55 protein-coding genes and 1 riboswitch (1 of these 56 running past the window's edge) are annotated in these 57,671 nt (G+C 50.9%); of the genes, 24 read left to right on the forward strand and 31 right to left on the reverse strand.

The genetic code is table 11. The features are described 5' to 3' along the window. Window positions 1–998: Ig-like domain-containing protein (locus BMZ51_RS00005; protein WP_175484977.1), on the reverse strand; the 998-nt coding region annotated here is incomplete at its 3' end. Window positions 999–1,640: 642 nt separating this feature from the next. Between BMZ51_RS00005 and BMZ51_RS00010 the strand changes: the two genes are divergently transcribed. Genes BMZ51_RS00010 through BMZ51_RS00030 form a run of 5 tightly spaced genes read left to right on the forward strand, consistent with a single transcriptional unit; the run spans window position 1,641 to window position 4,993 of the window. Then, the gene (locus tag BMZ51_RS00010; RefSeq protein WP_068009826.1) at window positions 1,641–2,159 is read left to right on the forward strand and encodes a phage tail protein; all 519 of its coding nucleotides are present in this window, start codon (window positions 1,641–1,643) and stop codon (window positions 2,157–2,159) included. An 11-nt stretch (window positions 2,160–2,170) separates the two neighbouring features. Beyond that, window positions 2,171–2,686 carry a phage tail protein gene (locus tag BMZ51_RS00015; protein ID WP_068009824.1) on the forward strand — a complete coding sequence of 172 codons (516 nt, stop codon included), beginning with the start codon at window positions 2,171–2,173 and terminating at the stop codon, window positions 2,684–2,686. A gap of 9 nt (window positions 2,687–2,695) precedes the next feature. Beyond that, window positions 2,696–3,214 (forward strand): phage tail protein, encoded by a 519-nt coding sequence (locus BMZ51_RS00020; RefSeq protein WP_068009820.1) that lies wholly within the window; start codon window positions 2,696–2,698, stop codon window positions 3,212–3,214. A 48-nt stretch (window positions 3,215–3,262) separates the two neighbouring features. Beyond that, entirely contained in the window at window positions 3,263–4,483 is a 1,221-nt protein-coding gene (locus tag BMZ51_RS00025) for a DUF8189 domain-containing protein (protein ID WP_068009817.1), read from the forward strand. A 51-nt stretch (window positions 4,484–4,534) separates the two neighbouring features. Next, the gene (locus BMZ51_RS00030) at window positions 4,535–4,993 is read left to right on the forward strand and encodes a GNAT family N-acetyltransferase (RefSeq protein ID WP_244271417.1); all 459 of its coding nucleotides are present in this window, start codon (window positions 4,535–4,537) and stop codon (window positions 4,991–4,993) included. Window positions 4,994–5,056: 63 nt separating this feature from the next. On the opposite strand, the gene BMZ51_RS00035 is transcribed toward BMZ51_RS00030, so the two are convergent. Continuing rightward, window positions 5,057–5,350, reverse strand: a complete 294-nt coding sequence (locus BMZ51_RS00035) for a DUF6916 family protein (protein ID WP_068009813.1) — start codon at window positions 5,348–5,350, stop codon at window positions 5,057–5,059. 488 nt (window positions 5,351–5,838) lie between these two features. Here BMZ51_RS00035 and BMZ51_RS00045 point away from each other — a divergent pair, with 488 nt between their 5' ends. The 6 genes from BMZ51_RS00045 (at window position 5,839) to BMZ51_RS00070 (ending at window position 14,080) form a co-directional block, all read left to right on the forward strand. Next, window positions 5,839–7,041 carry an MFS transporter gene (locus tag BMZ51_RS00045; protein WP_161941246.1) on the forward strand — a complete coding sequence of 401 codons (1,203 nt, stop codon included), beginning with the start codon at window positions 5,839–5,841 and terminating at the stop codon, window positions 7,039–7,041. A 21-nt stretch (window positions 7,042–7,062) separates the two neighbouring features. After that, window positions 7,063–8,409, forward strand: coding sequence for a lysine N(6)-hydroxylase/L-ornithine N(5)-oxygenase family protein (locus tag BMZ51_RS00050; protein ID WP_082825715.1), 1,347 nt, complete (start codon window positions 7,063–7,065; stop codon window positions 8,407–8,409). Between the two features lie 41 nt (window positions 8,410–8,450). Then, window positions 8,451–10,271, forward strand: a complete 1,821-nt coding sequence (locus tag BMZ51_RS00055) for an IucA/IucC family protein (RefSeq protein ID WP_068009805.1) — start codon at window positions 8,451–8,453, stop codon at window positions 10,269–10,271. A 2-nt stretch (window positions 10,272–10,273) separates the two neighbouring features. Then, complete coding sequence (locus BMZ51_RS00060) at window positions 10,274–11,296, forward strand: GNAT family N-acetyltransferase (protein WP_068009802.1); 1,023 nt, start codon at window positions 10,274–10,276, stop codon at window positions 11,294–11,296. After that, entirely contained in the window at window positions 11,293–13,071 is a 1,779-nt protein-coding gene (locus BMZ51_RS00065; protein ID WP_082825714.1) for an IucA/IucC family protein, read from the forward strand. Before BMZ51_RS00060 ends, BMZ51_RS00065 begins: the two co-directional genes overlap by 4 nt. 184 nt (window positions 13,072–13,255) lie before the next feature. Next, on the forward strand, window positions 13,256–14,080 hold the full coding sequence (locus tag BMZ51_RS00070; RefSeq protein ID WP_208979191.1) for a GNAT family N-acetyltransferase: 825 nt from the start codon (window positions 13,256–13,258) through the stop codon (window positions 14,078–14,080). A gap of 237 nt (window positions 14,081–14,317) precedes the next feature. On the opposite strand, the gene BMZ51_RS00075 is transcribed toward BMZ51_RS00070, so the two are convergent. From BMZ51_RS00075 to BMZ51_RS00105, 7 genes are all read right to left on the reverse strand, one after another. After that, complete coding sequence (locus BMZ51_RS00075; RefSeq protein ID WP_068009801.1) at window positions 14,318–15,283, reverse strand: HesA/MoeB/ThiF family protein; 966 nt, start codon at window positions 15,281–15,283, stop codon at window positions 14,318–14,320. Then, window positions 15,280–15,873: a thiamine phosphate synthase gene (locus BMZ51_RS00080; RefSeq protein WP_068009800.1), complete on the reverse strand. Its 594-nt coding sequence runs from the start codon at window positions 15,871–15,873 to the stop codon at window positions 15,280–15,282. Before BMZ51_RS00080 ends, BMZ51_RS00075 begins: the two co-directional genes overlap by 4 nt. After that, window positions 15,873–16,640: a thiazole synthase gene (locus tag BMZ51_RS00085; protein WP_068009799.1), complete on the reverse strand. Its 768-nt coding sequence runs from the start codon at window positions 16,638–16,640 to the stop codon at window positions 15,873–15,875. Before BMZ51_RS00085 ends, BMZ51_RS00080 begins: the two co-directional genes overlap by 1 nt. 1 nt (window position 16,641) lies before the next feature. Next, complete coding sequence (gene thiS, locus BMZ51_RS00090; protein WP_068009798.1) at window positions 16,642–16,839, reverse strand: sulfur carrier protein ThiS; 198 nt, start codon at window positions 16,837–16,839, stop codon at window positions 16,642–16,644. Then, on the reverse strand, window positions 16,836–17,777 hold the full coding sequence (locus BMZ51_RS00095) for an FAD-dependent oxidoreductase (RefSeq protein WP_068009796.1): 942 nt from the start codon (window positions 17,775–17,777) through the stop codon (window positions 16,836–16,838). The genes thiS and BMZ51_RS00095 overlap by 4 nt, the downstream gene beginning before the upstream one ends. Then, window positions 17,774–19,573 carry a phosphomethylpyrimidine synthase ThiC gene (thiC, locus tag BMZ51_RS00100; protein WP_068009794.1) on the reverse strand — a complete coding sequence of 600 codons (1,800 nt, stop codon included), beginning with the start codon at window positions 19,571–19,573 and terminating at the stop codon, window positions 17,774–17,776. Before thiC ends, BMZ51_RS00095 begins: the two co-directional genes overlap by 4 nt. A 115-nt stretch (window positions 19,574–19,688) precedes the next feature. After that, a riboswitch (TPP riboswitch) is annotated at window positions 19,689–19,809 on the reverse strand. 86 nt (window positions 19,810–19,895) lie between these two features. Continuing rightward, on the reverse strand, window positions 19,896–20,804 hold the full coding sequence (locus tag BMZ51_RS00105) for a LysR family transcriptional regulator (protein ID WP_068009793.1): 909 nt from the start codon (window positions 20,802–20,804) through the stop codon (window positions 19,896–19,898). A gap of 161 nt (window positions 20,805–20,965) precedes the next feature. Between BMZ51_RS00105 and BMZ51_RS00110 the strand changes: the two genes are divergently transcribed. From BMZ51_RS00110 to BMZ51_RS00120, 3 genes are all read left to right on the forward strand, one after another. Next, entirely contained in the window at window positions 20,966–21,760 is a 795-nt protein-coding gene (locus tag BMZ51_RS00110) for a CmcJ/NvfI family oxidoreductase (RefSeq protein ID WP_068009792.1), read from the forward strand. Window positions 21,761–21,785: 25 nt separating this feature from the next. Beyond that, on the forward strand, window positions 21,786–22,538 hold the full coding sequence (locus BMZ51_RS00115; RefSeq protein ID WP_068009790.1) for a 2OG-Fe(II) oxygenase family protein: 753 nt from the start codon (window positions 21,786–21,788) through the stop codon (window positions 22,536–22,538). 79 nt (window positions 22,539–22,617) lie between these two features. Continuing rightward, window positions 22,618–23,943, forward strand: coding sequence for an aldehyde dehydrogenase family protein (locus BMZ51_RS00120; RefSeq protein WP_068009787.1), 1,326 nt, complete (start codon window positions 22,618–22,620; stop codon window positions 23,941–23,943). A gap of 203 nt (window positions 23,944–24,146) precedes the next feature. Here the strand turns inward: BMZ51_RS00120 and BMZ51_RS00125 are convergent, their stop codons facing one another. From BMZ51_RS00125 to BMZ51_RS00135, 3 genes are all read right to left on the reverse strand, one after another. Beyond that, window positions 24,147–24,983 (reverse strand): beta-keto acid cleavage family enzyme, encoded by an 837-nt coding sequence (locus tag BMZ51_RS00125; RefSeq protein WP_068009779.1) that lies wholly within the window; start codon window positions 24,981–24,983, stop codon window positions 24,147–24,149. Next, window positions 24,980–26,323, reverse strand: a complete 1,344-nt coding sequence (locus BMZ51_RS00130; protein ID WP_068009776.1) for an aspartate aminotransferase family protein — start codon at window positions 26,321–26,323, stop codon at window positions 24,980–24,982. Before BMZ51_RS00130 ends, BMZ51_RS00125 begins: the two co-directional genes overlap by 4 nt. 300 nt (window positions 26,324–26,623) lie before the next feature. Continuing rightward, window positions 26,624–28,000 (reverse strand): MATE family efflux transporter, encoded by a 1,377-nt coding sequence (locus tag BMZ51_RS00135; RefSeq protein WP_068009773.1) that lies wholly within the window; start codon window positions 27,998–28,000, stop codon window positions 26,624–26,626. Window positions 28,001–28,145: 145 nt separating this feature from the next. Here BMZ51_RS00135 and BMZ51_RS00140 point away from each other — a divergent pair, with 145 nt between their 5' ends. Both BMZ51_RS00140 and aroQ read left to right on the forward strand, forming a co-directional pair. Then, window positions 28,146–28,769: a TetR family transcriptional regulator C-terminal domain-containing protein gene (locus BMZ51_RS00140; protein WP_068009893.1), complete on the forward strand. Its 624-nt coding sequence runs from the start codon at window positions 28,146–28,148 to the stop codon at window positions 28,767–28,769. A 38-nt stretch (window positions 28,770–28,807) separates the two neighbouring features. Continuing rightward, a complete protein-coding gene (aroQ, locus tag BMZ51_RS00145; RefSeq protein ID WP_068009772.1) occupies window positions 28,808–29,251 on the forward strand; it encodes a type II 3-dehydroquinate dehydratase in 444 nt (147 codons plus the stop codon). 30 nt (window positions 29,252–29,281) lie between these two features. On the opposite strand, the gene arfB is transcribed toward aroQ, so the two are convergent. Then, entirely contained in the window at window positions 29,282–29,716 is a 435-nt protein-coding gene (gene arfB, locus BMZ51_RS00150) for an alternative ribosome rescue aminoacyl-tRNA hydrolase ArfB (RefSeq protein ID WP_244271416.1), read from the reverse strand. A 308-nt stretch (window positions 29,717–30,024) separates the two neighbouring features. On the opposite strand from arfB, the gene aptA reads away from it, so the two are divergent. Both aptA and mazG read left to right on the forward strand, forming a co-directional pair. Then, a complete protein-coding gene (gene aptA, locus BMZ51_RS00155) occupies window positions 30,025–31,377 on the forward strand; it encodes an omega-aminotransferase AptA (protein ID WP_068009768.1) in 1,353 nt (450 codons plus the stop codon). Between the two features lie 225 nt (window positions 31,378–31,602). Further along, complete coding sequence (mazG, locus tag BMZ51_RS00160; protein ID WP_068009766.1) at window positions 31,603–32,433, forward strand: nucleoside triphosphate pyrophosphohydrolase; 831 nt, start codon at window positions 31,603–31,605, stop codon at window positions 32,431–32,433. A 4-nt stretch (window positions 32,434–32,437) separates the two neighbouring features. Here mazG and BMZ51_RS00165 read toward each other — a convergent pair whose 3' ends face one another. Next, window positions 32,438–32,989 (reverse strand): YdcF family protein, encoded by a 552-nt coding sequence (locus BMZ51_RS00165; RefSeq protein ID WP_208979192.1) that lies wholly within the window; start codon window positions 32,987–32,989, stop codon window positions 32,438–32,440. A 269-nt stretch (window positions 32,990–33,258) separates the two neighbouring features. Here BMZ51_RS00165 and BMZ51_RS00170 point away from each other — a divergent pair, with 269 nt between their 5' ends. Further along, window positions 33,259–33,834 carry a hypothetical protein gene (locus BMZ51_RS00170; RefSeq protein WP_068009762.1) on the forward strand — a complete coding sequence of 192 codons (576 nt, stop codon included), beginning with the start codon at window positions 33,259–33,261 and terminating at the stop codon, window positions 33,832–33,834. Between the two features lie 246 nt (window positions 33,835–34,080). On the opposite strand, the gene hflX is transcribed toward BMZ51_RS00170, so the two are convergent. The 9 genes from hflX to dusB all read right to left on the reverse strand — a co-directional run bounded on the left by hflX (window position 34,081) and on the right by dusB (window position 46,014). Further along, on the reverse strand, window positions 34,081–35,541 hold the full coding sequence (hflX, locus tag BMZ51_RS00175) for a GTPase HflX (RefSeq protein WP_068009761.1): 1,461 nt from the start codon (window positions 35,539–35,541) through the stop codon (window positions 34,081–34,083). After that, window positions 35,542–35,799 carry an RNA chaperone Hfq gene (gene hfq, locus BMZ51_RS00180; RefSeq protein ID WP_068009890.1) on the reverse strand — a complete coding sequence of 86 codons (258 nt, stop codon included), beginning with the start codon at window positions 35,797–35,799 and terminating at the stop codon, window positions 35,542–35,544. Window positions 35,800–35,959: 160 nt separating this feature from the next. Then, a complete protein-coding gene (locus tag BMZ51_RS00185; protein ID WP_068009753.1) occupies window positions 35,960–36,838 on the reverse strand; it encodes a D-amino-acid transaminase in 879 nt (292 codons plus the stop codon). 230 nt (window positions 36,839–37,068) lie between these two features. Then, window positions 37,069–38,445 carry a Trk system potassium transporter TrkA gene (gene trkA, locus BMZ51_RS00190; RefSeq protein WP_068009751.1) on the reverse strand — a complete coding sequence of 459 codons (1,377 nt, stop codon included), beginning with the start codon at window positions 38,443–38,445 and terminating at the stop codon, window positions 37,069–37,071. A 36-nt stretch (window positions 38,446–38,481) separates the two neighbouring features. Further along, window positions 38,482–39,849 (reverse strand): nitrogen assimilation response regulator NtrX, encoded by a 1,368-nt coding sequence (ntrX, locus tag BMZ51_RS00195; RefSeq protein ID WP_068009749.1) that lies wholly within the window; start codon window positions 39,847–39,849, stop codon window positions 38,482–38,484. 18 nt (window positions 39,850–39,867) lie between these two features. Then, window positions 39,868–42,039, reverse strand: coding sequence for a sensor histidine kinase NtrY-like (locus tag BMZ51_RS00200; protein ID WP_068009889.1), 2,172 nt, complete (start codon window positions 42,037–42,039; stop codon window positions 39,868–39,870). A 390-nt stretch (window positions 42,040–42,429) separates the two neighbouring features. After that, window positions 42,430–43,869 (reverse strand): nitrogen regulation protein NR(I), encoded by a 1,440-nt coding sequence (gene ntrC, locus BMZ51_RS00205; protein WP_068009748.1) that lies wholly within the window; start codon window positions 43,867–43,869, stop codon window positions 42,430–42,432. Between the two features lie 4 nt (window positions 43,870–43,873). Next, the gene (locus tag BMZ51_RS00210) at window positions 43,874–45,013 is read right to left on the reverse strand and encodes a two-component system sensor histidine kinase NtrB (protein ID WP_208979262.1); all 1,140 of its coding nucleotides are present in this window, start codon (window positions 45,011–45,013) and stop codon (window positions 43,874–43,876) included. 8 nt (window positions 45,014–45,021) lie between these two features. Then, a complete protein-coding gene (gene dusB, locus BMZ51_RS00215) occupies window positions 45,022–46,014 on the reverse strand; it encodes a tRNA dihydrouridine synthase DusB (protein ID WP_068009745.1) in 993 nt (330 codons plus the stop codon). Between the two features lie 227 nt (window positions 46,015–46,241). On the opposite strand from dusB, the gene BMZ51_RS00220 reads away from it, so the two are divergent. The 3 genes from BMZ51_RS00220 (at window position 46,242) to BMZ51_RS00230 (ending at window position 48,603) form a co-directional block, all read left to right on the forward strand. Continuing rightward, complete coding sequence (locus BMZ51_RS00220) at window positions 46,242–47,456, forward strand: bifunctional 2-C-methyl-D-erythritol 4-phosphate cytidylyltransferase/2-C-methyl-D-erythritol 2,4-cyclodiphosphate synthase (RefSeq protein WP_139201321.1); 1,215 nt, start codon at window positions 46,242–46,244, stop codon at window positions 47,454–47,456. Between the two features lie 25 nt (window positions 47,457–47,481). After that, the gene (locus BMZ51_RS00225) at window positions 47,482–47,982 is read left to right on the forward strand and encodes a CinA family protein (protein WP_068009741.1); all 501 of its coding nucleotides are present in this window, start codon (window positions 47,482–47,484) and stop codon (window positions 47,980–47,982) included. A 141-nt stretch (window positions 47,983–48,123) separates the two neighbouring features. Beyond that, window positions 48,124–48,603 carry a hypothetical protein gene (locus BMZ51_RS00230; protein WP_068009739.1) on the forward strand — a complete coding sequence of 160 codons (480 nt, stop codon included), beginning with the start codon at window positions 48,124–48,126 and terminating at the stop codon, window positions 48,601–48,603. 47 nt (window positions 48,604–48,650) lie between these two features. Here the strand turns inward: BMZ51_RS00230 and BMZ51_RS00235 are convergent, their stop codons facing one another. Continuing rightward, window positions 48,651–49,103 carry a type II toxin-antitoxin system RatA family toxin gene (locus BMZ51_RS00235; RefSeq protein WP_074881658.1) on the reverse strand — a complete coding sequence of 151 codons (453 nt, stop codon included), beginning with the start codon at window positions 49,101–49,103 and terminating at the stop codon, window positions 48,651–48,653. A 527-nt stretch (window positions 49,104–49,630) separates the two neighbouring features. On the opposite strand from BMZ51_RS00235, the gene BMZ51_RS00240 reads away from it, so the two are divergent. Then, a complete protein-coding gene (locus BMZ51_RS00240; protein WP_139201322.1) occupies window positions 49,631–49,993 on the forward strand; it encodes a hypothetical protein in 363 nt (120 codons plus the stop codon). Window positions 49,994–50,073: 80 nt separating this feature from the next. Further along, window positions 50,074–50,766, forward strand: coding sequence for a peptidoglycan-binding domain-containing protein (locus tag BMZ51_RS24225; protein WP_068009733.1), 693 nt, complete (start codon window positions 50,074–50,076; stop codon window positions 50,764–50,766). A 111-nt stretch (window positions 50,767–50,877) separates the two neighbouring features. Here BMZ51_RS24225 and lipA read toward each other — a convergent pair whose 3' ends face one another. The 7 genes from lipA to pdhA form a co-directional block, all read right to left on the reverse strand. Next, window positions 50,878–51,873: a lipoyl synthase gene (gene lipA, locus BMZ51_RS00250; RefSeq protein WP_068009730.1), complete on the reverse strand. Its 996-nt coding sequence runs from the start codon at window positions 51,871–51,873 to the stop codon at window positions 50,878–50,880. A gap of 152 nt (window positions 51,874–52,025) precedes the next feature. After that, window positions 52,026–52,295, reverse strand: a complete 270-nt coding sequence (locus BMZ51_RS00255; protein WP_244271420.1) for a hypothetical protein — start codon at window positions 52,293–52,295, stop codon at window positions 52,026–52,028. A 92-nt stretch (window positions 52,296–52,387) separates the two neighbouring features. Further along, window positions 52,388–53,830: a dihydrolipoyl dehydrogenase gene (gene lpdA / locus BMZ51_RS00260; protein ID WP_068009726.1), complete on the reverse strand. Its 1,443-nt coding sequence runs from the start codon at window positions 53,828–53,830 to the stop codon at window positions 52,388–52,390. A 4-nt stretch (window positions 53,831–53,834) separates the two neighbouring features. Continuing rightward, the gene (locus tag BMZ51_RS00265; protein ID WP_068009724.1) at window positions 53,835–54,716 is read right to left on the reverse strand and encodes a glycosyltransferase family 17 protein; all 882 of its coding nucleotides are present in this window, start codon (window positions 54,714–54,716) and stop codon (window positions 53,835–53,837) included. A gap of 121 nt (window positions 54,717–54,837) precedes the next feature. Beyond that, on the reverse strand, window positions 54,838–56,166 hold the full coding sequence (locus BMZ51_RS00270) for a pyruvate dehydrogenase complex dihydrolipoamide acetyltransferase (RefSeq protein ID WP_068009722.1): 1,329 nt from the start codon (window positions 56,164–56,166) through the stop codon (window positions 54,838–54,840). A gap of 18 nt (window positions 56,167–56,184) precedes the next feature. Then, window positions 56,185–57,573, reverse strand: a complete 1,389-nt coding sequence (locus BMZ51_RS00275; RefSeq protein ID WP_068009721.1) for a pyruvate dehydrogenase complex E1 component subunit beta — start codon at window positions 57,571–57,573, stop codon at window positions 56,185–56,187. A gap of 17 nt (window positions 57,574–57,590) precedes the next feature. Beyond that, window positions 57,591–57,671: the final stretch of a pyruvate dehydrogenase (acetyl-transferring) E1 component subunit alpha gene (gene pdhA / locus BMZ51_RS00280; protein WP_068009718.1), read on the reverse strand. The gene runs 969 nt beyond the window's last position; the window shows 81 of its 1,050 coding nt (coding positions 970–1,050); the start codon falls outside the window, past its right edge; its stop codon occupies window positions 57,591–57,593.

Genomic DNA, 57,671 nt, shown 5'->3' on the forward strand with positions numbered 1-57,671 from the left:
ACAGAGGCTTCAACGGTGTAAGGCCCTCCTGCTGAGGCATTGGCGCTCACGCTCAAGGAAGCTTCACCTGCACTGTTGGTGGTTGCTGTTTGTGAAACCGAACTCAGTCCAGCCCCGCTGGACGGCGCTGTAAAGGTCACAGGTTCCCCAGCAACCGGATTGCCGCCTGCATCTTCAACCGTGACAACAAGCGGGTTGGAAAAGCTGGAGGAGATTGTCGTGTTCTGGTTGTCTCCGGAAGTAACCGACAGGGATGCAGCTGCACCTGCATCGTTGGTCAGCGAGAAGTCTGCTGTTGAGCCAACGCCAACAACAGAGGCTTCAACGGTGTAAGGCCCTCCTGCTGAGGCATTGGCGCTCACGCTCAAGGAAGCTTCACCTGCACTGTTGGTGGTTGCTGTTTGTGAAACCGAACTCAGTCCAGCCCCGCTGGACGGCGCTGTAAAGGTCACAGGTTCCCCAGCAACCGGATTGCCGCCTGCATCTTCAACCGTGACAACAAGCGGGTTGGAAAAGCTGGAGGAGATTGGCGCGCTCTGGTTATTGCCGGAAGTGACAGAGATGGATGCAGGAACAGCCGAATTGACCGGCACGAAAGGAGGGACAGTTAAGACTCCAGTGCTTGGGATATTAAGAGTAATTGAAAATGTACCACTAACTCCAAATTCACCGCTGACATTTATAGTGCAACCAGCTGCAGAACATGTTCTATCTTCGCTTATTTTTCCCGATCCGTCAGGGGCATAAGGCGTCCCATCAATAGTAAGACTTGAGACGCCGTCGCCAGAGCTGGGGTTGTTTCGGAAGGTTTCGATAGTGATGGTATTAATGTCAAATAGATTATAGATCGCAATTTGAGAGTTGTTTCCGTTACCATCTGCCACGCACGTTTCATTGGTCAAATCAATATTAAGTGACGCTGTATAGCTTGGGGCAAAACTTGGGCAGCTGATAGTTCCTGCGATTGCGTTATCTTGCAAGGCAACGAAGTACGACATCGCCACAACTAAAAAAGTAGAAAGCAATCTAATCATTCTACCATAGGTTTTATGATTAGATTGCTTTAGCGTAGACATCGAAATTTCCTTTGAAATACAAAGTATAAAGAAAAATATTATTTATGTGAGCGAGTAGGCCACGTCTAAGATAGTTAAATTTTTGGCTGTAACTTTGTCTTGCAGCGTCCTGCTGCAGCAAGGAATCTGCGCATAGATCACCATTGTATTTTAATAATGTCAATATTTCGAAATGAAATTAACCGGAATCCTCCAATATATATGGGTTGATTTGATAGTATTGATAACGTGAGCAAAGCGCGTTATCCAAACAATATTCATAGTTCATTCTAGGGAAATCAAAATTCGACGGACATCATCTTATTGCCTCCTATTAAAACCTTATGATTACGTTATCTATCTATTTTTTATCATAAAATTAGTATGCATAATGAATGTAATTGCGATCACCAAGCTGTCTTTTCCGAAACTACGCTCAGGTTTTCAGGTGATTTTCTCTCATGAATTTTCTCTATCGTCGCTTTTGTACATTTACATACCATCGTTCTTCGTTAACACTTATAGTAACTGATATTTCTACCCCACCTATTGCCGCAGAGTAATTTTTAGAGAGTAGGAGCATTCATGTCCGAACCATTTCTTGCTGAGGTACGAATAATGGGGTTCAATTTTGCCCCAAGAGGTTGGGCCTTCTGTGACGGGCAAATTTTGCCAATCAACCAAAATCAATCCCTTTATTCATTATTAGGGACAACCTATGGTGGCGACGGTGTAACATCGTTTGCATTGCCGGATTTTCGTGGTCGAACACCAATCCATGTAGGTGCTTCCAACGGCATATTTCACTCGCAAGGGCAAAAGTCTGGCCAGGAAACTCACACGCTTTCCTCCGCTGAAATGCCACAGCACCGTCACTCGTTTTACGCCAGCACAGAGCCCGGGGCTACTATTACACCGCAAGGAAATTACTTGGCGAAAGCTCCAGCAGGATTAGATACATACACAGAGCCGGAAAACCTGAAAGCCATGCATGCATCGAGTGTTTCCGCCTCCGGCGGAGGCCAGGCTCATGAGAATATGCAGCCGTATCTTGCATTAACCTACTGCATCGCACTGCAAGGTCTATTTCCTTCTCGCAACTAGGAGCCTTTGATATGTCAGAACCTTTTGTTGGTGAGATCCGCATGTTCGCTGGTAGTTTCGCTCCCCGAAGCTGGGCGTTTTGCGATGGGCAGTTGATGGCTATCAGCCAAAATGATGCGCTGTTCTCATTACTGGGCACCATATACGGCGGAGACGGCCGAACAACTTTTGCTCTGCCGGACTTGAGAGGACGCATTCCTATCCATCAAGGATCGGGACCTGGTTTGAGTTCACGGAGTCTTGGCGCGCGAGGTGGTTCGGAGAAAGTAACTCTTACAGTAAACCAGATCCCGAGCCATACGCACACTTTTACTGCAAGCGACAACTTAGCATCGGATGCAGCGCCGGGAGGTAAAGTCCTGGCCAGACAAGCGGATGATTTTTACAATCCTGATACCGCGACTGCAAGTATGGGTGCTAACTCCATTTCGAGTACCGGCAACTCCGGTTCGCACGATAATCTGATGCCTTACCTATGCATCAACTTCATCATTGCTCTTTTCGGCATATATCCCAGCAGACAGTAGGAGACAGATGTGTCAGAGCCATTTATTGCAGAAATCAGAATATTTGCAGGTAATTTCGCGCCGCGCAGCTGGGCATTTTGTAACGGTCAGTTGCTCCCTATCGCGCAAAATACTGCGCTTTTTTCGCTGATAGGAACAACCTATGGCGGTGATGGTAGAACAACAACAGCATTGCCAAACCTTCAAGGGCGAGCACCAATGCATCCTGGCAGGGGGCCAGGCTTAACATCGCGCAGGCTTGGTCAGTTTGCAGGAGCCGAAACCACAGCTCTGAGTGAAACACAACTGCCTAAGCATCTCCATAGTGCGATGAGTACTCCGGATCTTGCAGATTCCGCAGAGCCTAGCAATAAGGTTGTCGCCATTACACCAGGTGAGTTCAGATTTTCATCCAAACTCACTTCGGAGGACCTCTCGTCTGAGGCACTTCAGACAGCCGGTGGAAGCCAAAGTCACAATAACATGCAGCCCTTCATAGCAATCAACTACATCATTGCCCTTCAGGGACTATACCCTTCACGTAGCTAGGATTTTGTATTGCCTGTTTAATTTATGTCCAACTAAAGGACTTTTCTCATGTCGATCGAAGAAATTATTCCCGAATTCTTTTCACCTCCTGAAGAGCAGCCCTCTGCGTATTTTAGAATATTTATCGCAGCGATAAATCGTGATGGGAACCTCGCTTACACTGAGCAAATGGCTCAAGATGGCAAATTCTCAAAAGAGTTTAAACCTCTGACAAATTTAGCCTATGACCATGAGACCCTGAGTGCCTTTACAACCGCCAATGGCGATGTCGCCCTGTTGGCGAAACAGGCAGACAAGGACAGCCTTGTCTATGTGAGCGAGAAGCGAAATGGCACCAGCACGGACCGTTTCTTTGCGCCCTACGATTTAGGTATGCCACCTGATGCAACAGCTTTGCGATACACCGAGGTAATTCATGGCCTGAATGGCAAGGTTAATATTTTTGCTGGAAATACTTCCGATGACGGGCAACTTTGGTGGAAATACCAAAACCCTAACGTAATTAAAGAAGAAATTCAGTACGTTACCCCTCCAGGGTCAAATGAACCAATTGAAGTTCATGCGCAGGTAGAGGCCCAGCCGGACGTGCCTTGGTCAGCTTGGCACCCAATTTCAGCCTACATGGAAATGTTAAGTTCGGCCAACAATGCAGATGGGCGAATTATTTTGGCCGGTCTGGATAGTGAAGGCATTCCCTACCTAAACTTCCAAAGCAGTCAGGATCCTTTCGCAGAGGAAAGTTGGTTGGGGTGGCAGGACATCTCAGGAGGCAATCTAAGCTTGAGTGACATCAAGATTGCCAATGATACTGACGGCCGTGTTTACCTCTTTGGAGTTGCGGGCAAATCCGTTTATTTAAAACACCAGATGCAGCTCGGTCAGGACCAATTCACTCCATGGATGCATTTCTCACGGTTTGATAAATCCGTTTCTCAACTCCTACTGGGTATGACAGCTGACGGTGGAATTTACTTCTTGGCAAAAACGGGTGATCAAAAGCGCAGTTTGCTTTATGGGTGTCATCAAATCCCGGGTGAACTTAATCTTTGGACCCAACCGGCAGTGATTGAAACGTGCGGTGGCGATAGTATTCTTGCAATGCATCCCAACGCTAACTCAAAACTAAGCCTGTTTGCCTTTAGCCCGAGAGACCAGCAGCTGAGTTACAGCACACAGGCTTCCCCTGGTTTTTGGGAGGTTTTCTCATCTATTGGTGGCCCTGTTACCAATTTTGCAGTGACAGCCGACATAACGCCCAACAGTGAATAGATCTAAGAAATGACTGTGTCTCCTTCCTCAAATCTGGCGTGGTCTCGTCATGTGAAATTCCGTGACATAACGTCGGCGGATATGGGTTTCCTTCAAGCTCTCTACGGTTCAACGCGTGCAATAGAGCTTGATCGCACCGGATGGTCGAAGGCGCAAAAAGATGCATTCATCCAAATGCAATTTAATGCGCAACACTCGCACTACCAATTGCATTACCCAGATGCGCTGTGGCTGATAATTGAACAGAAAGATGTGCCCATTGGGCGCCTCTATCTGGAATATTGGGAGAGCCAACACCGAATAATTGATATTGCGCTCCTGCCTGAAATGCGTGGCAAGGGTTTGGGGACTGAAATCCTCTTGGGTGTTATGAAGAAGGCTGCTCATGACGGAAAAGCAGTCAGCATTCATGTAGAAAAAGATAACCTGGCGATGGAGCTCTACAAGCGCCTTGGTTTTAAAAGGATTGAAGACAAAGGCGTCTACGACCTATTGGAATGGAGAGAATAAGACCAAGATCACGTCTCAGCTCAGGCCCTATAATGGCACTGAGCACGTTACTAGCTAGTCTTTTTAGGTGAAAACAGCTTCATATTTAAAACCATCGGTATTGTGCGCGATTGGAACAATAAAGAGCTCCATCGATCCAAGGGTTTCTTGCGTCAGCTGATAACTGCCCTGCTCCAGAGATGGCTGTAGCGGGCCTTGCCAAACCATCGAAAACGCCCCGCCTTTTCGTTCGCCAGAACGCAGCGGAACAACCTCAACTAACTTGAGAATAACGTTCTGGTCTTCCAATTTCAGTTGGAACTCTTCGCTTTCCAGGTTCTCAAAACTTTTTGCGGTAATATCTTTAAGATCAATCATTTAATACTCTCACTTATAAAATGCGTTTATAGATATGAGCTGTCAGCGGATATAAATTATGCTGTGCGCCGCCATATAAAGTTGGTAATTCTCGCTTTTATATCAGGGTGTATTGAGACTCTTTGAAGTTGATATTAAGCGGCTTGTGCATGCTGGTGCAAGCCGTGGCAAAAAAGTATTTTGCACATATTCGTCTGGCGTTGCCCCGATCATTTGCTGCGCCGGGTGTTTGATAAAACGAATGTTTATTGCTCTGCGCGGATGGCTCCATTTTTGTGGTTTGCGGCAAGTTGCACCCCACCTGCAGGTCAAGGGTGGCATGATTAAATCAACATACCTCAATACAGTTTCCCCCTAACCGGCGTAAAGTTTGGGAGAGAGTGATACATTTCATAAGTCAGCTTGACACAACTGCTGTCGCATTATAGTTGAGTTTAATACTCATATTTAATACGCCCTTATGAATGCGTCTGCTGTGGTGCCGTTTCTTGTTTAAGCTCCTTGTAATTATGCCAAGTATTGCCACGAGTGCATTCCATCAAGCCTGTTTGATGGTCATGGTTCCGTTATTGCAAGAAGTCTTTCATCTTTCTTTGAGCGAGATTGGAATGGTTGTTGGGATGGGCCTGATGGCAACAGCGATCAGTGTGCCTGCCTGGGGCCATCTTGCGGCATCTATTGGAAGTGTCTACGCCATAAGAGTTATTTTGTGTTTTGCACTGCTTAGCGTGTCAGCGATTGCACTCAGCTTTGTGCTGGTCAATTCCTCTTTGTTACTGCCTCATTATGGGGTGGTCATGCTTGTTGTTGCACGGCTTGTTTACAGCGTAATGGCTCCAGCCCTGCTTCCAATTGCTCAAGCTATCATTGTACAAAACACGCAGGAACCTGCGCAAGTACTGCCATCCATAGGCCGTTTAAACTCGATGTCGGGGCTTGGACGACTTGCAGGAAACGCGATGGTAGCTCCGCTCTTGTTTGTTAGTAAGTCGGCACCGCTCATTGCGCCAATTCCTATCTATGCGATCTGTACTTTTTTCGCCTTCCGGCATTCCTCACCTGCGATTGCTAAGGTGAAAGAGGGCTGTAAATCTGACAAGCAGACGACCTTTGCAAAACGCCCGCTTCTGGTCGCATTTTCCCTACAGATGTGCCTTAGCATTACATATGTTCTTCTCGGGCCTCTCCTTAAAGAACGATTGCAGCTGGACGCCCTTCAGGCGACAGGCCTGGCAAGTTACTGTCTGACTGCTGCTGTTTTAGGTGGTTTGTTTGCTCAGATGGGACTTCTCCCGGTCTTGCGTGCCAGCAAGAGCGCTATACAAATCGCCAGTGCAATCGGCGTTGCCGCAGGTCTTAGTCTACTTTGCATCGCACCTACGCTGTCCACCATTGTTGCAAGCGTGACGGTGATCGGGGCTTCAGCAGCCCTGCTTTCAGCGACTAATTCGGTATATATGTTCAATATGTTGCCAGCTGCCTCAAAAACAAAAGCTTCAACCTATCTTTCTAGCATTCAGTTTACCGGCTTGGCCACAGGCTCTCTTCTTGGAGGGTTTGGTGGAGAGTGGGGACTGACTCATACTTTAACAATCGCCGCGCTACTTGCAATTGTTCTTTGCGTAGGCGGTTCCAGGTTCGTGATCAGCCAAAAGCCAGTTACGCCTCCTCTGCGTCCCTCTGATATTTGACTGAACACAAGGAACCTTTATATGCCCCAGATAGTCAAGATGCCGGAACGAAATCAACACTCCAGCGCCTATGACCTGCTTGGTTTAGGGATCGGGCCATTCAACTTGAGTGTGGCTGCGCTTGCCCAAAGCATTCCGCAAATGCGCACGGCATTTTTCGATCAGAAACAAGAGTTTAAATGGCATCACGGGCTAATGTTCTCTGGCTCTATTTTGCAAACTTCGTTTTTGAAAGACTTAGTTACGCCCGTTGAACCAACCAGCCCGTATTCCTTCCTGGCCTTTCTGGTTGAGAAGAAGCGCTTTTATGATTTCCTAGCGGGCGGGTTTACCGGGGTCACCCGCGTTGAATTCAACGAGTATCTGGCATGGGCAGCAGGTAAAATGAGCAACTTGCAATGGGGTCGTTCTGCGCAAGATGCCACCCTAAAAGATGATGCCCTGACCGTTACCTTTGACGATGGCCGTGTGGTATCTTCGAAAAACCTGGTGATTGGCACCGGTATGACGCCGTTTCTGCCTCATTGGTCGCAACCGCACCTGGGTGAAAATTGTTTTCATGCAAGCAATTACCTTTCCCAAGACCGCTGCTTTGATAACAAATGTGTTACGGTGATTGGCGGCGGTCAAACTGGTGCGGAGATTGTGCTTGATCTTCTTACAAACCAGCAGCGAAAGCCGAAGGAGGTCCTTTGGATCAGCAATCTTCCGCGGTTTTCGCCATTGGAAGAAGGCGGTTTTGTTGACCAGGTGTTTACACCGGGATACGTCAGTAGCTACCAGAGCTTGCCTGAGCGCAGCCAACTGCAAGAGGTTGCAAGCCAGAAACTTGCCAGCGATGGCCTGACGCCGAGCACGGTGGATGAGCTTTATGCTGAGGTCTACCGTCGCAAACACCTAAGCAACAACGAATGTAACATCACTTTGCTTTCTGGCCGCAATGTAATCGCCATGGAGCGTAACGGGCCAAGCTATCAGCTCACGTCACAGTCCGCGATCAGCGAACAGGTCGAGCAACAACAAACGGACATCGTTGTGCTAGCAACAGGTGCAAGACCTGCCCTTCCCGACTTTATGGAGCCACTCCTTCCACGTCTTAGTATGGATGAAAATGGCCTGCCAGAATTGGACAGCTCGTACAAGCTGGCATGGGATGGCCCGAAGAACCTGCAGATTTTTGGTCTGAACTTGGGCCTCTCCTCTCACGGCATTGTTGATCCTCAAATGAGCCTAATGGCCTGGCGCGCCGCGACCATTCTCAACCGTGTTGTGGGATCAGAGTTGTTTGATCTGGATGAAGACGAACAGATGATTAAGTGGCCAAGCGTGCCGCAGGAAAGTGTTTTGGCACAGGTTATGCCTGCCTGACCTAACAGTACGCTCCATTCAATCAAGGCTTCAAAACCGTCATGAATAAAACCTTTCATTTGAGTCAGGCGCACGCTGATCGTGCGTCTGTTCTACCTACACCTGTGCAGCAGGCAGAACACGCTACAACCAATGCATTCCTCAATGCATTACTGCGGGAATGGTCAGACTGGTGGTTTCTTACAAGCGAGCAAAAAAAGCTGCATTCGTTTGATGAAGAAACAGCTTGTCTGCCCTTGGCAGACAACACCTGTTTACTGGTGAGAATTCCAAGTCACACGGCAGCGCGCTTTGAGGTGCAACTGCCGTTATACCACTGGAGCGGCACAGGCGATCCAAAGCCGATCAGCCCGATTAATGCGCTCACCCTATTGGCGACGGACAAGCAAGTCAGCCCCGGCGAGGATCAAAGACAGCTCACCTTGTTGTCTCGCATTCTAGATAGCCATCAGGGCCAGATACGCGCTTATGAGTTTGAGGCGAAACAAGAGCCTTCCCTTGCTAAGGCGTGGAATTTTCAGCAAGCTGAACAAGCACTTGTCTCCGGTCACCCGACCCACCCAAATCCACGCAGCAGAGATGAGCTTAGCACAGGGGAAGCAGCCTTTTATGCGCCAGAGCTTCAAGGTCGTTTCCCATTGTTCTGGGTTCTGGCGCACCGTTCAATTCTGGCGTCAGGCTCCGGCGTTTCCATGAAAGCGTTTGACATGTGCCGCGTCCTTGCCAAGAGCGATGAAACATTGCCTGAATCTTTGTGCACGGCGCAGGACGACGCTTATGTTCCAGTGCCTTGGCATCCATGGCAGGCGAAACGCTTGCTGGCCAAACCGCAGGTGATTGAATGGCTTCAACAAGGTCTGTTTAAATCTCTTGGCTGCATTGGCCTGCCATTTGCTGCAACTGCATCCATGCGCGGCGTACACGCATTTCATGCGCCATACATGCTGAAATACTCGCTCTCCATGCGGATCACCAACTCCAAGCGCGTTTTGGCCCGCAAAGAAGTTGAGCGCGGCGTTCAAATGGCAGAGTTACTTTCTGGTGACTTTGGAACCCAGCTTGGCGAGGAGTTTCCAGCAGTTACTATCCTCACTGAACCAGGGTACGTCGCCCTTCGCGCGCCAGATGGCGGTGCAATGGAAGACAGTTTTGTAATCCTGCGCGACAATCTTTTCCGCAAGGAAGAGCAAGGTGGCGCAATCATGCTCGCCAGCTTATGCGAGCCACGCCTTGCTGCACCTTCGCCTCTGGGTGAGTTGATTTGCAACCGGGCTGTTCAGACAGCCCAACCGCCAGAGACCGTTGCAAAAGACTGGCTGACATCCTTTATGCAAGTGGCGATCATGCCACTATTGGAAATTCGCGCCAAACACGGCCTTCTGTTTGGCTCACACCAGCAAAATATGATGGTGGGTTTGAGTGATGGCATACCCTCTCACCTTTATATCAGAGACTGTCAGGGTACAGGTCATCTGACGACCCATCATGATAATTTGGCATCTTTTTTGCCGGAGATTGGCGAGAATGCAGAAAACGTTGTGCCTCCAGAGCTAGGCGACGAACTGCTTTGCTACTACGTGATCGTCAATAACCTGCTGCACACCGTGAGTACTTTGGTGTTCGACGGTTTGATAGATGAGCGCTACGCGTACGACTTGATCCGCAAACAGCTAAAACATGCCTTTAAGACAACTTCTGGCGATCCAGCGTTCTATGAGTATTTGCTGACATCCCCACAGCTGGTGAGCAAAGGCAATTACCGCACGAGTTTGAGCGGCGTGAATGAAGCCTCCGGCGACGGATCAGGCCAGCTGGCAGCCTTCCTTAAAATAGACAACCCATTTCTCGAGCCGAAGACCTAACAATGACACTTGATCAAACACTTAGTAGATCCACACTTGCTGGTACACAAGCACCGCTTTGCACAGGCTCATGGAGCGACGGGGAGCTGACCATTCTTCGGGGCAACGAAGCCTTTGCCTATGCCTGTCTGGATAATGCAAGGCACGCCCGCTTACAGCTTTCTTTTAATGCTGAGGCGTCATCTGACGATGCAACGCGCGCAATTCTTCTTGGTTTAGAGGCCTGTTTTGCAGCCCATGAAGAGATACAGGAGATCAACCTAACGCTGCCTGAAGGGTTTGTGAGCCCGCGCGACCTGCCATTCCTTGCTGTATCCAACAATGAACATTGGGCACACCGCTCTGGCTTCTATCAAAACCCAGATCTCTGGATCTTTCATAAAACATCTGGCCGTCTTCGTACCGGACTGGTTGAAGGCCCCAATGGCAGAGATTTTCCACTACGCCCGCCTCACCCGTCCGGTCTTTGCTATGAACGTTATGACCCGGTTGCGGACGTCGTTGTTTCGTTCCGTGCGGTCGACATTGACCGTGATCTGGACACCTTCCATCGCTGGATGAATGATGGCCGCGTAGCGTATTTCTGGGAGTTGGCGCAGTCGAAAGACGAGCTCAGAGCCTACCTTGAAGTGCTGCAATCAAAACCCCACACCTACCCCCTCATTGGTTGCTTTAACGGAGAAGATGCTGGTTATTTTGAAACCTATTGGGCACGGGAAGATCGGCTTGGAGCTTATTATGCGTCGCAAGCATATGACCGCGGATGGCACGGGCTGATTGGAGAACGCAAACATCTGGGCAAGGTAAAAACAGGTGCTTGGCTACGTGGGTTGACGCACTACCTGTTTTTGGACTGCCCGCTGAGCGAAAACATCATGGGGGAGCCGCGGGTAGACAACGCCAAACTGCTCTCCTACGCAGATTCGCTTGCCTACGAAAAGCTCAAGGAGTTTGACTTCCCGCACAAACGCTCCGCGTTGATGTGCTGTCGCCGCGACAGTTTCTTCTCCAAGGTGCGCCTATGAGTATGCAGCAGCAAAACACAACCACAAAGGCAACGCAGGTGTCACAGTTGTGGGCGCAGGTCTGCCATGCTGCCTTGGCAAAGTTGCTTAGCGAATTAACATATGAAGAGGTTCTGGCGCCGGTTTTGACTGGTGCTGAACGCTTTGAGTTGCAGCTCGCTTGCGGTGTGTATTACACGTTTCAGGCACAAACCATGGCCTGGGGCAACCTTTGGGTAGAACCTGAAAGCATCGCACGACATGGCGACACAGACATGCCTGTGTCGCCACTTCAATTTGCAATCGATGCGCAAACAGAGCTTGCCATGAAACCAGAGACACTCGCGACTTTCTTGCGTGAGATGTCCAACACGCTGCGTCAGGATTTGCATCTGGCACGAACAAATGGTGGTCTGGATGCAGAACAGCTTCTTCAGCTGAAAAGCCACGAGCTTCATACATTGCTGGAAGGGCACCCAAAAGCTGTGGCAAACAAAGGTCGCCTTGGCTGGGGTGCTGAGGACACGGCCCGCTTTGCACCAGAGGCGCGCCAGCCTTTAACGCTGATTTGGCTCGCCGCCCTGCGTGAGAATTGCGAGCTCAGCCATCGTGAAGTCAATGAGGAACGTCGTTTCCTGAAAGAGGCTTTGGGGAAGGCTGAAAGCGAGCGTTTGTTTGCAGCGTTTGCAGAAAAAGGCGTCGATTTTGAAAACTACTGTGTGATCCCTGTGCACCCGTGGCAGTGGGATCATGTGATACAGCAGACCCATGTCCATGATCTGCATACAGGCAAGTTGATTGAGCTAGGCACCTTTGGTGGTCGTTATGTTTCCGGTCCGTCCTTGCGCACCCTCACCAGTGTGGACCGGCCCGGCAGCCCAGATGTCAAAGTTGCTTTGATGATCCTGAATACCTCTGCATGGCGTGGTATTCCCGGTAAGTACATTACCAACGGGTCTGCCCTGTCAAATTGGCTGCATGGTATTGTGCAGGAAGACGATCAGTTGAAAGATACTGTGCTCATTCTGCGCGAACAGCGAGGTGTTTGGTATCGCCACCCCTTTTACGATCAACTCTCCAACATCCCATACCAGCATAATGAATCTTTGGGTGCAATCTGGCGGGAAAACGCAAGTGGCCGGGTTGGAGCGAATAAAGTGGCCCATCTTTATGCCGCCTTGCTACACATGGACAATGCAGGAGTACCCTTAGCAGCCCGGCATGCTCAAAAAACTGGAATGGCCCTTAGCGAATGGATCCGGCGCCTGTTCGAAGTCACCGTCGTCCCACTCTATCACATGCTCTGCGTCTATGGTGTTGGCTTCATTGCGCATGGACAAAACATAACAGTGGTGTTGGAAAACCACATACCCACCGGCATGGCGATCAAAGACCTGCAAGGCGACGTCGATCTCGTCAACCAAGTTTATCCTGAACAGTGTGATCTTAGTGATGACTTGCGCGCGCTACTGCCTGCAAAACCTGCAGCCTACATCGTGCACGACATCCAAACCGCACACTTCATCACAGTCCTGAGGTTCTTATCTTCTGCGCTTCAAAACGCAGAACAAATGCACGAAAGCGACTTCTATCAGATACTTGGAGCCACGTTGAAGGACTATATGGCGCAGCATCCACAGTATGAAGCGCGGTTCAAAACCTTTGAGCTATTTGCCCCAACTATCCCTCGTGTCTGCATCAACAAAGTTCGCTTTCAAATTGGCTACGGCGACAACGCAGAGCGCCCATTACCAGCCCTGGGCACCGATTTAAAAAATCCACTCGTGGGTGGGTGAAACTCCCGTTTAGATAGAAAAAACAGCAGCTCTTGGTTCTAACAGAGCTGCTGTTGTAAAACGTAATGTCCTGCTCGCTTCATTCTTATTCCCCATCTTGGGTGGGTTCTTTTTCCTTGCGCGCTTTGTTTCTCTTCACTACCTATGCCCCTATTAGAAACAATGTTATTTGAAGGAACGTAGTGTGGCTGTTGAACAAGATGTAGCGCAAACTCTGGGCGTACGCAGTGATCTGCTTGTAGAGTACAGCAATAGCCAGATTGAGGTCCACCCAGACAGACTTGTTCTACGTACACCAGATGAGCCTCACTATTGGGCCGGTAATATGGTTTTCTTCCGGGGAAATACCGTCGACCCTGAACAGCAGATCACGCAATTTCGCAAGGATCTCCCAGAAGCCGCGCATACGATGTTCGGTTGGGATACGCCTGATATGAAGATCGGGAAAGAGCACGCACCATTTTCTGACCTTGGGTATGAATTGGAACAAATCGATGTCCTAAGCCTGAGCGGACCTCTTAACCGTGCACCTCTCCCAGAGGGGATCAGCATACGCCCTGTTGAGACTGACGAGGAGTGGGAACAAGTCATCGCCCTGCAAATTGATACCGCTGTAGAGCAAGGTTACGATCGTGCTAGCTTTGGGGTCTACGTATCGACACGCTTTGCTGCTCGTCGCCGCCAAATCAAAGCAGGACTGGCAATTTGGTTCGGTGCTTTCGACGGAGATCTCTTAGTTGCAGATTTGGGCGTCTATTCTGGTGCAAGTGTTTCGCGGTTTCAAGAAGTCGAAACGCGCCCAAGCCATCGTAGACGCGGTATCTGCGCTGCGCTCGTAACTGCCGGAGTAGATTGGGCCAGGGCGCAGGCTCCGGCAACAATACCCGTTCTCCAGGCTCATAGTGAAAGCCCTGCTGGTCGGATCTACAGACGCTCAGGATTTGAGCACCAGGAAACCCTCGTCTTGGCAATCCTTCCCCCACAAGGCACCTTCGAACGTCCTGAATAAAGGCGTAACTTGATACCTGCACAGTGGATTTGTATCCAATGAAACAGCCCACTGCGCAGGATCGCACGATATCCCTATTTTTGCGCAACCTCTTAGAGTGCGAAATGCCAAGGCTGAACAGCTAGCCCCTTGCGCCAGACATGACTATTGAAGGCATCATCAAACTGGCGAATGCAGAGACCTCTCCTTCTCCAGATTGTGGGATCACACCTGACAAACTGTCAGTGGGGGCATGATCTAACTCCTGGTATCTGCGATTAAGGCTAGATTGGTGTGACCTTTTTTGTGCAGGATCTCTGCACTGCGCCATGCGCGTAGGCCGGTTTTGCAACAAAGGACAATGCGTTTTGCATTGCTGAAATTGTGACTAGCAAGGTCTTCTGGTAGGAGCCGAACGGCTCGTTCGCAGGTCGCCTGTGGTGTCTCGCAAATGTCTCTTAGCTCAATCACCATATCATCCTGGTGAAGGTCTTGGAGCGATATAAACGGGGTATAGCGCTCAGGTTCTTTGGCGCTGGCAAATGAGAAGCCGCCGAACTGAAAACTTCTCAGGTCGAGCGTGACAAGGCGTCCCAACGGGTTTGGTGAAAAGCCCAGCAAAACTGCAAGCGTCATTTGAGCTTGCAGTGTTCCGATGGTTCCGACCGATGGCCCGAGAACTCCGGCACTGGCGCAATTGGCACTGTTGGTTGTGGGGGCCGGAAAGACTGCTCGCAGCGATGGCGCACCGCCACAAAAACCTCCAAGATAGCCGGATGTTCCAAGTGCAGAGGCTGAGATAAGCGGTTTACCTTGCAGGTAGCATTCATCTGAGAGCGTATAGGATGCGGCGAATGTGTCGGCAGCATCCACGATGACATCGGCCTGCGCAACCAGCTCACTTGCATTTGACGGGTCCAGCGCAACGTTGAGCGCACGCAGTTCCACCTCTGGATTATACCCGTGTAGGCGCGCCGCCGCCGCATAGGCCTTGCTTTCGCCCACGTCTGCCAATGAGTATAAGGGTTGGCGATGCAAGTTGCTTTCTTCAACCACATCAGGGTCAACAATCGTGATGACACCTACGCCAGCACCTGCAAGATACTGCATTACCGGGCAGCCTAAGCCACCTGCCCCGACAACAAGAACGTGAGCTGCTTGTAATCTCTCTTGGCCCTTTGTTCCAACGTCAGGCAAAATCATCTGGCGGTCATAACGCGTCATCGCTTACAAGCCTCCACCCATTCCTGAGTTCGGGCGATCGGGTCGTGTGCCTGCAAAATATCAGTCACCACGGCAGCGCTGTCTGAACCAGCTTGAAAGACGCCAGCTAGTCGCTCTGGTGTTAAGCCGCCAATGGCAACAAGAGGCGTCTCACCAACCATCTGTTTCCAGCGACTGATGCGCTCCAACCCCTGCGGTTTCCACTTCATTTGCTTCAGCTTCGTTGGGTAGACCGGCCCCAGAGCAACATATTCTGGTTTATAGGATAGGGCGCGGTCCAATTCTGCTTCATCATGGGTGGAAAGACCAAAGCGAACACCAGCTTTACGCATTGCTGCAAAGTCTGCGTTGCCCATGTCCTCCTGCCCAAGGTGAACGAAGTCACAGCCAAGCTCCAATGCTAGCTCCCAGTAATCATTGATGACCAGTTGAGCACGATGCTGCCGACAAAAGTCACGGGCCTTCGTGATTTGCTGACGCACGACCTCATCAGAGCGATCTTTGATGCGGAGCTGAACAAACTTCACGCCATGAGGGACCAGCTTTTCAATCCAGGCGATATCACCGGTAATAAGATAAAACCGTTCCATCAGATCAACTCCGCCATGCCGAGAGTTGGGGTAGAGGGAACTGCCATATCGCGCGGTTCCATAGGGTCTGCATTGTATCCATTTCGCCCAGCTTCAACTGCCTGCGCCATAGCCTGAGCCATCAAAACTGGATCACCTGCTTTTGCGACTGCGGTGTTGAGCAACACCGCGTCCATACCCAATTCCATTGCGCGTGTGGCATCAGATGGTCGTCCAATACCTGCATCCACGATCATGGTAATGTCTGGGAAGTGCGCGCGCATGGCTCGCAAGGCATCAGGATTACGCAGTCCCTGACCTGACCCGATGGGTGCACCCCATGGCATTAGTAGCTCACACCCAGCTTCCAGAAGTTTCTCACCAACCACAATGTCGTCAGTTGTGTAAGGGAATACTTTAAAACCATCGGCACAAAGAAGCCTTGCAGCTTCAACCAATCCGAACACATCAGGCTGCAGGGTATCTGAGTTGCCGATGACCTCCAGCTTGATCCAGTTCGTTCCAAATAACTCGCGGGCCATTTGCGCCGTCACAACAGCTTCCTGCACGCTATGGCAGCCTGCGGTATTGGGCAGAACTTTGCAGTTGCTGTCCTTAAGGAGCTCCCAGAACCCGGCGCCAGACCCATCTGCTGTCTCGCGGCGCAAAGAGACTGTGATGATCTCAGTGCCGCAGGCTTCAATTGCTTGTTTGAGCACCGTTGGCGAAGGGTATTGCGCTGTCCCCAGTAACAAACGAGAGCTGATGTTTGTGCCATAAATCTGCATGTTACCCTCCCTGCATGGGGGCAAGAACCTCAAGCCGGTCGCCTTGGGAAAGGTTTGTCTTAGAGTAGTCTTCTTGAGGAACAAAAATGCCATTCAAGGCGGTTGCAATGGCAGGACTGTTGAAGTCCAGCTCTGCAAGCGCATCGGCTAGTATAGTTGTGGTGATCTCACGAGATTCTGCATTCACGGTGATCTTCATGTGCAGGTTTCCTTTAAAAGACGTTGTGCTGCTTGTTGTGCCATTGCTGGCGCCAGCAGGAAGCCGTGACGATAGAGCCCGTTGAGGTGGAGCGAGCCGTCATGCTCGGTCAACCTTGGTAAATTGTCTTGAAACGCTGGACGCAGCCCTGCTCCAATTTCCACCACACTGGCCTCGGCAAAGGCGGGGTGAATGACGAAAGCTGCGCTCATCATTTCAGTAAGGGAGCGCAAGGTCGGAGGACGGTCAGAGTTGCTTTCCACCATCGTGCCGCCAATCATGAACAACCCATCAGCGCGTGGCACCAGATAAAGCGGCATGCGCGGGTGTAAGAGCCGTATGACACGGGAGAGCTGAAGCTCAGGACAATGCAAGATCGCCATTTCACCACGCACAGCTCGCAATCCGGGAAGACCAGCTGCCGTTGCTGTGCAATTGAGATCAACCCCGGCTGGTGCGCTGGTGGCAAAGCGGATTTCTACCCCAAGGCTTTGAACAGCAGTGACCAAATCATCAAGAGCCTGTCGTGGGTCCAGATGCGCCTCCTGTGCAAAGTAAAGTGCGCTCTCAAATCGTCCTGCCAATGCTGGCTCTAGTTCTGAGATTGCTTGACCGTTTACTTTTTCAAAGTGTGAGGTACGCCGTGCAAAGCGGGTAAGTTCAGCGTGATCGCGCGGCGGGGTAACAACAAGCGTGCCGTTTCGGGTCACAGGAGTGATTTGCGACCACCAGTCAGCAGCCTGTCCACCCAGCCGGACAACGTCTTCTTCTGCACTTTCCCGCTCACAATATGGGGCAAGCATGCCCCCTGCAAAGCGGGCAACGCTGCTGTCACCCGGCTTCTGGCCCCTTTCAAAAACGGTAACAGGGGCTCCGCGCTTTGCCAGTTCATAGGCGGAAGCCAGCCCCGCAAGGCCAGCTCCTGCAATCGTGATCACTGCTCAGTCCCCTCTAGTGGGAGGTAAAGTTCCCCTCCTTCGCGGAACTTGGCCGCCATCGCCTCCATGCCTTCCTTTTGGGCTTCAGCGCGGATGTCGTGCGAGATCCGCATGGAGCAGAACTTGGGTCCGCACATAGAACAGAAATGAGCCACTTTGTGTGCATCCTTTGGAAGCGTTTCATCGTGGAAATCACGTGCGGTTTCTGGATCGAGAGACAGGTTGAACTGGTCCTCCCAACGGAACTCGAAACGGGCGCGAGACAAGGCATCATCGCGGCGTTGTGCGCCCGGCAATCCCTTGGCAAGGTCAGCAGCATGGGCTGCAATTTTATAGGTAATTACGCCCGTTTTAACGTCATCGCGATCTGGCAGCCCCAGATGCTCTTTCGGCGTCACATAGCAAAGCATGGCACAGCCGAACCATCCGATCATCGCCGCTCCGATACCCGAAGTGATGTGATCATAGCCAGGGGCGATATCAGTTGTAAGGGGGCCGAGCGTATAGAATGGAGCTTCCTGGCAACATTCCAGCTGCTTATCCATGTTCTCTTTGATCTTGTGCATAGCCACATGGCCCGGCCCTTCGATCATCACCTGACAATCCTTAGCCCACGCAATTTTGGTCAGCTCTCCCAGTGTCTCCAGCTCTGCAAACTGCGCTTCATCATTGGCATCTGCAATGGAACCAGGCCGTAGACCGTCGCCCAAGGAAAACGCTACATCATATTTCCGGCAGATATCGCAGATCTCAGCGAAGTGCTCATAGAGGAAACTGTCTTTGTGGTGGTGCAAACACCACTTTGCCATGATGGAGCCGCCGCGCGAGACAATGCCGGTTACGCGATTGACGGTCATTGGCACCATGTGCAGGCGCACACCTGCGTGAATGGTAAAGTAATCAACCCCTTGCTCTGCTTGTTCAATCAGGGTGTCGCGGAAGATCTCCCAGCTCAGATCTTCAGCAATTCCATTTACCTTCTCAAGTGCCTGATAAAGCGGAACAGTCCCAATTGGTACAGGGCTGTTGCGGATGATCCATTCACGGGTGTTGTGAATGTTACGTCCGGTAGACAGATCCATCACCGTGTCGGCTCCCCAACGGATGGACCAGACCATTTTGTCAACTTCCTCTTCCATGGAGGAGGTCACAGCAGACGTGCCCATGTTGGCGTTGATTTTGACCAGAAAGTTACGGCCAATAATCATTGGCTCACTCTCAGGGTGGTTGATGTTTGAGGGAATTATTGCGCGGCCAGCAGCCACCTCATCACGTACAAATTCCGGTGTCACATAGTCAGGAATGTTTGCGCCCCAGTCGTTTCCACAGCGCTCTTCTGCCACCGCTTCGCGCATCTGATTTTCGCGGATCGCGATAAACTCCATCTCTGGTGTAATGATGCCAGCGCGGGCATAGGCCAACTGGGTGACAGCTTTACCGTCCTTAGCACGCAAGGGGCGAGGCTTTACTGGAAATTCAGAGACAAGCCGGTCGCCCTTCACAAAACCATTGTCTTCAGGCTTAATCTCGCGGCCATCATACTCCTCGGTATCACCGCGCGCTTCTATCCATTTGCGCCGCAGTGCAGGCAAACCTTCGCAGATATTTGTTGTCACCTTGGGGTCTGTGTAAGGTCCGGAGCTGTCATAGACTGGTAGTGGAGGCTCTCCTGCTGTTGGGTGTACGCTGATCTCGCGCATGGGCACGCGCACGTCATCGTGCAGGCTGCCCTGAACATAGATTTTGCGCGAAGCTGGCAAGGCGCCATCGGTGATGGATGGATTTGGCGTCGTCATAATGGTGCTCCTCAAGTTCTGAACTCGAAAAAGACACCAGATGAGTTTTGGCTGGGAAACGGCAGGAAGAACTCCTGCTGCTAAGATCGCGGTTGGTACACTGGCCTACTATACAGGCCCCGCGACCCGTGCTTCCTACGCCAGTATCAACTGGGTCAGGTTCTAAGGGTCGCGTCGCCGAGCTTGCGCTCTGTCAGCCTCTCAGTCTCCTTGGTGAGACTCCCCTGCATGCATGATTTAGCTAGAACGATTATGAACTACTGTCAAGACAGGTTTTCTCGCATGGGTCGAGTTGATGGTATCCTTGCAGCGCCTGTCTAGGTCAGGTTTTCAGCTTGAATTGTTCTGAAACGTAGTCAATCCATGCTCTGACGCATGGGTTATGCTTATTTTCTTTCGAATAAACGACAAATATGCCGGTTTCAAAAGCAGTTGAAGTGACCTCATAGTCGGAGAGGATCGGAACCAAACTGCCATTCTTGATCTGGTCTTGCACCGCCCAAATTGGCTGAATGATGATACCCACACCTTCCACCGCAGCTGCTGTGATGAGGTCAGCATTATTCGTTGCCAACTTCCCTTCACGAGCAGGAACGCGGTAGGTGTGTCCGCTCTTCTTCAGCTTCCAACTATCGTTAGCGGCGGCGTACGAAAATGTGAGTATGGTATGCCCTTCAAGATCGTCATGAGTTTCGATCCTGGCGTGCTGCCTTAAGTATGAAGGAGCAGCAGCGAGCACAAAGCTCTGTTCTGCGATCTTTTTCGCGATCAAACTTGAATCAGCCAGCCGACCGATACGTATAGCTGCATCAAATCCTGCATCGACCAGGTTCACCATCCTGTCATCGCTTACAATTTCAACGCGAATGTCAGGATAAAGCTTCATAAATCCGCTCAAGATTGGAGCGATATATAACCTGGCATAGCGCCATGGGACGGAGAGCCTTAATAGCCCGGAAACACGCCCGTCTTGCGCATGAACTGTGCGCTTTAGCTCGTCTACCTTGTGCAAAATGTCCATGGCGTGGACATAGGCCCCTTCGCCCGCTGGTGATAGTCGTACCAAACGCGTCGTCCTGATAAAAAGGGCAACGCCAAGTTCTTTCTCAAGGCTTGCAATGTGACGCGTCACCGAAGAATTCGCCATGTTCAGCTCCCGAGATGCCTCTGCAAAACTCTTGTGCTCTGCCACCTTTGTGAAAACGAGCAAACTTTGAGCAAGGTCAGACATCTTCGTATCCCTCTTTCTTCATCGCTTAGAGAAAGCGGACCGCCATTATTGCAAAATCAGGAATGATCTATTCCACAATATGCGGTTTTTCTCAACAGTAGCTCAAACTATATATTCTGCAATGTCACGAATGAATGGCAACGGGATGTAAGGATGACCCTATGGCCCAAGCGGAAAAACAAAACGTAGAAGCAAGATTGAACTACCAGCTGGTGAAGTCAGGTAACCCTCAAATCTTAATCGACCCTGACGGAGAAGTCGGTAAACGCGTTGAACCGGAATTCGACAATACAGTTGTGGCACTTCACGATGTGCGCGTTGATGGAATGCCAAGCTTTCAAACTCATGGGATTGAGTTCCGGACCGCCCCGAGCCAACTTTCTGACTTTGATAATCAAAATTCATTCAGAGCAGTTTATGACTGCGAGGTAGAAAACCTCATTAAAGAAGTGACCGGCGCGTCAGACCTTGTCATTTTCGACCATACGCTGCGCACGGATGATAATAGTGTTCGCCGCCCTGCCCGACATGTTCATGGTGATTACTCGGCGCGTTCTGGGCCAAGCAGGTTGCACGACGTGCTTGATGAAAACCAGGCAACGCAATGGGAGCGAGGGCACTACGGTATCATCAACGTCTGGCGCCCGGTCAATCATAGTGTGCAGACTGCTCCCCTTGCATTTGCAGAGCCAGATACGGTGGACGCAAACGACTGGACAGATATCGATCTGGTTTACCCGCATAGACGAGGCCAGATCACCGGGTTGAAGCGCAATGGCGCTCATCGCTGGATTTACATGTCCAACATGACCCCACAGGAGACGGTCGTCTTCACCACATTTGACAGTATGGGCAAGCCACCTGTTGCTCATTCTGCGGCCGATTTGTTGATCACGCCGCAAAACGCGAAACCAAGACAAAGCATCGAAACGAGAGCGCTCGTTCGGTTCAGCTGAAGACGGCAAGAAAGCTAGGAAGAAAATGTCCGACAATTTATACATCATTAATCGCGAAGCCGGCTTTGGCCCAGAAGCACTCCCTATTTGGACTGATAAAGAGGGTAGGATTAACCCATTCGAGCAGCGCGACCCAAGTGAAGTCACACGTGTTGATTTACCTGAAGTTCCTGGTGCCTTTCAGTTGCTGAACGTGCTTTCAGATAGCGAGGCCGACAACATTGTCAAAATCGCAGAGCAGCTTGGGTTTCACAAGGACTCCCCTGTATCGCTGCCTCATGAAATTCGCCACAACAAGAATGTGAATTGGGTGGTCAGTAAAGCGATTGACTCAGTCTTATGGGATAGATCAAAGCACCTGGTCCCAGAGGTTGTGGGCGGTCAGAAGGCAACTGGCATTAATGCTAGGTTCCGGTTCTATCGATATGACGCAGGCGACTATTTCAAGCCGCACTCCGACGGCGCTTGGCCTGGTAGCCGCGTGATTGACGGCAAGTTAATCGCGGATGCATACCCAGGGCAGCTCAGCCAGTACACCTATCTGATCTTCTTAAGTGACGGTTATGAGGGGGGCAGGACACAGTTCATGGTGAGCAAATCGGATTCATCCAAACCGGCACAGCGTCAGGATGACGTTAATCTCGTTGAAGTGCGCACACCAAAAGGTGCAGTGCTGTGTTTCCCTCACGGACATCACCCCTTGCACTGTCTGCATTCAAGCGAGCAGATCGCATCAGGTGAAAAGTACATCATTCGCTCCGATATTCTGTTCGGCTAACGCCAGCAAACGAAGTCAGTGTGCACCCCAACAGATCTGATGTACGCATTGAGCTGTGCCAAAAGAAAGAACAATTGTAATGTTGAAATCATTTGATCCTAGCAATGGCGATTTAGTCGGCGAAGTTGCAACGACACCCGCTGAAGACATCGATGCGATTGTCGCTGATGCCCACCTTGCACAAAAGAAATGGGCGAAGCTCAACGTGACTGAGCGGGTCGCTATATTGAATAGCGCTTATGAGGACCTTGCCCAGCAAATAAATCCGCTCGCTGAACTCTTGAGCCGAGAAATGGGAAAAGACCTACGTCGCTCTTCGGGTGAAGTAACAGGTGTTGCCATGGGCTCACCTTATACAACGGATGGCGTTGCCAGAGCTATCCAACCCAAACAGATAGATGGCGGCATGATAGAATATGTTCCACTCGGTGTTGCCGCCGTTATCTCGCCCTGGAACTATCCTCTGGCTATGGCAAACAACCTTATCGTTCCTGCCTTGATCGCTGGTAATAGCGTTGTGTTCAAGCCATCTGAGGAGACCCCGCTTATTGCTCAGGCTTTTGCTGAGACGCTGAACAGACACCTTCCGAGCAACGTTCTCCAGATTGTTCACGGTGGGCGTGATCTGGGCAAAGCCATAGTGGAGGCTGATGTCAACATCATCGCATTCACAGGCTCACAAGCGGCAGGCAAAGACATCATGCGACGTTCAGCTTCTGGGTTGAAGCGTTTGGTGATGGAGCTTGGTGGCAACGACCCTATGATCGTGTTGCCTGATGCCGATCTCAAGAGAGCTGCACAATTTGCCGTTGCTAGCAGCTTTGAGAATGCGGGACAGATGTGTACTTCGACAGAACGGATTTATGTTCATGAGAGCGTTGCAGATCGGTTTGAAACAATCGTTTTTGATATTGCACAGCGCTATCAGTCCGGTCCCTGGGATCAGCAAGGTGTTAATATCGGCCCGATCATCAACAACACCCAAAGAGGTAAAGTCATTGATCACATTGACGATGCGATCAGTAAAGGCGCCCGCGTGTTGTTAGGTGGCGGTGATCATCCAGAACATTATGTTGCCCCGACTGTACTGGCAGATATTACGCCAGATATGAGGATGGAAACAGAGGAGACTTTCGGCCCGGTTGTCGCGATTAGTCGCTACAAAGACATAGATACAGCGGTGGATCGTGCAAATGATTCAGAGTTTGGTCTTGGTGCTGTTGTGTTTGGCAACAAGGCAGCTGTTGAAATCGGGCGCAGGCTCGAAGCTGGAATGATCGGTATCAATGGTGGTCCTGGTGGCGGCGGAGACGCGCCTTGGGTCGGCGCTAAACAAAGCGGGATCGGCTTCCACGGCTCCGATGATGGACATCGCCAGTTCACTCAGGTTCGCGTCATCGGTTAATGACCATGTATCGCCACAGACCTCGGTCGAGGTTTTGAGGGCTGTGGCGATAGCGCGGTAATTGACAGAAAACTATCATGATTGCACGAAAGCCAGAGACAGCTGGTTTGCATAGCATGCTGACCCCAAGGGCAGTTAACTTGTTGGGCGGCTCTGGAGCTGCTTTTCACAAGATTGCTGCCCTCGGGTGCACCACAAACGCCCTATTGGGGCTTTCCAAGCACTGCGAGTGCGTCTTCCTTTGAAATGATGCCCTGATAGCCCATCTCACCGCGAATATGGGCAACTATCTGAATGCGTTCGGCGTTGTTCTTGGCCAGCTTTCCTGTCCCATGACGCAGGCTGTTCTCAAAGCCAATGCGTGCATGGCCACCGTGAGCAAACGAAAGAGCAGCACAAGCTGTCTCGGCGCGGCCAAAGGCACACAGCATGAACGGGTTGGCCTGTTCTATATGAGTTGCTGCATCACGGGCGAGTAAGAAACCAAGAAGATCCGTTGGATCGCTTTCCTGATCCTTTGCATAGCGACCCAGCACATATAGCTGACTGCCGTAACCTTTTGGAACAACACCTTTTGCCATCAGATCATCCAAACGCGTGATGTCTTCTGGAGCATACAAGATATGCTGGAGGGCGCGGCCAGCCTCTTGGGCTTCATGGTAGAACCGGCGAGCCAAATCCAAGTCACCGCCCTCAGGCGCCATCTCGCGCATGGCAACTGAGACGGCTTCTGGCTCAACAGCTGCAACCACATCAAATTGCTGTTGCGCAGTATAACGCCCAACAGCTTCTGTTGTGATCTGTACAGTCAGTTCAGGACAAATGGCTGTCACTTCAACCAGCAGTTCTTTGTAAAGACCCGCGTCAAGAACATGTTGCCCCTCGCCGTCGCGGACATGGGCGTGGAGCGCATCAGCGCCCTCCGCTTCCACATTGACGGCACAGGCCACAACCTCTTCAATGGTAACAGGCAGTTGTGGGTGATCAGCTTTCCCTCTGCGCGCGCCGTTTGGCGCGCTCATGATGAGACGCTTCGTCATCTGGCAGGAACTCCAGCTTGAGCAAGACTTTCATCAATTGCAGAGCTGAGTTTTTCTACAATTTCAGCAATGTGACTTTCATCCATGATAAATGGAGGGGCCAAGAGAACATGATCCCCCTGCTTGCCATCAATAGTGCCGCCCATAGGATAACAGATCAGGCCACTTGCTTTCGCAATCGATTTGATCTTGGCATTAATCTTCAATGCAGGGTCAAAGGTCTCTTTGGTTTGGCGGTCTTTGACCAGCTCAAGTCCGCGAAAAAGACCGCGCCCGCGGATATCACCAATGTTGGGGTGCTGACCGAAAGCAGCCTCTAGTGCACTTTGCAGCTTTTCGCCCATATCGCGGACATGCTCCATCCGACCTGGCTCAGTCAACTGCTCCAGTACCGCAAGGCCAGCTGCCGCTGCTGCTGGGTGGCCCATATAGGTGTGACCATGCTGGAAGAAGCCTGTGCCAGCGGCAATTGTGTCGTAGATCTGCTTTGAACACAGCATTGCACCAAGCGGCTGATACCCGGCGCCCAACCCCTTGGCAATCGTCAGAATGTCTGGTGATACGCCATCTTCAACACACGCGTAGATATGACCTGTCCGGCCCATGCCGCACATCACCTCATCAAGCACAAGCAGCACACCATACTTATCGCAAATCTGACGAATACGCTTTAAGTAACCAGGGGCTGCAGGGACCGCGCCCATCGTTGCACCAACGACAGGTTCAGCGAAGAAAGCGGCCACTTTTTCAGGGCCAACGCGCAGGATCTCTTCTTCAAGCAAGTTAGCTGCACGCAAACCATATTCTTCAGGTGTTTCATCTTCGCGCTGATGGCGGTAGGCATAACAAGGCTCAATATGAGACATATCAATCAGCAGTGGCGCGAACATTTCGCGGCGCCATTTGTTACCACCTGCCGACAAGGCCCCCAACGTGTTCCCGTGATAGCTTTGCCAACGCGCAATTACGTGAGTTCGCTGGTGCTCACCCTTTTCGACAAAGTACTGGCGCACCAGTTTAATAGCAGCTTCAACAGCCTCGGACCCGCCGGACACCAGATAAACGCGGTCAATGCCTTCAGGCGCATGCTCTACCAGTTTGTCTGCCAGCGCTTCAGCTGCATCACTGGTAAAAAAACCAGTGTGAGCGAAAGCAAGTTTATCCAGCTGGTCTTTAACGGCCTGAATCACCTTTTTATTTGAGTGACCGAGGCAGGAGACAGCGGCTCCCCCACTGGCATCAAGGTACCGTTTGCCGTCCTCATCAATGAGGTAACAACCGTCACCTTTAACTGCGGTGGGAAGGGTAACACGCATATTTCTTGGAAAGATATGGCTCATTATACAGCCTCCGGGCTGTAGTTCTTTTGTTCGTTCAACCGTTCATATCCACGCATTAAAGCGTATGATATTTGCACTGCTTCACATTGCCTAGGTCAAAGTACTTGTCCATACAAAACTGTAAAATATCTCCAGATTGTGATGACCCAATCCTCCAAAGTCTTGCTTTGTGATATTTTAGAACGGTTTTGGCTTATATAGTTATCAGGAGGCGAATTTATCGCCTCCAAAAAAGGACGGTCAATGCGATGCCCGGGGCACCTGAAGCAGGAAAAAACTCAGAGCAATGACATCATGAGTTTATTGAGCTTCAATGGCAAAGCGACGGGTCTTCCAAACGATGCTATGTGGCTTCTTTTTCAGAAACAATGCAATCGTAAGCACCATGGTCAACGCTTCTGCAATTGGCAGAGCATAGAACACGCTCATTGGCCCAGTCACCTGCCATAGGCCCACAATCAGAAGCAATGGCAAAGCCAATGACCGGGAGACGGCAATAAGAGCAGACTGGGTCGCGCAATGCATTCCGGTGAAGTAGCCTGAGAACGCTATATTTGCACCACTAAACAAAAAGACAGGCCAGATGACAGCGATGATTTGAACAGTCATATCGATCGTAGCCTGCTCACCTGACTCCAAGAACGCGCTCGCAAGCATTACGGGTTCTAAGATGAGCAGCGCAGCCAGACACAAACCAATTGCAACATTGGTGCCTACTCCAATTTTCAGAAACTGAAAAATCCGGCGTGGTTTACGCGCTCCATAGTTTACGCTCACTAGAGGCCCTAGCCCCTCACCCACCCCGTAAAAGATCATAATTCCAGTGAAGAACAGGTAGCTGACGATCGTAAACGCGGCAACACCTTGCGCCCCAATTTCGGTAATCAAAATCCAGTTGCACAAAAACGCAACCAAACCAGCAGAACTGTCATTGATGAACTCCGAAAACCCGTTATAGGCCGCTGTTTGCATTACCTTCCATGATCCAAAAGGACGGATTGGTTTCAGCTTTGCATCCTTCTTGAAAAAGTGGAAAAGCATGAACACCATACCAACCTGACTGGCAATACCAGTGGCCAGAGCTGCGCCCCAAACGCCCCATCCCCAATACCCGATCATCAAAGCATCTAAGATAATATTTACAAGTGTGATCAGCACGAGGCTTGCAAGGGAAAAATTTGGTCTGCCATCGACACGCAGAAAGTGCGACATCGAAACAGCAAGGCTCAAGCCGGGAAAGAACCAGGCAACAGTGCGTATGTAGACCTCAACCAGCTCAGCCGTTTCAGCATTAGCGCCGAGCGCTTTTGCCACTGTTGGCGTAAAGACAATAAGCAGCAGTGCAAACAGCGTGGAAACGCCCACCACGCTTATCAGTGCCTTGGTGAAAATGTTCGATGCATCCGCATAGCGCCGCTCGCCGATGAACTTTCCGGCAATGACTGCAGCACCAACGGTGAGCATCACAACCACGCCAAAGAAAAGAGAAAACATGGGTGTGATAAGGCTAATGGCTGCAAGTGCAGTTGAACCAACATAGTTGCCGACAAATATTCCATCTACGATACTGGCCGATGCAATGGAGATGAGCCCCAGCACCGCTGGCACGGCAAAGCGAGTAAACTCCTTTGCCGGACGACCGGTGATCATCTGTTCTTCTGCGGAAACTACTGACATTGGGCACCTTATGCTTCTGGAAACGGGCTCCTACAGCCTTCATTGGGATCAAAGGAAATTGAACACACGCTCAACTTGGACATACGCTCAAGTTTGTGGTAAGTCAAGAATACTGCACATAATCGCAATTCATATGGATCTGCCAATGGCTTACCTGGCGAAAGACGAACGCCGCAAAGCAATCATTATAGCAACACTGCAAGTTGTCGCTGAAAAAGGGTTTGCTGGTATTACCACCAGAGCAGTCGCAACCCAGCTGGGTGCTGCAACGGGCATTCTGCATCATCACTTCAGTTCGCTCTCAGAGTTAAAATGCGAAGCACTGCGCTTTCTCTCGCGCAAAAACGAGATGAAATCCAGAAAGATGGCACAGGAGTTGACGCCTACTCAGAGCTTACTCAAAATCTTGAGTTTTGACGCGACCCCTGAAGAAAAATCAGAGGCGTGCATCTGGATCAGTGCGGCAGATGAAGCAGCCAGAGAGCCTGAGTTTGGCCGCGTTTATGCGCAGGAATCCAACAGGTATCATGAATGGGTCTGTGAAAATTTGAAGGCGGGTGCCAAAACGGGCGAATTCACGCTCTCCCTTTCCCCAGAGCTGGCTGCCTGGAAGCTGATGACAGTCGCTCATAATTTATACGATGTTTCCAGCCTGCCGCACACGGACCTTTCACCACAAATGGCTGTTGAAATTCTCAAACAAGAGCTTATTGCTACCCTTGGTTTAAAGAGCAAAGACCTTGCGTCTCAGTTGCTTTCCAGTCAATAAAGAACAAGTCACCTACATTTAACCTCAGAGACCTGCGCATGAAGAAGATCCTCATTCTCAACGGCCCAAACCTCAACCTGCTTGGAATGCGCCAGCCGGACGTTTATGGCTCAACCACACTTGCTGAGATTGAGGACCAGTGCCGTATGCATGCCAAGACACTGGGTGTTGAGGTTGAGTGTAAACAGTCCAATCATGAGGGCGAGCTGATTGACTGGATCCATGCAACGCGTCAGTCCCACACAGCAATAGTGCTCAATGCTGGAGCATACACCCACACCTCAATTGCAATTATGGACGCAATTTCCAGTGTGGAGCGCCCTGTCATTGAGTTGCATCTATCCAACATTCACCAACGTGAATCGTTTCGTCACACTTCCTACATCTCGAAGGTGGCAAAAGGTCTGATCTGCGGACTTGGTGCGCATGGTTACACGCTGGCTATGGATGCAGCGCTTCGCATTTTAGAGGAAGAAGGCTGAGGCTCAGCCAGAGCTGCTCTTCCCTCAGTGCTAGTCGTAATTTTTGGAGTTGCGCAACTTTTTCACGTTTCCGCGTTGCTTCTTGCCCTCTATACGCCGCCGCTTGGACGCAAGTGTTGGCCGCGTCGCTTTTCGTGTTTTGGGGACGTAGGCTGCTTTGCGGATCAACTCCAGCAGGCGCTCCAACGCATCGTCGCGATTGCGCTCCTGGGTGCGAAAGCGATCCGCTGTGAGAACAATCTCCCCTTTCAGTGTCAAACGCGAACCGGCGATTGTTCTTAGGCGAGCCTTCAAATCATCGGGAAGAGTCGTATTCCCATCCAGATTGAATCGCAATTGCACGGAGGAAGACACTTTATTCACGTTCTGGCCGCCTGGCCCCGACGCCCGAATAAAGTCTTCTTTGATGTCGCGCTGTTCAATTGAGTAGCGCTCGTTTACTTGAATTGTTTTGCGCTCACTCACTGCTCTCACCAACTGCGCCTATCATCCATAGTATTGATTGAAATAGTATATTTTACTCTTTGGTCAAAAATAAAACCTCAAGCTGCGCCTTCCGCTATAATACCAGCCTTCCAGATTTGCAAAGTTTTAGGCATTAAAACATTTCTCGACCACAAGGACGGTTGAACGTAAAATCCACCTATATGTTTGATATCGCTTGATTTAGTCAGGTCTTCTACCTAGTCTCAAACCACATGTTGTCATGAAGCTATTAATTTGTGACACCTAGCAGACCAGCACTATTCGTCTCAAGCGTATTTGGAGGGGACATGACTGAGGTTAACGCATTGGCGCGGGGCGAAATCGCCGGCCTGACCACAAACAACCTTGATGCCCATTGGATGCCTTTTACGGCAAACCGACAGTTCAAGAAAGATCCTCGCCTTCTTGTGAAGGCCAAGGACATGCATTACACCTCCGCCGATGGTCGCCAGATTTTGGATGGCACCGCCGGTCTTTGGTGCTGCAATGCAGGTCATGGTCGCCAGAAGATCGTTGAAGCTGTACAAAATCAGGTCGCCGAGCTGGATTACGCCCCTCCTTTCCAGATGGCACATCCAAAATCTTTTGAGCTGGCTGCACGCCTGGCAGCTTTGATGCCAGACCCACTCAACCACCTCTTTTTCACCAACTCCGGCTCGGAGAGTGTTGAAACCGCCTTGAAAATGGCGCTTGCTTACCACAAAGCCAATGGCCAAGCCTCGCGTACGCGCTTGATCGGGCGCGAGCGCGGCTATCACGGGGTCAACTTCGGTGGTATTTCCGTCGGGGGCATGGTTGCCAACCGCAAGCAGTTTGGGACCATGCTGGCAGGTGTAGACCACATGCGCCACACCCATAATATTGCTGGCAACGAGTTTAGTAAGGGTGTGCCGAAAAACGGGGTTGAGTATGCAGAGGACCTGATGCGCATGGTTCAGCTGCATGACCCTTCAACCATCGCAGCTGTGATTGTAGAACCTGTTGCAGGCTCTGCTGGCGTTATTTTGCCGCCGGAAGGCTATTTGCAGCGCCTGCGTGAGATCTGCGATGAGCACGGCATCCTGCTTATCTTTGACGAAGTCATCACTGGATTTGGCCGATTGGGGACGCCGTTTGCAGTTGACTACTTCGGTGTGGTTCCGGATTTGGTGACAACGGCAAAAGGCCTTACCAGCGGCGTTGTGCCGATGGGTGCCGTTTATGCCAGTTCCAAGATCTATGATGCATTCATGACTGGCCCAGATCACTTGATCGAACTGTTTCACGGTTACACCTACTCCGCCCACCCACTGGCTTGTGCTGCTGCTTTGGCAACACTTGATGTTTATGCCGATGATGAGCTGCTGACACGAGGCGCTCGTATCTCCCAGTATTGGGAGAACGCACTGCACTCGCTTCGCGACTGCAAGCATGTGATCGACATCCGCAACATCGGTCTTATCGGGGCCATAGAGCTGGAACCAATGGCTGGGGAGCCAACCAAGCGGGCGTTTACTGCCTTCCTCAAAGCCTATGAGAAGAACATTTTGATCAGAACAACTGGCGATATCATTGCTATGTCGCCGCCATTGATCATTTCTGAAGATCAGATTGACGAGCTGACCGGAACACTGCGTGGTGTTCTTAACGCGCTGGATTAAGCACAGCTTCAACCTGTCACTGACATTAAGGGCGCTTCGGCGCCTTTTTTCGTTTAAACCATTATTTTCAATGCGTTATCTAACACACCTCAAGTTAAAGTTGATTAACTTTAACCACTTACTGAGCTGCAAACTCCACGTAATCACCACAAGCGGGCTCGCCATGGGTAATCTCGCCTGATAGTGTGCCGCTCACTTTACAAGACAACACCCCTCAGGATCAGCATGTTACCCTCCCGCGATATTTCTCGTCTCATCGAAATCATGAAGGCACTTAGAACACCTGGCACTGGCTGCCCATGGGATCTGGAGCAAAACTTCAAAACCATCTCACCGTATACCATTGAAGAAGCCTACGAAGTTGCTGATGCCATTGAGCGCGAGGACCTTCTTGATCTAAAGGAAGAACTCGGCGATCTCCTGTTCCAGGTGGTCTATTATTCCCAAATGGCGCAGGAAGAGAACGCTTTTGCATTTGAAGATGTGGTGGAAGCCATTGCTAAGAAGATGATCCGTCGCCACCCACACGTGTTTGGCGATGACGAGCAAAAAGCTGCGGGCTTTCCTAAGGGTGCGTGGGACAAGATCAAAGAAGAAGAAAAGCAAGAACGCAGAGAACAACGCGCAAAGATGGGCCTTTTGGAAAAGCAGCCAAGGTTTCTTGATGAGGTTCCAAACGTTTTCCCGGCCTTGACCGAAGCAGAAAAACTCCAGCACCGTGCCTCCAAAGTGGGTTTTGATTGGGGTGCAGCAGAACCTGTGCTTGCAAAAATCAAAGAGGAAGTTGACGAGCTTTCCGCCGAAGTCAAAGCTGATACGCCAAACCGCAGCAAGATTGAGGACGAGCTGGGGGATGTCTTGTTTGCGGTCGCGAACCTTGCCCGTCATCTGGAAATTCAGCCAGAAGCCGCGTTAAAGCGCACCAACGCAAAGTTTCGCCGCCGCTTTGCGCATATCGAGGATGCTGCGAAGGAAGAGCAACGCCCGCTTGCAGACCTGTCTCTTGATGAGATGGAGGCCCATTGGCAATCGGCAAAGCAGTTTGATCCAAAATAACAAGCTAGTCTATCAAGGGGCATGTTTGCGGGCTTAACTCTTTTAAATAGCCCGCATCCAGATACGGCTGTATTTTATTCCATTCTCTTAGCACATCTGCAGCAAACTCTGGATGCTCATGCCATTTGTCGGCACTCACTGGATACCTGTTGGATGCCATGAGCATTTTTACCAGATCAGGCCAGTAGCGCTCCAATGTCATGAGGTAACGCCGTGACGCACTGGCACTGCCAACCGCGATCACGGAGTGAATATCATCATACAGATCAAGCTGCTTAAGAAGCTCAATAGAGAAGCGGACATTCTCACCAGTATTGGTAGCCCTCGTTTCCAGAACAATCTTTTCTTCGGGCACACCAGCAGCCACCAGCCCCTCACACATCACCTCTGCTTCCAGCTGCCCTGTTCCAGTCACTTGCCCGCCTGTGACTAAGATACGCGCGACGAGACCATCACGCCACAGCTTCAACGCAACCTGAACACGCGCTTGCATGCTTCTACTGGACCCAAAAAGAAAGCAAAGATCGGCTTTGCGGATCTGTGTTCTAACGATCATATACCGCGTTATCTCATCAACAAGCTGCGGTGTTAATCCGGCTAATAATTGAATTGGACAGCTCATAACATGACCAACTTACCGCTTATTCCCAGTCGTGTCACGTTCAGCACTTAAGCACGGAAGAGCCGGTAAATCTCGCCGGAAACTGTAATCACTCACACCCCAGAACGGCGAGATTTTCTTACTCAAAATTTCGGTAATGTCGCAAAATTTGAGATTTGGATACACTTGAGTGATGCTTTAGGGAATTGAGAGAAAGTTAGAGGATGCCCTCAACAACCATCAGAGACTTAAGAGAATTTCTTCAGGAAAGGAACCTGCAAACCATCCGTACAAAAATTGATCGCGGGCACGCGGACGAACGCCCTTTCGATTTCATAATTGTAGTCAATACATTAGACCTTCACTCTTCGTTATCATGCCTTAAAAGTACTTCAATCATTGGCGCTCAAAACAGCGAATGTGTACGACATTTAGCCTGTGACCTTGCAGAGATTACATTGAATTTCATTGATGACGCGAGAGATGAAATAAAACAAATAATTGAAACATGCAGGACGGAGAATCCAAAGCTCAATGAAGCTAGGCAAACGATATCTGAACAGTTAGCCAGAACCGCTGATGCAAAGAACACTGCGGTTCAAAGTAATAGCGAATTCATGCGGCTTTCCAGAGCAGAAGCTGCATGGGCAGCAATGCTTGGGTTAACTGCCTGCGATCCATACGTGTCAGTTAGAGTAGTGGCTTTACAAACCGAGCTAGCTGCTCCTGACCCTGCCGATGTTATTAAAAAAATGTCCGAGACACTTCGAAGATGGCTAGCTAATACCAGGATCAGTTAGAAGCGTCTGTATTGCAAATATACAGAGTTCAGGCGTTGTCTTTGAATCTCCCATACTTAGAGGTGTTACAGCAGGTTAGTTCTTGTAGAGAGATGCCCCGAGTGAACGCCCAAGCAAGGCTTTCGTCAGTTCGTGAGGTTTAATCCTGTCTCGTTTTGGCCGTGCACTTTGGCCAAAACGCCTATTTGAAGCGAAAAGCCCCACTCTTTCGAGCAGGGCTTTTATGTCTTTATCAGCACAACACAATCAGATAGGCGAGTAACCGCTGTCGTCTTCTTGTGTTGGCTCATCTGGTAGTTCCAGGCCTGTCACAAAGTACTTTGCGAACCGCTCCCGAACCCTTGAGCGATGGGCTTCTGGTACACGCACATCAAGACGAATGCCGTTCTCAGTATCCTCCCGAGTGAGAATTTCACAGTTCTGGTAAAGCCACGCATGGCCCTCTCCATCACTGTGCGGCAACACCATAGAAACCGTATCCAGCTGCTCAGCCAAACGGGCTTCAATCCGCGCAATAAGGTCAGAAACGCCCTCACCACTTACTGCTGAAAGAGCAATAGGCCCTTCTTCAACCGAGTTGGCTTCAAGCAGTTTCTCCCGATGGTCCTCTTCAAGCCTATCGATCTTGTTGTGGACCTCAATGACCCGATCACTCTCAGAGACTTTCAGTCCGAGCATTTCCAATGTCTCGTTCACGTCTTGAGACTGCGCCTTGGTGTCTTCATGAGCAATGTCACGCACATGAAGCACAATATCAGCCTGAATCACCTCTTCCAGTGTCGCCCTGAAAGCGGCAACCAGATTGTGCGGCAGCTCTGAAATAAACCCAACCGTATCGGAAAGGATCACCTCGCGGCCATGCGGCAGCTTGAGACGACGCAGAGTTGGATCCAGTGTCGCAAACAGCAGATCCTTGGCAAACACATCTGCATTGGTCATGCGGTTAAACAACGTGGACTTGCCCGCATTGGTGTAGCCAACAAAGGCAACCACCGGGTGCGGAACTTTCTTACGTGCTTTACGGTGCAGCTTTCGGGTCCGCTGAACCTGCTCAAGATGTCCTTTAAGCAGAGTAATGCGATCCTGAATGACCCGACGGTCAGCCTCGATCTGGGTTTCACCTGGCCCACCCACAAAGCCAAGACCACCACGTTGACGCTCAAGGTGCGTCCAAGAGCGGACAAGGCGTGACTTTTGCCAGGAGAGGTGCGCAAGCTCGACCTGTAAACGCCCCTCTTTTGTTTGGGCGCGTTCACCAAAGATCTCAAGAATGAGACCTGTCCGATCGATGACTTTGCAGTTCCAATCTCTTTCAAGATTACGCTGCTGGATCGGAGTTAGCGGATGATCGACAACGACCAACTCAATCTCTTCGGCTTCCAGCTGCTGGCGAATTTCTTCCACCTTGCCGGAGCCAAACAGACTTGCAGGTTTCACAGCAGACAGCCGCACCAAACCAGAGGAGACAATCTCCAACTCGATTGCTGCCGCTAGTCCAACGGCTTCTTCCAGCCGCGCCTGTGGGCTTCGCTCAGCGCCGAAAGGACGCTCTGGCGCACCCTTCCCTCTCGCCAAAGCTCTGCTTTGAATGATCGGTACGACGACGAGTGACCGAGTTCCCCGGGTCACCTCGTCTTCGCCGGCCTCAAGGTTCGCATCGCGTTGCTTGCGGTTAAGACCGGCTTCTTTTTTAGATTGGGGCTTCAATCAGCCTCCTGCTTTTTCGCCTTCTTCTTCAGCTGGTTCGAACAGCTGTATAGGGCTATTTGGCATAATTGTGGAGATAGCGTGTTTGTAAACGAGCTGGGAATGCCCGTCACGGCGTAATAATACGCAGAAATTATCGAACCAAGTAACTACACCTTGCAGTTTTACACCATTGATCAAAAAGATTGTCAGTGGAGCCTTCTGCTTCCTGACGTGATTTAAAAATGTATCTTGAAGATTTTGAGCGCGGTCAGCCATATCTATTTTTTTCCTATTCTCAGTGGACACGGCCGCGGCATCCACCATTTACTGTTCCCATCCTCGAAACGGCCAAGAGACATTCACAAACGCAAGTGAGGTGTCTCAAACACTAAGGTCCGCCGTCTTTTTAAGTTCCCTTCAGCAAACACCGGAGGCGCTAACCTCCGGCAACTTCCAGTTTAATCAACTCTGACGCGTCATGGAATGATTTTCTTAAGTCCTGAACTATTGGCCCTGGCTTGCCATCACCCAAAATTGTTTCATCAATCTTCACGACAGGCATAACAATGCCGGATGCACTTGTTATAAATGCCTCCTTAGCACTTTTTGCCTCATCGATTGAAAAGCCACGCTCTTCAACGGAAAGTCCGTTCATTTCCGCCAGTTTAAGAACACCCGCACGGGTAATTCCTTTTAGAATTCCGTGGTTAGCAGGTCTGGTCACCAAAGTGCCGTTGCTTAAGATTATCCATGCATTAGTTGAGCCACCTTCAGTTACCAGCCCATCTTTATCCACAAACCATGCTTCGCGGGCCCCTGCAACCTTAGCCTTTTGTTTAGCAAGGACATTAGGCAAAAGACCAACTGTCTTAATATCAACGCGGTCCCAACGATTCTCTTCCACGGTAATAACACCAACACCCTTAGCCGCAATTTGGTCTAATTTTTGTGAATTGATCGATTTTGCGGTCATGACCACGGACGGTGGAGTATCATCTGAGGGAAAGTAGTGATCGCGTACTGCGACGCCGCGCGTCACTTGCATGTAGATGATACCCTCTTTCACCCGGTTCAGCGAAATGACCTCTTTCATCACGTGTGAAAGAGCGGCACGGGACATGGGGGCTTTGATCTGCAGCTCTCTTAAAGAACGATCCAGCCGATCCAAATGCGCTCCCATATCCACGATATGGCCCTTCCAGATCTCACAGACTTCATAAACGCCATCTGAGAACTGGTAGCCCCGGTCCTCAATGTGCACAGCAGCTTGGGAGTGCGGTACATATTGTCCATTTACGTAGGCAACGCGGCTCATCAATCTCTCCATATCCGGAAGTATTCAACACGTTACATCTAAGGGTATTTACCAAATACACTCAAGGGCCAACCATCGGATAAAACTAGATATTTCCACCTTGAAACACTGAGAAATTTATAAATTCCACCGCTGCAAGCGCATACCCTCACCGGGGACGTAGGGTCAGGGTATGCAAAAACAGAGCGGGCGTGCAAATACAGGCATTTTTTTGATTTTGGTCCGCGCGCTTAAAAGAACTCAAGAGAAACGCGGAACATCTGTTCAACCTGGCGCACCTTGTCGGCAACTGCAAAAATCACCACGCGGTCATGTGCCTGAATTCGTTCATCGCCACGAGGCGTGATCACTTCACCATCGCGTAAAATACCGCCGATGCGAATACCCTCGGCCAACTCGACTTCACGCAAAGGTCGCCCGACCAGCGGGGATGTATCAAGTGCTTCCGCCTCGATAACTTCTGCCGCCCCATTTTGAAGCGCATGCACGGCCCGAATACGACCACGACGCACGTGCTGCAGGATCTTGGAGATTGTGACCTGACGTGGGTTCACGAAGGCGTCGATGCCAAGCGCATGTGCAAAGGCTGGGTAGCTCGTGTTGTTGAGCAGCGACAGGTTCCGCATGCAGCCCATTTTCTTGGCCATCACGCAGGACAGGATGTTGACCTCGTCTTCATTGGTCAATGCCACCATCATGTCGGAGTCTTCTACATCGGCTTCCTGCAGCATCACCTGGTCAAGCGCGCTGCCGTGTAATACCACGGTTCTGCGCAGTTCATCGGCAATACGGATCGCACGATCGCGGGAATGTTCAATGATCTTAACTTTGGTTCTGCTTTGCTTGCCTTCCAGCCGGCGAGCCACGTAGGCACCAATATTACCGCCACCAGCAATCAGAACTCGCTTTGCCTCGGGCTCTTCATGCCCAAAGATGCCAAGGGTCCGGCGCACTTGGCCACGCGCGCAGCATACATAAGCCAAGTCTCCTTCCCGCATCATATCTGAGCTATGAGGAACAAAAACCTTACCGTCGCGCGCAATACCCACGACAACGGAGGACAGATCAGGAAACAGCTCAGTGAGCTGTCGTAGCGGCGTATCCAGAACAGGGCAATCTGCGCTGCAATCAATCCCGACGATAATCATATTATCATCGGCAAAACGCACAGTTTCCATCGCGCCGGGCAGCGACAGGCGCCGCAAAATCATCTCACCTACTTCAATTTCCGGTGAGATAATCACGTCGATAGGCATGTTATCGCGCGAAAAAAGGTTGCGGTAATGAGATTGCAAATAGCTTTGCGCTCGCACACGTGCCACTTTGATCGGCACATTGAAGAGCGAGTGAGCCACCTGACATGCCACCATGTTGATCTCGTCATACAAGGTCACAGCAATAAACATATCAGCCTGATCAACGCCAGCCTGTGCCAAAATATCGGGGTGAGCGCCATGGCCAATAAAGCCGCGCACGTCCAGCGTATCACGAATGGCATGAACCAGCTGCGGGCTGGTATCAATTACAGAGACGTCGTTTTGCTCTGCTGCAAGCTTTTCAGCAATGCCGTACCCAACTTGTCCGGCGCCACAAATTACAACCTTCATACTTCAGTCCTTTGCTCTGCTCTTAGAAATCACCTGTTAGGTGAGACCAAGAGACTTGAGCTTTCGGTGCAATGCTGACCGTTCCATACCAATATATTCAGAGGTACGCGAGATATTACCGCCAAAACGTTTAACCTGGGCTTGCAAATATCCCCTTTCAAACTGCTCACGGGCTTCACGAAGCGGCAAGGAAAGCAACTCCTCTCCCCCGCTTGAGCCCGGCATGCTCGGCACAGTTGAAGCAACTTCTGCTGGCAGAAGATCAGCGGTGATCACAGCCTCAGGGTCTGCACGTGTCAGGATCATCAAGCGCTCAACATTATTGCGGAGCTGGCGCAGGTTACCCGGCCAGTCATGCGTCTGGAGCACGGCCATTGCATCCTCACCGATGCGGCGCATTGGCAGGCCAGTAGAGTTGGAAATCTGCTTCATGAAGAAGTGAATCAGCTGAGGAATATCCTCGCGTCGCTCTTCCAGTGCTGGCACGCGTAGTGGCACAACAGCCAAGCGGTGGTAAAGATCCTCACGAAACAGACCTTCGGAGATGCGGTTTTCCAGATTATAGGCGCTGGAAGACAGAATGCGCACATCCACCTTTACTTTGTTATGGCCGTTTTGGCGGGTGAATGTCTGGTCCACCAGCACACGCAGGATCTTGTTTTGTGTCTCCAGCGGCATGTCCGCGATTTCATCGAGATAGATGGTGCCGCCATGTGCCTCTTCAAAGGCACCAACCTTGCGCGCAGATGTGTCTGTCTCTTCAATCCCGAAGAGTTCTTCTTCCATCCGCTCTGGCGTAATATTTGCAGCGGAGAGAACGACAAACGGAGATTTTGAGCGCGGTGATGCCTCATGGATTGTGCGCGCCACGGTCTCCTTGCCCGAGCCGGATGGCCCGGTCACCATGACGCGGCTGTTAGTGAGGCAGATGCGCTCGATGGTCATGCGCAGGTTGTTGATGGAGGAGGAGCTTCCAACCAGATTGGATACGTCACCTGCTCGTTGTTTCAACTCTTTGATTTCGCGCTTCATGGACGAGGCTTCTAGAGCACGTTCTGTAATCAGAACCAACCTGTCAGCTTTAAACGGCTTTTCGATGTAATCGTAAGCGCCTTTTTTTATCGCAGAGACCGCTGTTTCCACGTTGCCGTGACCAGAAATGATCACAACGGGTAGATCAGGGTTTTCTTTCTTGATCTGCTCAAGAACTTCAAGCCCGTCAAGCTTGCTGCCCATCAGCCAGATATCAAGAATAATCAAAGAAGGTCGACGGTCGGCAATGGCTGCCAATGCCGCATCACTGTCACCAGCGGTACGGGTGTTGTAGCCATCGTCCTCTAAAATACCGGCGATCAGCTCACGAATATCTGCTTCATCATCAACAATCAGAATGTCACTAGCCACGGCTTATCACCACCATTCTTAAGTTTCACTTTGAGTAACGGAAAGATCTTCAACACTGCGGAGTGTCAGCCGAACCATGGCACCATGTCCGCCCTCGGCAACTGATGGCGCATCAAGCAGCTCAATTCCACCCCCATGATCTTCCATAATTTTCCGCACAATCGCGAGCCCAAGACCGGTCCCCTTTTCCCGGGTGGTCATATAGGGCTCTAAAAGACGTGCGCGGTGCTCGGTTGGAAGCCCAATTCCATTATCGATTACATCAATCGTATGGATCGAGCCTTCCGAATATAGTTTCACCAGAACATTGCCCTGCTCCGGGGTTTCTTCTTTCGCCAGATAGGCCTCAACGGCCTCTGATGCGTTTTTGATCACATTTCCCAGAGCCTGACCCACCAGACGACTGTCGAAGGTCACTTTCAAGGGCTCTTCCGGCACAACCGTTTCGAAGTGCACCTGTGAATTCGCAACGGACACCATGAAGGCGGTTTCGCGAACAACAGCGCGCAAATCGGAGGTTTCCATCTTTGGCTTTGGCATACGTGCGAAGGAGGAGAATTCGTCCACCATGCGTCCGATATCCCCGACCTGACGGATGATCGTATCCACACATTGATCGAAGACCTTGCGATCATCATCAGCAATGCGCTTGCCATAGCGACGGCGGATACGTTCTGCTGAAAGCTGGATCGGCGTCAGCGGATTTTTGATCTCGTGCGCGATGCGGCGGGCCACATCAGCCCAGGCTGAGTTGCGCTGTGCAGCGACAAGATCGGTAATATCATCCAGTGTCACCACAAAGCCATGCTCTGAGCGGGTGGCCTCTTCTGTTGTCACACGCACGTTAAGTGTGCGCTCACGCCCTTTGCGCATGATGGCAACCTGAGCCACCTGCGAGCGGTTACTACTTTCTTTCAGGGCCTGTGAAACAACTGTTTGAACCTCTGGAATACTATCGTAAATCGGCTTTTCCAGCAGTTCATCTTCGCCCTGATTGAGCAGGCGTTTTGCGGACCGGTTGACCATTGTCACATCGCCTTCGTCATCGATGCCAATGACCCCGGAAGAAACTCCGGCAAGCACGGCTTCGCTGAAGCGGCGGCGGCGGTCGATCTGGTCGTTTGCCGCCAACAGTGCGTCACGCTGCCCACGCAGCTGCCCAGTCATATTGTTAAAGGTTCGTCCAAGGTTCTCAAGATCACCGCTTGCTTTCTCGGCTTCAACTTCAACGTAATAGTTGCCTTTGGAGACCTGGTCGGCTGCGCCAATGAGGTTACGGATTGGCAGCACAAGTTGGTTTGCAAATCCAAAGCCAACCCAGATAGACGACAAGAGCAGCACCAGCGCCACGCCGACATAAACAAGGGCAAAGGCAAGCTGCACCCCAAAGCGGCGTTGTTCCAACTCGGCGTATTCACTGACCCCAGCTTCAGCAAGGCGTTGATACTCCACAACACGCGGATCAAGCGCACGGGTCACATAAAGATACAGATCATCATAGTCGGACAGTTTCATCACACCGCCCACCAGGTTGGAAACACCTGGTGCAATAAGGACAGGCGCTCCGTCCTTTGCCTGGTTCATTGCTACAGGAGGTGGTAGTAGCGGCTCAACTTTCGGGTCGCGCAGTACCCGTAAGACGACGGTCCCGTCCTCCTTCAAGATATAGGCACCAAGCAAACCACGTACCCATGTCTGTGTTTCAAAGAAACGATCAAACCGTGTTGGGTCATAGTAGTAGGAATTGCGGTTTTGATCGACATCGCCAGCCATGCTGATCAAGGTTGAGCGCAGAGAGTTTCCATGTTCTTGAACATAAGCTGCTGCAACAGATTGCGCATTGGAAATGATCTGGCGCGTTCTGGTTTCAAACCAGCGATCAAGCCCTTGATCGAGCGTAATTGTTGCAACCACGGCAACGATAAACGCTGGCAAAGCGGCCACCAGAGAGAACATCGTGACGATGCGCACATGAAGGCGAGCTGCTGCGCGTCCGCGGCGGCGGGCCTGCAACAGCTTCACCAATTCAACGATGATCAGCCCAATGAGCAAAAACACCAGCGCGCCGTTAAAGCTGAGCGCGACATAGACGACGTTTTGTGAAGGAACGATGGGCGTTACACCCAACAGCACCAGAAAAGAAACACCGATAGAACAAAGCGCCAGCAACACAACGGCAAGGCCGAACATGCGGGACTTACGGCCCTTACCAGCAAGCTTTCGGTTTTGGTCTTCTGCTTTTGGTTTGAAAATCATGAAACGCGAACCTGCGCACCTGCAATAACTTTATCAATTTTAGAAACAGACTCCTACCACACAATGTTGCTAAAATGCGACAATGGGTTTTATTAGTCACACTCTTCATGGGGAAAACTGAGAGCAGAACCATCAAGAAGTGTATGCCGCACACGCTTGGCACGCAGGTTGATCTTCACAACACCTTCATGCAGATAACAAAAACCTTTCCGTTTCCAAGCAAATTACGCAAAGAACGTTCTGCGTAAAACCGGGTTCTTGGAGTAAAACGCGAAATGGCGCCCGACGAGGCGCCATTTTTCATTTCTTCATAATCGCAAAAAGCTATCTTGAACTGCGGATCACCTGCACATCCAGATCGCGAATTTTCTTGCGCAGTGTATTGCGGTTCACACCCAGCAATTCTGCTGCTTTGATCTGGTTCCCGCGCGTTGCAGCCAGCACCACGCTGATCAACGGGTACTCAACCTCACGAAGAATACGGTGATACAGCCCTGGCGGGGGCAACTCTTCACCAAACTCGCCAAAGTAATCACTCAAAAATCGCTCAACTGAACCGCTTAGATCGTGCGCAGCGTGCGCTTCTCCCTCGCTGGATGCGGCGGCGGGCTGCGATAGCTCAAGGTCGATGAGGCTTGCAGTAATATCGTCTTGCGGGTAGAGCGCAGCCAAACGGCGCACCATATTTTCCAATTCGCGCACGTTTCCCGGCCAGCGATAGCGGCGCAGCTTATCCAAAGCTGCAACTTCCATCTGCTTGGCTGGCAGGCCTTCACCTTCTGCAACAGAGAAGAAGTGGCGCACCAGATCCGGGATATCTTCGGTACGCTCACGCAATGGCGGGAGGCGGATTGGAACCACATTGAGGCGGAAATACAAATCCTCACGGAACAAACCCTGATTAATCAGTTGCTGCAAGTCCTTGTTGGTTGCCGCGATAATACGCACATCCGTCTGGATTGGGGTACGTCCACCCACAGAGGTGTACTCGCCCTGCTGCAACACCCGTAGCAACCGGGTTTGAGCCTCCATTGGCATGTCACCAATTTCATCAAGCAGCAATGTCCCACCATCTGCTTGTTCAAAGCGACCAGAGGATCTTGCTTGTGCGCCGGTAAACGAACCTTTTTCATGACCGAACAACTCAGATTCAATCAGATCTTTGGGAATTGCCGCCATGTTCACAGCCACAAATGGTCCGTTACGACGCTTGCCGTAATCGTGCAGCGCGCGGGCAACCACTTCTTTACCTGTACCGCTTTCCCCGTTGATCATCACGGTCAGGTCCGTCTGCATCAAGCGCGCCAGAACTCGGTAGACTTCCTGCATTGCAGGTGAGCGACCAACGAACGGAATGTTATCATTCCCCTCTTCGCTCATATCAAACTGGCGCCCCTTTGGCTCTGCCAAGGCTCTGCCCACAATACTGGTAAGCTCTTTGAGGTCAAACGGCTTTGGCAGGTATTCATACGCTCCCTGCTCTGAGGCCTTGATGGCCGTCATGAAGGTGTTTTGCGCACTCATAACAATGACTGGCAATTCAGGACGCAGCTTACGGATGCGAGGCAGCACATCGAAGGCGTTTTCGTCTGGCATAACCACATCGGAAATCACCAGATCCCCTTCCCCAGAACTCACCCAGCGCCATAGCGTTGTAGCGTTGGAGGTAAGCCGCACGGTGTAGCCAGCGCGTGAGAGAGCTTGATTGAGAACGGTACGGATCGCAGAATCGTCGTCAGCAACTAAAATGGTTCCACTAGGCATACTCTTAGTCCTCAATTCCAGAATTTAAATCGGGCCCTGTAAAGGCAGGCATCAGAATGCGGAACTTTGTTCCGCTATTCCCACTTTCGCACTCCACTACGCCGCCATGATCCCCCACGATCTTGGCAACCAGCGCCAGCCCAAGGCCGGAGCCATTGGTTTTTGTTGTAATGAACGGATCAAATAGATGTTGCTTCAGGTCATTAGGCACACCGTGCCCATTGTCTCGCACACAAAACTCTAGCGGCAAGCTTACGCGTTCTTGAACGCCGGGCACTGAAAGGCGAACACCGGGCCGGAATGCTGTTGAGATTACAATTTCCGGTTTATTCACTCCGTTTAATGCTTCACTGGCGTTCTTGATGAGGTTGATGAACACCTGCACCAGTTGGTCCCGATTGGCAAAAACAGGTGGTAGTGAAGGGTCGTAATCTTCCGTGATCTTCACGCCCGCAGCAAAGCCGCTAGCTGCAACGCGCTTTACATGATCCAGCACAACGTGAATATTGACTGGCTCGCGATCAATGGGCCGCTCGTCGGAGAACACTTCCATCCGATCAACCAGTTTTACAATCCTGTCAGTCTCATCTGTAATCAGACGGGTCAGCTGACGGTCTTCTTCGCTGGCCGATTGTTCAAGTAATTGCGCGGCTCCGCGGATGCCGGAGAGCGGGTTTTTGATTTCATGTGCCAGCATGGCAGCAAGCCCTGTTACGGTACGCGCGGCGCCGCGGCTGGTCAGCTGCTTATCCAGCTTTTCCGCCATGGTGCGCTCCTGAAACAGGAGCACGACACCGCCTGGAGCGTCACTTAAGGGAGAGGCATGGATATCCACCAGCTTTTCTTGCCCAATACGCGGAGAGCCAATATCCACCTTGTATTCATTTACTGGGCCGCCACGCTCACGCACTTGCGCTATCAGCGCCAGCAACGGGCTTCCAAACGGCACGAACCATGAAACTTCGCGGCGTTTCAATACAGACAGGCTGGCATGTAAAAAGCCCTCTGCAGCGCTGTTTGCACCGACAATTTTATCGTCCTCACCAACCACGATCACAGGGTGTGGCAGGGAATCGAGCACGGCTTGGCCCTGAATCCCATTCCCGATTGCGTTTTTGGCTTTCGTCAGAGTGTCCCCTCCCATCTCTAACATCAAGCAGCGCTCCTCATTGGTGTTTTCATAAACCACTCATGCAACATGTTTCTTACATGCTCTCGATCCAAACTCGTCATCAAGCCTTTCATGAAACCTTGCGGCGCTTGTGCCAGTGAACCATTTGCGTCTAGATACCAGCCTATGTGCTTGCGAAATGCCCTGACGCCGATCTCAAGGCCATATTGCCCCAGCATGGCGTCGTAGTGCCCCACGACCAACTCTGCCAGTTCTTCCCCATAAAGATCGCTGCGTTTCTCGCCAGTTTCCAGATAATGCGCGATGTGACCTGGCAGCCATGGCCGCCCATAGGCACCACGCCCCACCATCACCAGATCAGCGCCGGATTGAGACAGCATTTCATCTGCATCTTCAAACGAACAACAATCACCATTGGCGACCAACGGCACATCAACGACATCACGCACTTTGCGAATGGCCTTCCAGTCCGCTTTGCCCTTGTAAAATTGAGAGCGCGTGCGTCCATGGACGGTGATCATCTGCACGCCTGCATCAACTGCCCGCTTGGCAAGTTCTGGGGCGTTTATTGAGCTTTCGTCCCAGCCCAGACGCATCTTCAACGTGACAGGTACTGATACGGCCTCCAGCGTGGCCTCAATGAGGGTCATGGCGTGATCCAGATCCTTCATCAAAGCAGAGCCGGAATAGCCAGATGTCACCTTTTTCGCTGGGCATCCCATATTGATGTCAATCACATCCGCGCCAGCTTTTTCCGCCATGCGCGCGCCTTCGCCCATCCAGTGAGGGTCTTTGCCAGCCAGCTGAACGATATGGGGGTTGATCCCCTCGCCGTCAGCACGCATGAGGGATTCTGGGTGCCCCGTACACAGCGCCTCGCTGGCGACCATTTCACTAACCACCAACCCAACACCGTAACGCAAAGCAATGCGGCGGAACGGCAGATCCGAAACGCCTGACATTGGCGCCAGAATTACTTTGTTTTTGAGAGGGATATTACCTATCGTCAGCATTATGTATATTTCTTAGAGGACCGAAGTTGCACATTTGGTGAGCAGTAATATAAGTTGCACATATTCTAACCAAACTAAAAATTTAGGCAAGGGAATATTAACGGGAGGTCATTGAGGTGTTGAGCTTCGCGGCCAAATCGAGCAAAACCGGGATCAACATAGTTCTTATAGAGTTGCTCTAAGCCTACACTGGGGTTCCTGAGCCGCTCAAACCAGGTGATTCAGTCTTGCAGCCAACCCCAAAAATTGCGTGTATCATAGTAGCCGCTGGACGTGGCTCGCGGATGTCCACGCAAGATGACAGCAGCCCAAAGCAATATCGCGACCTTGTCGGTAAATCTGTGCTTCAAAGAACACTGGAAGCAATCCTTGCCTCGCCTCAAATTAGTCAGGTATTGCCCATCATTCATGCTGAGGATGGGGAGGCATATAATTGCGCTGTGCGTACTGTGACAGACAGCCGGTTATCTGCGCCAATTTCCGGCGGGGCAACAAGGCAAGCTTCTGTGGCATGCGGGCTGAAGGCACTGGAAAGCGATGCGCCCGACTTTGTACTGATCCATGACGCGGCACGCCCTTTCCTTTCGCAAGCTGTGATTGAGGGTACGATCACAGCTTTGCAAGAAGGTGCGCAAGCTGCCCTTCCAGCCGTACAAGTGTGCGATACGCTTAAGCGGGCCGATGCAAACCAGCAGGTTCTGGAGACTGTTGACCGCAGCCAATTATGGGCAGCACAAACACCTCAAGGTTTTCCATACAGGCTCATCTGGGAGGCTCACCAAGCCGCACGGGAGCAAAGTCTGGACAGTTTTACAGACGACACCGCCCTCATAGAATGGCAAGGCAAGTCTGTTAGGCTTACAGCTGGTGACCCTCAAAACATCAAGCTTACGACATTAAACGACATGAAAAACGCACAGGACCAGATCGCCATGAAACAACTTGCAGAACTTGGCGACATTCGGGTTGGCACCGGGTATGACGTTCATGCATTTGAAGAGGGTGATGCGGTCATTCTTGGCGGCATCTCAATTGCACACACCCACAAGCTCAAGGGGCACTCTGATGCTGACGTTGGCCTGCATGCTTTGACGGATGCCATTTTCGGGGCGCTGGCGGATGGAGATATCGGGTCTCACTTCCCGCCAAGTGATATGAAGTGGAAAGGCGCGGCCTCTGACCAGTTCCTGAAATACGCAGTAGAACGGGTTCACAAACGCGGTGGTATGATCGCACACTTGGATTTAACAGTGATCTGTGAATCTCCAAAAATAGGCCCTCACAGAGAAGAGATGCGCAAACAAATCGCTGAGATCTGCGACTTGCCGGTTGGCCGCGTTGCTGTGAAAGCAACGACCTCTGAAAAACTGGGTTTCACTGGTCGTAATGAAGGCATTGCAGCGCAAGGGTGCGCCACCATCCGGCTTCCGTTTGAAAACTGATTGCCGCGACTTATAGGAGAGAACCATGACCGACATCCTATACCTTAAGGAAAGAGCACGCGTTCTCATTGCCAGATACGCCGAAAAAGACCTCAAAATCGCAACCGCAGAAAGCTGTACTGGGGGCTTGCTTGCAGGCCTTTTGACGGAAGTTCCGGGCTCCTCTGCCGTTTTGGATCGTGGGTTTGTAACCTACTCCAACGAAGCAAAGCACGAGATGATCGGTGTGCCAGTGGATTTACTGGTCAGTTACGGTGCGGTGAGCAGCGAAGTTGCTATGGCCATGGCGAGCGGAGCACATTTTTGCTCCAACGCAGATGTTGCTATCTCCATCACCGGCATCGCCGGACCAGACGGGGGCACCAAAGACAAACCGGTTGGACTTGTCTACTTCGGCCTTGCCCATGGTAAGACAGAAGCAAAGCACGTCCAATGTTTCTTTGAAAACACGGGACGCGATGGAATACGGTTTCAAGCTTTGGTGCAAGCACTGGAATTACTGGAAAATTTTATTGAAAATACTTAAAATAAATTAACCCTACTGCCGAAAGAGCCCGAGCTAACAAGGACGCCATAAGACTTTTAGAGAAAACTTAGATAAAATATATCTTAAATTTAGATCGGATTACTAATGAGATATATTTCTAGTTTATTTCTGAGTATCTGCTTGAGTAGCTCCGCATTTGCAGCCACGGACGTCTTCCTTATTTCACGGGGGCTTGACCAAGAGTTCATCGGCTCCCACGAAGTGCAAAAAATGCCGCGCGAGGGTTATGTCGAGCTGCGGCTTTGCGGCACATCCTACTGGGTCCGTCCCTACTCGATCGCCTGGACAAAGTGGGAGGAGCGATTTGGGCATAACATCCGTCTGGAGTTGAATCAGGGTTATGGCTGGGTGGTGATGTGCAACAAGCCAACCACACAGATCAGCCTGCAAGATGTTGGCATTTACACCACGCTTGATGAAACCATGAAACAGGGTGATCCAGACAAGGAAACGGCCACTCGCTTTCAGGCAATTCGGCGCACGTTCATCATGCGCAACGGCCTGACGCCTGAAGAGGCCGAAGCAGAAATTGCAAGAAGGAAGTATGAGAGCAGAGAATCTCTTCTCAACCAATTGCTGAATGAGCGTGAGGATCAGTAGCTCAAGGCATCATTGCAAAGCGCAATCCAGATACTTTGCAGAGTGATTCAGGTGCCGTAGATTTCATCTGCGCGGTCTTCAAAAGCGACAGAGAACTTGCGAAATGCCCGGTCAAACATGGCGCCCATCATCGCACCTAAGGTGCGGCTCTTGAACTCATAGTTTATATAAAAACTGACATCGCATTCTTTTTCCGCCACGGAGTGAAAACTCCAGACGTTTTCCAAGTGGCGGAATGGACCATCCAGATATTCAACTGTGATTTTGTTCGTCTCGCGGTCCATCGTGACCCGACTGGCAAAGGTTTCCTTGAAAACTTTATAGGCAACCGTCATATCGGCGATCAGCATCTCACCATCATTGGCCATCTTGCGGCGTCCACGCACCCGCAAAGCATGACACAACGGAACAAACTGAGGATATTGTTCCACATCTGCGACCAGATCAAACATATCACCAGCACTATGCTGAACTCGATGTGTACTTTCAAAAGACGGCATATACTCGCGTTCTTTTTCTTCTCGTTTTTCAAAATTATCAGGTGTCTCTAAGCGACCTTTTTTGATTTGCCAAGTGTAATCTTAAAGTTTGCCCCACAAGCGGTGACCCTACGCACCGCCTGATTGTCTAGACTATACGCTCACCTCACGTCTTTGATTTCGCTTCTTATGCGCGCCATACTAAATTTTCTGCACTTTCCAAAAACTATAAAGCAGCCTTACGATCTAATACAAATCTGCCCTTCAAGTGCTAAGAAGATGAACAGCGCCTCACCATCGTTCAAGACGATGAAGCAACACTTTGTGAGAACCAAAGCGCAAGGCTCATGGGTGCGAAGACTGGCATAGCACTAGCAGTCTCATGTGCGGGCGCGATTCAAAACTGCGGATGCAACAAAAAGTGGCATTTCATTTCAATTAAATCTTAGATAGAATTTCTTCAGATTTTCAGAAATTTGTAGCAATAAAGGTTTGTTGTGAAGAAATTTTCCAAATTAGTTGTGCCAGTTTTGCTGAGCGCTTTCGCTATGGCTGGGGCCGCCAAGGCAGCGGAGCAGTTCAAGTTAACCTCCATCAAACAGCTGGGCATTCAGGTGGTTGTAGAATCTGACCCTGATCTTTGGTGTCAGGACCATATCAAGCTCAAATTCATAGCGATGGAGGAAGAAAGCCTGACAGACCTCTCCCAAATGGTGCTTTTAACCGAAACCGTCGCAAAGCTGCTCTATAAAACCTGCCCAGAGATCAAAACAGTAAAAGCGAACGGCAACGTATTTTTGTCTGAGGAGACGACCTTTAGTCTTCAACTGCCAATGAAACGCATTTTAGCAAAACAGCCCGTGCCTGCCGCCGTGGTCGTACCAGCCGGTTCACCAGCGCCTTCAAACTAACAACGCTTCTTGGGAGAGTTTGAGCTCTCAATTTGGTCGTCCGTTTCATTTAATGCAATTGAAGTATTGAGGTATTTGGCATGCGCGTGCTTGTAAACAACTCTCTCAAAGTTATGGCAGTAACCGCTCTTTCGGCTACGTTTTTGATTTCTGCACACATTCCGCGCTCTTACGGCAATGAAGCTGTTGTGTTTGGTGCCGGAGCCGTTCTTGGAGCCGCACTTTCTGGTGCGCTCAATGGCCAACACAAACAAAGAAAACGAACAAGCAGCCGCAAGTCTGTCTTTGACTACAGAGTACAGGAAATTCAAAGTGCACTTTTGCAAATGGGTTATAATCCAGGGCCGGCAGATGGCTTCATCGGCGGAAAAACGCGAAGGGCCGTTCAGGCCTGGCAGAGGAACAACGGAACTCGTATCACTGGTGAGTTGACGGTGCGCGAGCACTGGCTTGTCGTTCATCGCATCCCACGGTTCTCAAACGTCGTTCCCAAAGTAAGCCCGGAAGTCATGCACCTGCGCGCGCTTGATGTGTTGCCTTTGCCACCTCAGCATTACCAAGTCTATGATCCGCAAGCGCCTTTGGCCGTTACGCCTCTTGCTCCAGCGGCACCGACACATATTGAGGCTCCGACGCATATCGCGGCCCCACAAGCTGTAGCACCACCTCCACACCCAGAACCAGATGACATGCCAGTGAGCGGTCGCCCCGCAGCCCTGCCCTCGCAAGCTGACTTTGAAAGTGCATTTGCAAACATCCTACCCGCATCATAATGCCCGAATGGGTCTTTAGTTTGCAGGGAAGACAAGCTTCTTGCACCTAACAAAAAAGCGCCCCGCGATAGCGTGGGGCGCTTTTTGAATTTTGCTGTCGAGGGCTATTGTTCAGTTGCCTTGCTTTGCTTTGCGAGCGGCTTTCAGCTCTGCGAAATCTTCCCCAGCGTGGTGGGAAGAACGGGTCAGAGGGTTTGCAGAAACCTTTAAGAAGCCTTTTGCGTAGGCGATTTTTTCATAGGCCTTGAAGTCATCCGGTGTTGGGAAATTGATAACCGGATGGTGTTTTTTGGTTGGCTGCAGGTACTGGCCAACGGTCAAGAAATCCACATCAGCAACACGCAAGTCATCCATCAACTGAAGCACTTCGTTGCGCTCCTCGCCAAAGCCAACCATGATGCCGGACTTGGTGAACATTTCCGGGTCAATTTCCTTCACACGCTGCAACAAGCGGATGGAGTGGAAGTAACGTGCACCCGGGCGAACCTTCAGGTAGTTGGACGGAACAGTCTCAAGGTTGTGATTGAACACATCCGGCTTTGCCGCCACAACGATTTCCAGTGCGCCATCCTTACGAAGGAAGTCAGGTGTCAGCACTTCAATAGTTGTCTTGGGAGAGGCCTTACGGATTGCGGCAATAACATTAGCAAAATGGGTTGCACCACCATCATCAAGATCATCGCGATCAACTGACGTGATCACCACATGTTCCAGACCCATGGATGCAACGGCCTTGCCAATGCTCTCAGGCTCGTTTTGATCAACCGGGCCTGGCATGCCGGTGCGCACGTTACAAAACGCGCAGGCACGGGTACAGGTATCACCAAGGATCATGAAGCTTGCATGCTTCTTGGACCAACACTCGCCAATATTCGGGCAACCTGCTTCTTCACAAACCGTTACGAGGTTGTTCTTGCGCACAAGCTCATGGGTTTCTTTGTAAACAGGGGAAGTGGGCGCCTTAACACGGATCCATTTTGGCTTGCGCTGAACTGGATTGTCCGGGCGATGTGCTTTTTCCGGATGGCGCGGACGCTCTTTTTCCTGCACCGCCGACGCCGTTTGGCTTTTATGATTAGGATCGAGTGTATTTACCAGTGTAACCATTTCAGTCCCGTCACGTCAGAGACACCTATTACCAGCTGGTCTTAACGAACAGTCTGGCAGTCCCTTTTAAATTTAGTGGTCCATAGCAGGAATTAAAGTGTCTCTCAATGTGAGAGATTGGTTCCACTTCATTCCGCGGTCCAAAACCTCGGCTATTCAAAGCCAATCGCATTTCCACCAATCAATGTGGCGATAAGAGCAAATGCGATGGAACCAACCATCGCAACAACAGCTTGATCGACATACTCATTTCCAAAGGAAACTTCCAAGTCCGCAAACTCGAAGAGGTAAACCCCTGAAATTCCGCCAAGAAATCCGGCAATGATCAACACACCGAACTCTCCGCCTAAGAGAGCCATCACCAGCAGGCTCGCAACAAGCGCACATACTGCAGATGTGGCGAGCCAAATGATAGAGTTCATAAAGTCCACGGGCCTACTCCTTTTTTTTAGAAGAGTACCGGGGAAATTTTAAGCCCCTCTCACTGTTTCATGTTCAGTGAGAGGGAAATTTATTAGATGTTGAGTGCACGTCCGTAGGCGTCCAACACACTTTCCTTCATAGTTTCAGAAATGGTTGGATGCGGGAACACAGTATGCATCAGCTCTTCTTCAGTGGTCTCAAGACCCATTGAGATGACAAAGCCCTGAATAAGCTCGGTCACTTCAGCGCCTACCATATGTGCTCCAAGCAACTGACCGGTTTTCTTGTCAAAGACAGTTTTCACCAGGCCTTCAGGCTCACCAAGAGCGATTGCCTTACCGTTGCCCATAAACGGGAAACGACCAACGCGAACTTCATAACCTGCATCTTTTGCACGCTGCTCTGTCAGACCAACGGAGGCGACCTGCGGATTACAGTAGGTACAACCAGGGATCTGATCACGCTTCATTGGGTGAACATCTTCGCCAGCGATTTTCTCGATGCAGATCACGCCTTCGTGCTCAGCTTTATGGGCCAGCATTGGAGGACCAGCAACATCACCAATTGCGTAGATGCCTGGAACGTTTGTGCGGCTAAAGTCATCTGTTACGATGCAGCCACGCTCGGTCTTGATACCAAGGGTTTCAAGGCCAAGGTTTTCAACATTGCCAACCACACCAACAGCAGAAATCAGTTTATCAGCTGTGATGTCCTGTTTCTTGCCGTCTTTGGTTTCAATGGTTGCTGTGATCTGGCCTGCGCCCTTCACAACTTTAGAAACCTTAGCGTCCAGTACAAACTTGATACCCTGTTTTTCCATCTGCTTTTTGGCATGTGCGGAAATCTCAGGATCTTCGACCGGCATGATTGTCGACATCATCTCAACGACGGTCACATCAACGCCCATCGTGTTGTAGAAGGATGCAAACTCGATGCCGATCGCGCCTGAACCCATCACAACGAGGGATTTAGGCATTTCGGCTGGTACCATCGCTTCAAAGTAGGTCCAGATGCTGTCTTTGTCCGGCTCAAGGCCAGGAAGAACACGTGGTCTTGCACCTGTTGCAACAATGATGTGCTTTGCAGAGTATGTGCCGTGTCCCTTAACGGTTTTTGGCACTGGCGCTTGTGGCTCATAAGCCTTGCGCTTTGGTGCTTCAACCTTGATTTCGCCCGGCTTGGTGAGTGTTGCCTCACCCCAGATGATGTCGACCTTGTTCTTCTTCATCAAGTAGCCAACACCGCCGTTCATCTGCCCGGCGACACCGCGCGAGCGTTTGACAACAGCCTGAGCGTCAAAACCAATAGTTTCAGCAGACAGGCCAAAGTCCTTGGCGTGCTGCATGTTGTGGTAAACATCTGCCGAGCGCAAAAGCGCCTTGGTTGGGATACAACCCCAGTTTGAGCAGATACCACCCATATGTTCACGCTCAACCACCGCAGTCTTGAAACCAAGCTGCGCGGAGCGGATTGCGGTTACGTAGCCACCAGGACCCGAACCAATGATAATCACATCGTAGGCGTTGCCACTCATCTATTTAACCTCGCCAAATCGGCCTCTGCGCTTGAGGCTCCACATAAAGGTGAGAGAACTTTTCAAAGTTCTCCAAAACGTACTCGGGCAGTTCTCCGCTGTCCTTAGTGACAAGCTTTCCTCTGCCATCACCTGTTTCCAGTCGTTCCAGCGTTCGCTGTGCACGGCCCAGATAGGCGTCATTCATGTGTTCGGTGTGCGAATAAGCCTCAAGTTTCGTAACCACCTTGTCCATATCTCCCAAAAAGCTGAAGTGCCAACTGGAGGAACGGATCAAATTGCGCCGCATAGCTCGTTTGTATCGGGCCAGAGCTTTCCATTGCCATAAAGCTGTTTCCAACACTGCTGGAAGGCTTTTGCTTTGGTACGCCCGCTCTCGTCTGAGAGCTTGAGCCCCCTTAAAAAACATAGCGCTGATCATTCTGGGACAAGATGTAAAGTCCGAAATATCGTCTTTATAGTTAAGGCGGTACCGGAAAATATCTGAGCCAAAGAAAGTCAGGCTACGTGCACTTTTAGGATCGTGTTTTGTTTTGAACAGTGCATCTGGCTTTGGAATTTCGTCCACGTCAGACACAAGGATCAAATCCTTTCCTGAAAGGTCTTTAAGGCCACGTTCTATGCTTTTGCGTTGGTGGTACTCCCTTGACCATGCGCTTTGCTCGCCCCCTGGCATATCCTCCACAATGATGTGTCGGATCTTGCTCATGAACGGTGCAAACCGCGACTTATTATCAGCAAAATAGAGCGGTTTTTCGTTTCCGGTAAATGTTTTTGTTGCCTCTACCAGAACGAACTCATCCACCACATCAAAAAGTTCACCTAAGCGAATTTCCAGCGTATCGAGTTCATTGAAAAACGTGAAGCCATCGACAACTTTGACCATTTGCTTTGGTCTCCTTGTTCAATTGGACTTCAGATTACTCCACTCTTTTTGCTCACACCTACCACTTGGATTTACCGGCAGAAAATCAGGGTTTCCTGTGCTCTGCCGGTAAATCCTTTATTTAAACCAGCATGGACATCGGTTTTTCGATGAACCCTCTGAAGGCTTGCAATAGCTGAGCGCCCAAAACGCCATCCACAGCACGGTGGTCCGTGGAAAGGGTTGCAGACATCACGGTTGCCGGAACGATCTCATCGCCCTTAACAACAGGACGTTTCTGCCCTGCACCAACGGCCAGGATGGTTGCGTGCGGTGGGTTGATCACCGCTGCAAATTCCTTGATGCCGAACATGCCAAGGTTGGAAACAGAGGTTGTTCCGCCCTGGAATTCGGTTGGCGCGAGCTTACGCTCACGTGCACGTTTCGCCAGATCTTTCATTTCGTTGGAAATGGTAGACAGCGTTTTTTCTTCTGCACTGCGGATGATCGGAGTGATCAGACCGCCATCAATGGAAACAGCAACACCAACATCAGCATGCTTATGCATAACCATGCCGCTCTCAAGATAAGACGCGTTTGCAGCTGGAATTGCTTTGAGTGCAAGCGCATGTGCCTTGATGATCATGTCGTTGACAGACAGCTTGTAGGCAGGTTTGCCGTCGGCGTCCTTTGGAGCTGATGCATTGAGCTGCGCACGCAGAGCCAGCAATTCATCCAGCTCACATTCCAGTGTCAGGTAGAAGTGCGGAACCGTTTGCTTGGATTCTGTCAGACGCTTGGCAATGATCTTACGCATACCGTCATGAGGAACCAGCTCGTAAGAGCCTTCCTCAAACAGCTTCAGGGTCTGCTCATCAGATGGAGCAGACGCCAGCGCAGCTTTTGGAGCTTCAGCCGCCTTTGGTGCTTCAACAGCCTTAGGCGCTTCTGCTTTGCCGGTGCCAGCTGCAATTGCTGCGTCCACGTCGCGTTTTACAACGCGGCCCTTTGGACCAGAACCTGCGATCAACGCAATGTCGACGCCGTTCTGTTTTGCCAGGCGGCGCGCCAGCGGTGAAGAGAACACACGCTCACCAGATGCAGCTACCGGAGCTGCAGGAGCTGGTGCAGGTGCAACTTCGGCTGCTGGTGCAGGAACTGCAGCTGGTGTTGCTGCAGGTGCAGCGGCTGCTACTGGAGCGGAGGTATCGATTGCAGATGCATCTTCGCCATCTTCAAGCAGAACAGCGATGAGTTCGTTCACCTTCACACCCTGAGCACCCTCAGGCACAAGGATCTTGCCAACAACGCCTTCATCAATGGATTCAACTTCCATTGTTGCTTTGTCAGTTTCGATCTCTGCAATTACATCACCAGCGGAAACGGTATCGCCTTCTTTAACGAGCCATTTGGCCAGATTGCCCTCTTCCATGGTTGGAGAGAGAGCAGGCATCAAAATGTTGATAGACATATCTTCGCCCCTTAGCCCTTAAGCGGTGTAAGTTACGGCTTTCACCGCATCGATAACTTCCTTGGCATTTGGCAGAGCCAACTTCTCAAGGTTTGCTGCATACGGCATTGGAACGTCTTTGCCTGTCACACGCAGGATCGGCGCATCCAGCCAATCGAACGCTTCAGACTGAACCTGGTAGGCAATTTCAGCAGAAACGGAACAGATCGGGAAGGCTTCTTCTACAGTTACAAGACGGCCGGTCTTACGAACGGAGGCAAGGACGGTATCCATGTCCAGAGGGCGAATGGTGCGCAGGTCGATCAGTTCAACTGAAACGCCCTGCTTTGCCAACTCATCAACAGCCTGCAGCGCGTAGGTCATGCCGATGCTCCAGGAGACCATGGTCGCATCAGTACCTTCGCGAACAACCTTCGCCTTGCCGATTGGCAGAACCAGATCTTCAACATCCGGCACGTCGAAGTGCTGTCCGTAAAGGATCTCGTTTTCCAGGAACACAACAGGGTTTGGATCGCGAATAGCTGCTTTAAGCAGGCCTTTTGCATCCGCTGCGGTGTAAGGCTGAACAACCTTTAGACCTGGGATAGAGGCATACCATGCTGCGTAATCTTGAGAGTGCTGAGCACCCACGCGCGCTGCTGCACCGTTTGCACCACGGAACACCATAGGCGCACCCATCTGACCGCCAGACATGTACAGTGTCTTAGCAGCAGAGTTGATGATGTGGTCAATTGCCTGCATTGCGAAGTTGAAGGTCATGAACTCAACGATTGGGTTCAAACCTGCCATCGCAGCACCAACTGCAAGGCCGGTAAAGCCATGCTCGGTGATTGGTGTATCGATAACGCGCTTTTCGCCAAACTCGTCCAGAAGTCCCTGGGAGATTTTGTAGGCGCCCTGATACTGAGCAACTTCTTCGCCCATCAGGAATACGTTTTCGTTGCGGCGCATCTCCTCTGCCATCGCGTCGCGCAAAGCTTCACGAACGGTCATGGAAACCATTTTGGTGCCCGCTGGGATTTCCGGGTCAGCAGGGGCAACACTTACAACAGGAGCTGCTGGCGCAGCCGGTGTCGCCGCCGGAGCTGGTTCTGCAACAGGTGCTGGCGCAGCTGCCGCGACTGGTGCTGCAGATGCAACCGTGTCAGCCGCAGATGCGTCATCGCCTTCTTCCAAAAGCACAGCGATAGGTGAGTTCACCTTCACTTCTTCCGTGCCTTCAGCAACAAGAATTTTACCAAGAATGCCTTCATCAACAGCTTCCACTTCCATGGTCGCTTTATCAGTCTCGATTTCAGCAATCACGTCTCCGGCAGAAACGGTATCGCCTTCTTTCTTGACCCATTTGGAAAGCTTACCTTCCTCCATGGTCGGAGAAAGTGCAGGCATCAATATTTCAACAGCCATAATTTAGTATCCCGACCTTAGAGCAGTATGTCTGTGTAGAGCTCAGAAGCATCCGGCTCAGGATCATTCGTTGCAAACTCCGCAGAAGCTGCCACAAC

Origin of the sequence: Pseudovibrio axinellae, from assembly GCF_900110875.1 — a bacterium.
GTDB classification, from domain to species: Bacteria; Pseudomonadota; Alphaproteobacteria; order Rhizobiales; family Stappiaceae; genus Pseudovibrio; species Pseudovibrio axinellae.

Coding starts and splice junctions, on each gene's coding strand:
- BMZ51_RS00010 (WP_068009826.1), top strand. CDS start 1,641: ATGTCCGAACCATTTCTTGCTGAGGTACGAATAATGGGGTTCAATTTT.
- BMZ51_RS00015 (WP_068009824.1), top strand. CDS start 2,171: ATGTCAGAACCTTTTGTTGGTGAGATCCGCATGTTCGCTGGTAGTTTC.
- BMZ51_RS00025 (WP_068009817.1), top strand. CDS start 3,263: ATGTCGATCGAAGAAATTATTCCCGAATTCTTTTCACCTCCTGAAGAG.
- BMZ51_RS00035 (WP_068009813.1), bottom strand. CDS start 5,350: ATGATTGATCTTAAAGATATTACCGCAAAAAGTTTTGAGAACCTGGAA.
- BMZ51_RS00050 (WP_082825715.1), top strand. CDS start 7,063: ATGCCCCAGATAGTCAAGATGCCGGAACGAAATCAACACTCCAGCGCC.
- BMZ51_RS00055 (WP_068009805.1), top strand. CDS start 8,451: ATGAATAAAACCTTTCATTTGAGTCAGGCGCACGCTGATCGTGCGTCT.
- BMZ51_RS00060 (WP_068009802.1), top strand. CDS start 10,274: ATGACACTTGATCAAACACTTAGTAGATCCACACTTGCTGGTACACAA.
- BMZ51_RS00065 (WP_082825714.1), top strand. CDS start 11,293: ATGAGTATGCAGCAGCAAAACACAACCACAAAGGCAACGCAGGTGTCA.
- BMZ51_RS00075 (WP_068009801.1), bottom strand. CDS start 15,283: ATGACGCGTTATGACCGCCAGATGATTTTGCCTGACGTTGGAACAAAG.
- BMZ51_RS00080 (WP_068009800.1), bottom strand. CDS start 15,873: ATGGAACGGTTTTATCTTATTACCGGTGATATCGCCTGGATTGAAAAG.
- BMZ51_RS00085 (WP_068009799.1), bottom strand. CDS start 16,640: ATGCAGATTTATGGCACAAACATCAGCTCTCGTTTGTTACTGGGGACA.
- thiS (WP_068009798.1), bottom strand. CDS start 16,839: ATGAAGATCACCGTGAATGCAGAATCTCGTGAGATCACCACAACTATA.
- thiC (WP_068009794.1), bottom strand. CDS start 19,573: ATGACGACGCCAAATCCATCCATCACCGATGGCGCCTTGCCAGCTTCG.
- BMZ51_RS00105 (WP_068009793.1), bottom strand. CDS start 20,804: ATGTCTGACCTTGCTCAAAGTTTGCTCGTTTTCACAAAGGTGGCAGAG.
- BMZ51_RS00110 (WP_068009792.1), top strand. CDS start 20,966: ATGGCCCAAGCGGAAAAACAAAACGTAGAAGCAAGATTGAACTACCAG.
- BMZ51_RS00115 (WP_068009790.1), top strand. CDS start 21,786: ATGTCCGACAATTTATACATCATTAATCGCGAAGCCGGCTTTGGCCCA.
- BMZ51_RS00120 (WP_068009787.1), top strand. CDS start 22,618: ATGTTGAAATCATTTGATCCTAGCAATGGCGATTTAGTCGGCGAAGTT.
- BMZ51_RS00125 (WP_068009779.1), bottom strand. CDS start 24,983: ATGACGAAGCGTCTCATCATGAGCGCGCCAAACGGCGCGCGCAGAGGG.
- BMZ51_RS00130 (WP_068009776.1), bottom strand. CDS start 26,323: ATGAGCCATATCTTTCCAAGAAATATGCGTGTTACCCTTCCCACCGCA.
- BMZ51_RS00135 (WP_068009773.1), bottom strand. CDS start 28,000: ATGTCAGTAGTTTCCGCAGAAGAACAGATGATCACCGGTCGTCCGGCA.
- BMZ51_RS00140 (WP_068009893.1), top strand. CDS start 28,146: ATGGCTTACCTGGCGAAAGACGAACGCCGCAAAGCAATCATTATAGCA.
- aroQ (WP_068009772.1), top strand. CDS start 28,808: ATGAAGAAGATCCTCATTCTCAACGGCCCAAACCTCAACCTGCTTGGA.
- aptA (WP_068009768.1), top strand. CDS start 30,025: ATGACTGAGGTTAACGCATTGGCGCGGGGCGAAATCGCCGGCCTGACC.
- mazG (WP_068009766.1), top strand. CDS start 31,603: ATGTTACCCTCCCGCGATATTTCTCGTCTCATCGAAATCATGAAGGCA.
- BMZ51_RS00165 (WP_208979192.1), bottom strand. CDS start 32,989: ATGATCGTTAGAACACAGATCCGCAAAGCCGATCTTTGCTTTCTTTTT.
- BMZ51_RS00170 (WP_068009762.1), top strand. CDS start 33,259: ATGCCCTCAACAACCATCAGAGACTTAAGAGAATTTCTTCAGGAAAGG.
- hfq (WP_068009890.1), bottom strand. CDS start 35,799: ATGGCTGACCGCGCTCAAAATCTTCAAGATACATTTTTAAATCACGTC.
- BMZ51_RS00185 (WP_068009753.1), bottom strand. CDS start 36,838: ATGAGCCGCGTTGCCTACGTAAATGGACAATATGTACCGCACTCCCAA.
- trkA (WP_068009751.1), bottom strand. CDS start 38,445: ATGAAGGTTGTAATTTGTGGCGCCGGACAAGTTGGGTACGGCATTGCT.
- BMZ51_RS00200 (WP_068009889.1), bottom strand. CDS start 42,039: ATGTTCGGCCTTGCCGTTGTGTTGCTGGCGCTTTGTTCTATCGGTGTT.
- ntrC (WP_068009748.1), bottom strand. CDS start 43,869: ATGCCTAGTGGAACCATTTTAGTTGCTGACGACGATTCTGCGATCCGT.
- BMZ51_RS00210 (WP_208979262.1), bottom strand. CDS start 45,013: ATGGGAGGGGACACTCTGACGAAAGCCAAAAACGCAATCGGGAATGGG.
- dusB (WP_068009745.1), bottom strand. CDS start 46,014: ATGCTGACGATAGGTAATATCCCTCTCAAAAACAAAGTAATTCTGGCG.
- BMZ51_RS00225 (WP_068009741.1), top strand. CDS start 47,482: ATGACCGACATCCTATACCTTAAGGAAAGAGCACGCGTTCTCATTGCC.
- BMZ51_RS00235 (WP_074881658.1), bottom strand. CDS start 49,103: ATGCCGTCTTTTGAAAGTACACATCGAGTTCAGCATAGTGCTGGTGAT.
- BMZ51_RS00240 (WP_139201322.1), top strand. CDS start 49,631: ATGGCTGGGGCCGCCAAGGCAGCGGAGCAGTTCAAGTTAACCTCCATC.
- BMZ51_RS24225 (WP_068009733.1), top strand. CDS start 50,074: ATGCGCGTGCTTGTAAACAACTCTCTCAAAGTTATGGCAGTAACCGCT.
- lipA (WP_068009730.1), bottom strand. CDS start 51,873: ATGGTTACACTGGTAAATACACTCGATCCTAATCATAAAAGCCAAACG.
- BMZ51_RS00255 (WP_244271420.1), bottom strand. CDS start 52,295: ATGAACTCTATCATTTGGCTCGCCACATCTGCAGTATGTGCGCTTGTT.
- lpdA (WP_068009726.1), bottom strand. CDS start 53,830: ATGAGTGGCAACGCCTACGATGTGATTATCATTGGTTCGGGTCCTGGT.
- BMZ51_RS00265 (WP_068009724.1), bottom strand. CDS start 54,716: ATGGTCAAAGTTGTCGATGGCTTCACGTTTTTCAATGAACTCGATACG.
- BMZ51_RS00270 (WP_068009722.1), bottom strand. CDS start 56,166: ATGTCTATCAACATTTTGATGCCTGCTCTCTCTCCAACCATGGAAGAG.
- BMZ51_RS00275 (WP_068009721.1), bottom strand. CDS start 57,573: ATGGCTGTTGAAATATTGATGCCTGCACTTTCTCCGACCATGGAGGAA.